A 57,671-nucleotide genomic window follows, 5' to 3' on the forward strand; every position below is an offset into this window, starting at 1 on the left:
CTCGTTGGCTCGGAGATGGGTATAAGAGACAGCCAAGGAGCCACCGCGTGAACGGTTACGAGAAGCTCAGGAACATCCTGGTCGACGAACTGAGGGTCGCCCCCGACCTGGTCAGCCCCGGGGCCTCGCTGGAGGACATCGAGTTCGACTCCCTGACCCTGGTCGAGTTGAGCCTGCTGCTGGAGCGCGACCTGGGCGTCGACATCGAGGATCACGAACTCAAGGACGTCCCGGACCTCGCGGCGATGGGACGCCTGTTGGAACAGCGCATGGCCGGTGCGGAAGCATGACACCGGCCACGGACACGGCGGTCACCGGCCTCGGCCTGGTCACCCCGGCGGGGATCGGCGTGGACCGCAACTGGGCCGTCGTCCGGGCGGCGGGCGGCACCGAGGCGGCCTTCGACGCCGAACTCGCCGACACCCCGACCCCGATGTCCTGCCGGGTGACGGGCTTCGACGCCGACCGGCTGTTGGACCCCCGCACCGCCCGGCAGATGGACCGCGCGGCGCAACTGGCCCTCGTCGCGGCCCGGGAGGCGCTCGCCGACGCCGGTCTGGACAGCTCCGGCTGGGACGGTTCCCGGGTCGGCGTGGTCCTCGGCAACGCCGGTGGTGGCCTGCCCGTCTACGAGGACCGGCACCGGGTCCTGCTGGAGGAGAAACCGCGCCGCGTCTCGCCGTTGCTGCTGCCCATGTTCCTGTCGAACATGGTGGCGGGCCGGGTGGCGCTGGACTGCGGCGCCACGGGACCGAACCTGGTGACGGCCACCGCCTGCGCCTCGGGGGCCACCGCCGTCACCGTGGCCCGCGACCTGCTCGCGCTCGGCCGCTGCGACATCGTCCTCACCGGTGGCAGCGAGGCCATGATCACCCCCCTGGTGATGTCGGGTTTCTCCTCGATGGGGGCGCTCTCCCGGCGCACCGACGACCCCCGCGGCGCCTCCCGTCCCTTCGACCGCGGGAGGGACGGGTTCGTCGCCGCCGAGGGGGCCGGGATCCTGGTCCTGGAACGCACCGCCGACGCACGGGCCCGCGGTGCCCGGGTACGGGCCCGGATCGTCGGGCACGGCACCAGCGACGACGCCCACCACGTCACCGCGCCCCATCCGACCGGCCGCGGCCTGGAACAGGCGACGCTCGCCGCCCTGACCGACGCCGGGGCGGTCCCCTCGGACGTGGACTACGTCAACGCCCACGGAACCTCCACCCCGCAGAACGACCTGGTCGAGGCCCGGACACTGCGGCGCCTGCTGCCGCACTCCCCCCGGGTCGGCTCCACCAAGGGCGTCACCGGTCACCTGCTGGGGGCCGCCGGCGCGGTGGAGGCCGCCTACACCGTGTTGGCCGTCCAGAACGGTCTGGTGCCGCCCACCGCCAACCTGGAGCACCCCGACCCCGGGATCGACCTGGACCTGCCCACCCGCCCCGTGACGGGACACATCGGGTTGGCGCTCAGCAACTCCATGGGGTTCGGCGGCCAGAACGCCGTGCTGGCCCTCGCCCCCGCGTGAGCGGGGCGCCGCCCCGACCCGGCAGGACCCCCGGGGTCGCCGAACCACCTCCGACACCGACCACGCACGAGAGGGACCGGAACCCGATGAACCACGATCCGCGGACCGCCCGCCCCCGCCGCTCCCCCGGAGCGGCGTGATGGAGAGATTGGCCGTCATCGGCGGCGGCGCCTACGGGGCGGTGTTCCTCAACATCCTCACCGAACGTCTCGCCGGAACCGGCGGCACCCCGCACATCACCGTCTTCGACTCCTCCGACTCCCCCTGGACCGGGGAGGCCTTCCGGGAGGACACCGCGCCGGGCCTGACCAACTCGCCCGCCGCGTGGATGTCCGCCTCGGCCGCCGACCCCGGCCACTACGTGCGGTGGCTCCACGAGCACCACGGCGCCACCGACGCCGACGGCGAACCCGTGGGCCCCGACACCGTGGTGCCCCGCCCCGTGTACGGGCGGTACCTGCGCGCGGTGATGGGCGAGGCGGTCACCCGCGCGGAGCGCGGGGGCGGTGCGCTGCGCCGGGTCCGGGACGGCATCCTGCGCGTCTCCGGGGAACGCGGGGCACTGCGGCTGAGCGGCACCCGCGGCGGGTACGGCCCGTTCGACCGGGTACTGGTCTGTGTCGGTCCGGGTGAGCGCCCCGACCCGTACCGGCTCTCCGGGGCCCCCGGCTACCTCCACCACCCCTACCCCCTGGGCGGGATGGCCGAACGGACGCCACCCGGCGCGCCCGTCCTGGTCATCGGAACCGGACTGACCGCGGTCGACGTCGCATTGACCCTGCTCGATCGCGACCCGGCCGGCCCGGTCACCATGGTCTCCCGCAACGGCCTGCTCCCCCCGCCCCGGGTCGCACTCGATGAGCCGTCCCCGCCCGTCCACCTCACCCGGGAGCGGCTGGACGAGGCGATCCGGGAGAGCCGGACGGACGGCGCGCTGATGTCGCGGGTCGCCGCACTGGTCGACGCCGAACTCCGGGAGCACGGGGCCGGCGCGCAGGAACTCCTTCCCGACCCCGCGGCCGGCGCGGACGCCGCCGGCCGACTGCGCAAGGCGTTGGCCGAGCCGCAGGGACGCCCCTGGCAGTCGGTTCTGGTGCACGCGGCGGCCGACCACTTCGCGCACGTCTTCCACCACCTGTCCGAGGCCGAGAAGCGGACCGTGGTCACCACCATGCACCCCCACCTGCGGAGCTTCGGCGTGCCGATTCCCCGCCGCAGCGCGGAGCGGCTGCTGGCCGCGCTGGACGGCGGGGCGCTGCGGGTGCTCCCGGGGCTCGCCTCGGTCCGCGCCGTCCCCGGCGGCTTCGAGGCGGAGACGGCCGGGGGCACCGTCACGGCGGCGGTCGCGGTCAACGCCACCAACGCCCCGGCCGAGACCTGGACGGGCGAGGCCGGCACCCTGATCGACTCGCTGGTGGCCGGCGGATACGCGCGCTCCTGCCCCCACGGCGGGCTGGAGACCGACCCGGACAACCTCCTGGTGGACGCCGGGGGACGGTCGCATCCGGACCTGGCGGCGATCGGCGCGATCACGCGCGGCTCGCACTACCTCATCGACGCGGTCGTCCTCACCAGCAGGCACTGCCTGCGCCTGCTGGACCGCTGGTACCCCGGCTGACGGTCGGAGGGCTCCTCGCGGCGAGTGCCCCGGACCCTCCCCCCCGGGGCACTCGCCGGGAGGAAGCACCACCCCCTCGAATTCACACGGGCCCCGGCGGGTGTTCGGGTCGGGGTCACGGCACCGGGCGGCCCACTCCGACGACCTCCCGGTCCCCGGGATCGGGGGGAGCCGGCGTGACCGGGGGCGCGCCGTCCCGATCCCCCTTGATGTGCTCCCCCAGCAGGTCGAGCGTCTCGATCAACCGCCCCGGCCAGGTGGGATCGCGCAGGAACGGTCCGTCCGCCTCGGAGAGCACCGCCTCGACGCGACAGTGCCCGGCTTCCGGCGCCGGGATCCTTCCGGGGAACTCCCCGGCCGGGGGCGGGAACACCTCGCCCTCCCCCACCGGGGCGTGCGGTTCGAGGACGGCGGCGATCCTCCGGGCGAGCTCCGCCATCAGCGTGACCTCGCCCTCGCGGTGGGCATCGCGCACCCGGGCGATGAGGGTGGGGAGCGTGTCGTGCTCCCGGGTCGGCTCCCCGATCACCACCGGGGCCCGACAGGCGCGACACTCGCACATCGCGTGCTCCCTCCGCAGTCAGTACGAGGGGGCGGCCACCCGCCGGGCCACCGCGTGGCGCACACCGGTGCCGGTGAGCAGGAGTGCCGCCAGGGCGACCACGGCCAGCAGCACCAGACCGATCGCGTACGAGCCGTACGCCCCGTACAGCGAGCCCATCACCAGCGGCGGCACGAACCCGCCCAGTCCTCCCGCGGCTCCGACGACACCCGTGACCGAGCCCACCCGGTCCGCCGGGGCCAACAGGGCGACCAGGGCGAACACCGCTCCGCTGCCCGCGCCGAGCGCGGCGGCCATCGCCAGGAAGGCGATCGTGCCCAGCGGCATCAGCGCCGGGGTCGACGCCTGCGCCAGGGCACCGGCGAGCACCACGCTCAGCGAACCCCCCAGCACCCGGACCGGCCCGAAGCGGTCAGAGAGCCATCCCCCGGCGGGACGCATGGCCACCGCGAGCACCACGAAACCGGCCATGCGGTGGGCCGCGTCCGCCTGCTCCAGGCCGTAGCCGGTCCGAAGGTAGGTGGGGAGGTAGACGGAGAAGGCGACGTAGCCGCCGAAGGCCACCGCGTACAGGGCCGATGCCTGCCGGGTGATGCCCAGCCGGCAGGCATCGGCCAGGCGCCGGAGCATCGGTTCACCGGGCACGGCGCGGCCGGGCGCGTCCCGCAACAGCAGCGCGGAGACCACCGCGTAGGCCGCCAGCACGGCGGCGGTGATCAGGAACGGCGTGGCCATCGCGTACGACTCGACCAATCCCACCGTCGTCAGGGCGCTGATCGCGGTGCCGCCCGTGCCGATCCCGAAGATCCCGATCGCCAGCCCTCGCCGCCCGGGCGGGAACCACGCGCTGACCAGGGGCACCCCGACCGCGAACGCGGTACCCCCGATGCCGAGGAAGAACCCGCCGATCAACAGCGCCGGGAACGAGGAATTCCCGACCAGCCCCACATACAGCACGGGCACGATGGTGGCCGCCGAGACCAGCGGGAACATCACCCGCCCCCCGAAACGGTCGGCCAGCACACCCACGGGTATCCGCCCCAGCGACCCGACCACCACCGGCACCGCCACCAGCAGCGACTGCCGGAAGGAGGACAGGTTCAGGCTCTCCCCGAACCACGGGCCGAGCGGACTGAGCAGCGCCCAGGCCCAGAAGTTGACGGCGAAACCCGCCGTGGCCAGGGCCAGCATCAGCCACGCCCGTCCGGGGACGGACCCCGCCGGTGCCTCGCTGTGGTGTCCCGACGGCTGTGTCATACCGTCCGTCCCTCCTGGTCGTGCCCGGTCGTGGCGTACGGGTGACGGTCGTCGGTCCGGAGCCGGGGGCTTCCCGAGCGGTGATCGTGAGCCGGTGCCACTATGCGCGTACCGCGTCACGGCAGGCGTGGGCCCACCGGCCCCACCGCCGGGCCCGCAGGCCCTCCGGGGCAGGGCCCGATGCCGGGTGTCACCGGCCGCGCGGGCCGGTCGGTCCCGCCCCGGGACCTTCGGCCCCGGGGCGGATCCCCCGGCCGGCGCCTAGCTTTCCGACCATGGGGAACGGTGGAAACGCGTGGGCGGGAACGCGCCGGGACCGTCCGGGGGCGGACGGCCCCGGCGCGACGGCTGTCGAGCCGGCGGATCCGGCCGGGCGACCTCGCCCCACCGGCCTCTCCGCCGCCCCCGCGTCGGGCGCCGCGGCTCCGGACGAACCGGCGGACCGGGGCGACCGGGGCATCGGGTGGGTGATGGTCCTCACGGGGATCATCGGCTGGCTCGCCTCGTTCCGGCTCGCGGTGGACGAGTGGCGGCTGCTGAAGGACCCCGACCACCGGCCCTCGTGCGACATCGACGCGGTCATCGGTTGCGTGGAGGCGATGTTCTCCCGGCAGGGCAGCGTGTTCGGCTTCCCCAACCCGATGGTGGGTCTGGGCGCCTTCGCCGTCGTGGCCGCGCTCGGTCTCGCCGTCCTCGGCGGCGCCCGCCTGAACCGATGGCTGTGGTGGGGCCTGAACGCCGGTGCCCTCGCCGGGGTGGTGTTCACCCACTGGTTCATCCACCAGTCGCTGTACGAGCTGGGTCGGCTGTGCCCGTACTGCATGGTCGTCTGGTTCGTGACCATCGCGCTGTTCTGGTACCTGACGCTGCACACCCTGCGGCACGGCATCGTCCCGGTGCCCTCCGGCGGGCGGCGTGCCCTCGCCGTGGCGCTGGAGAACCGGGCTCTCCTTCTCGCCGCCTGGTACGGCGTGATCGCGATGCTCGTTCTCACCCGTTTTTGGGAGTACTGGATCGGGCTGCTCTGACCGGGGCCGTCCCCGCCCCCCTGTGCCCCGGGACGGGTTCGGCGGGTATCCGGGAGGGGGTCGGGCGTCGAGATGACCGGGCGGGCGAGCCGCTGGCGTGGGACCGGCGGGAGAGGTGCTCCCGGAATGTCAGTCCTTCACCGCCACGAGCACGACGCTGTCCCCGACCTGCCACACCGGCGTGACGTGACGAAATCCCGCCCGCCGCAACAGTTCCGTGTGCCGGTGCACGGAAAGGTCCCGATTGCCCTCACCGTGCTCGGCGTCGAAGGAGGGACGGCTCCGCTCCCGCCGCTCGAACAACTCGGCGAGTTCCGGGTCCGCGGCCGCCGCCTTCCACCAGGCCTCCCAGTCCTCATCACCGTGTCCACCCGCCCGCTCGGTCCGGCGACGTCCCACCACTGCGGTGAGGTCCGAACAGGACCGCTCCTCCGGCGGGAAATGATCCCCGTTGATCAACGCCCCGCCGGGACGGAGGAGAGCCGCGAGGTCCCGATAGGTCCGCAGCAGGACGGGGACGGGAAGGTAGTGCAGGGCCGTCGTGGAGACGGCGAGATCCGGAGCGCGGCCCGGGGCCAGGGCATCGGTCCAGCCATCCCGACCGATCACCGCGTCCACGTACCGGGCGGCATCCCCGTGGTGGGCGCGCGCCAGCTCCAGCAGGAGCGGATCCGTGTCCACCGCGATGATCTCCGCCCTCGGCAGGCGACGGGCGAGCCGGGCGGCCATGGAGCCGGGACCGCACCCGAGATCGAGCAGGAGCGGCCGGTCACGCCCGGCACAAAGGTGCTCCACCACATCGGAGATCACCGTGAACCGCTCCTCCCGGTCCACCGCGTACCGCCGCTGCTGCCGTTCCCAGCGCTCCACCCACATCCCGGCCGTCTCCCCTCTCACACCCATCGCCCGTCCTCCCCTTCGATTCCCCGACCGTCGTGACCACCCCAATCTACAGGTGAAAACGATTATCAATAACTTTTCTCCTCGATGGCCCGCCCGCGACACCCCACCCGGCTCCGGTGCCGGGGCGGGGTCCGGGCTCGGGCCGGTCGTGGGCCCTTCTCCCGGCAGACGTGGAGGGTCCAGCCACTGAAACGCCGGCCGGAGGCCGTGCGCCGCGCCTCACCCGCGTGGTGGACACCGACCCCGGAGGCCATCGGCTCCGTCGACGCCGTGGTGCGCACGGGTGGCGAGCATCCGGAAGCGGACCGTGGCCCGGTCTCCGTGCGGATCGGTCAGGCAGGTGGAGGACAGGGGGGTGCGGTCGAACTTCGCTTCGGCCCGGAGGTGGAAGGCCGCGAGGGGCTCGACGCCCTCGATGTCGCCGATGGGGAGCGTCGGGCGGGCGTCGTCGGTGAAGACCGTGCTCGGCCGGGAGGCGTCGGTACCGGGGAGGGGCCCTCGGCCGCCCGGCCCCCTCCACACGCCGCTACCGGCCCAGCCCGAGACCGTCCAGCACCTCACCCACCCGACGTTCCTCCTCCGCCAGGAACGCCGCGAACCCCTCGCCCGGGAGGTAGGAGTCGCTCCATCCGTTGTCGCGGAGGGTTCGCTGCCACTGATCGGTCCGGCGCAGCCGCTCCAGCAACCCGATGAGTTCCTCGCGCCGCCCCTCCTCCAGGCCCGGCGGGGCCAGCAGGCCCCGCCAGTTGACGACCTCCAGGTCCAGCCCCTCCTGACGCAGCGTCGGGGCGTCGATGCCGTCCACCGGCTCCGCGCCCGTGACGGCCAGCACCCGCAGCTCACCGGCCGCGATGGCGTGCCGGAACTCGCTGATGCCGGTCATCGCGAAATCCACCCGGTGGCTGAGGACGGCCGCCAGCAGCTCCCCGCCGCCGTCGTAGCGTTCGTGGACCACCTCGACGGGCTCCAGTCCGGCCGCCTCGGCGGTCAGCATCAACGCCAGGTGGTCGGGGCCGCCGGGGTGGGAACCCACCCCCGCCGCCAGCGTGCCGCGCCGCCAGTCCGCCAGCAGCTCCGACAGCGACGTGTGGGGGGAGTCCCCGGCGACCACCACCGCCTCCGGCTCGTCGATCAGCCGCGCCAGCGGGGTGGCGTCGGCGATCGCGCCGGAACCACCGGAGCCGCCGGACACCTGCGCGGAACCCACGAGGCCGAGCCCCATCTGCAGGAGCAGCCGGTCGTTGCCCCCCTCGTGCAGCAGCCGGGTCAGGGCCACGCCCCCGGCCGCCCCGGTGAGGTGGAAGACCTCCACGTCCTCGACCAGTCCGGAGTCCCGCAGGGCCACGGCGGTGCTGCGCGCCGTGAAGTCGTAGCCGCCCCCCGCCGGGGTGGGCACCATCAGCCGCAGGGGTTCCGGGGGCGGGCTCCCCGTCGCGCACCCGGGGACCAGGAGCAGGCAGGCGATGGCCGCGCACACGCCGCGCGGCCATCGCCTGGTCATCCGTTCCCGCCTTCCCGGGGTTCCCGTCCGGCCCCGGGCTCCTCCGTCGTACCGGCCGTTCCCCCCGTCCGGGCGTCACCCGGCCGGGCCCCATCGTGGGCCCGCTCCGCCGCCCCGCGCAAGGCCCGCGCCCGTCGGCGCCGCCACACCCCGACCAGCGGGGCCAGCAGGGAGAGGGCGGCCAGGGCGAGCAGCGTGGCGGAGATCGGCTTGGTCACGAACACGGTGAAGTCGCCGGAGGAGATCAGCAACGCCTGCCGCATGGAGCGTTCCATCAGCCCGCCGAGGATCAATCCCAGGATCAGTGGCGCGGCGGGGAAGCCGTTGGTGCGCATCAGGAAGCCCAGCAGGCCGAACCCGACCAGCAGCCACAGGTCGAAGACGCCGAAGCTCTGCCCGTACACGCCCACCACGCAGAACACCACGATGAGGGGGAGCAACAGGGCCTGCGGGGTTCTCAGGACGCGGGCGAACAGGGGGATCAGCGGCAGGTTGAGGATCAGCAGCACGAGGTTGCCGATGTACATGCTGGCGATCAGGCCCCAGAAGATCTCGGGGCGTTCGTCCAGCATCAGCGGCCCCGGCTGGACGCCGAGGACCAGCAGGGCCCCGAGCAGGATCGCGGTGGTGCCGGAGCCGGGCACGCCGAGGGTCATCAGGGGCACGAAGGAGCCCACGGCGGCGCCGTTGTTGGCGGACTCCGGGGCGGCGACGCCCTTGATGTTGCCCTCGCCGAAGGTCTTGCCGTCCCTGGCGACGCGCTTCTCCATGGCGTAGGAGAGGAACGAGGCCACGGTGGCCCCGGCGCCCGGCAGGACCCCGGTGAAGAAGCCGAGGACCGAGCCCCGGGCCGTGGGGCCGCCGATGGTCCGGAGTTCGCGACGGGAGAGCCGCAGCGAGGTGACGGTGGCGTCCGGGGCGGGCGCGCCGCGGCGGGTCACCATGACGAAGACCTCCGCCAGGGCGAACACCCCGAGGGCCACGATGAGGAACTCGACCCCCTCGTACAGTTCGGAACTGCCGAAGGTGAACCGCAGCGTGGCCGTCTGGGAGTCGATGCCGACGAGGGCGATCATCACGCCCACGGTCGCCGAGATCAGGCCCTTGGTGAGATCGACCCCGGAGAGCGAGACCACCGCCGTCAGACCGAGCACCATCAGGGCGAAGTACTCCGCCGGGCCGAAGCTCACCGTGAGGGCGGAGAGCGTGGGCGCGACCAGCATGAGTCCGATGACGCCGACGGTGCCGCCGGCGAAGGAGGCCACGGCCGCCACCGACAGGGCCTTGCCCGCCTGTCCCCGGCGGGCGAGTGGATAGCCGTCGAACGAGGTCGCGACCGTTCCCGCGACACCGGGGGCGTTGAGCAGGATGGAGGACGTGGAGCCGCCGAAGATCGCGCCGTAGTAGACGCCGGCGAGCATGATGATGGCCGAGGCCGGGTCGAGGGTGAAGGCGATGGGGATCATCAGGGCGATGGCGCTCATCGGCCCCAGCCCGGGCAGCATGCCGATGACCGTGCCGATCAGCACGCCGAGGAAGACGAAGGCCAGGTTCTGGGGGGTGAGGGCGACCCCGAACCCGTAGACGATGTGGTGGAGGGTTTCCATCGAGGGCTCCGTGGCTCAGAAGGGCAGCGGCCCGGTCGGCAGGGCGATGTCCAGCCCCCGGGACATGCCGAGATGGAGAGCGAGGGAGACGCCCGCGCCGGTGAGCGCGCCGGCCCAAGGTCGTCCGAGGCCGAGGTACCAGGCCATGCCCGCGATGTAGAGGGCCGTGGAGAGCAGGAAACCGAGCGGCTCGAACAGCGCGACGTACAGGCAGATGGAGCCGAGCAGCGCGGCCACCTCCAGCCGGACGTCACGGAACCGCCCCGGGGCCGGGACACGCCCCCCGGGCGCGGGGGGCGCCTCCGGTGTGGTGGCCGCCCCGGACCCGTCCCCCTCACCCGGAGCGGACGCGGTAACGGAAGCGGGTGCGGGAGAAGGGGAAGGGCCGGCCCCGCCGTCGCGCCGGAAGAACAGCACGACGGCGAGACCGAGCAGCATCAGGCCCAGCCCCCGGGGCAGGGTGCCGGACTGCACCGGAACCTGCACCGCGGTGAACTCGGGGATGCGAAAGGCTTCCACCGTGTAGGCGATCGCCAACACCCCGACGGCGACCGCCACGGTGCGTTGCGAGAAACGGAAGGACCCCATGGCCGTTGTTTCCTCCGCCGCCTACTTCTTCAGACCGATATCGGTCAGGATTCCGGAGAGCTCCTCGTACTGGCCGTCCAGGAATTCCCCGAACTCGGCGCTGCCGGCGAAGTCGTGGACCCAGCCGAGTTTCTCGGTCTCCTGCTTCCAGGCGTCCAGCTCCGTCATCTCGGCGAAGGCGTCCTCGTAATAGGCGACCTGCTCCTCGGTCATCCCCGGGGCACCCATCACGCCGCGCCAGATCTCGAAGACGTAGTCGATGCCCTGTTCGCCGAGGGTCTCGGTGTCCGGCAGGGTTCCGACGCGTTCGTCGCCGGAGATCGCCAGGACCCGCAGATCACCGGAGGCCACCAGGGCCCGGGCTTCCGAGGCCCCGGACACTGCCGCCTGGACGTGTCCGCCGAGCAACGCGGTCATGGCCTCGCCCCCGCCGTCGAAGGGCACGTACCTCACCGTGGACGGGTCCGCTCCCCCGGCCTGCACGGCCCCGGCCAGTCCGACATGGTCCATCGAGCCGGGGCCCGAACCCCCGGCCACGCTCAGCGAGCCGGGATCGTCGCGCACCTCCTCCACGAGGTCGGCGAAGGTCGTCAACGGGGAGTCCGCCCTGACCAGGTAGGCCAGCGGCTCACCGGCCAGGCGGGCGATCGGGGTGAAGTCGGTGTGGTCGAAGTCCGACTCCCCGGCCAGCGGCACCAGCAGGATGGGCGGGCTCGTGACGAACAGCGTGTGCGGGTCCCCCTCCTTGCCCGCCACGTGGGCCCACCCGATGGCCCCGCCGCCACCCGGCTTGTTCACCACCCGCATCGGGCGGTTGATCACATCGTTCTCCTCCAGCACCCGGGCACTGGTGCGGGCCAGGGTGTCCCACCCGCCGCCGGTGTTGGCGGGGGCGATGTACTCGATGGGCTTGTCGGGCTGCCAGCCGTCGCCGGCGGCCGCCTCGCCGGTGCCGGCGCAGGCCGTCAGCAGCAGGGCGGAGGCGGAGGCCACCGCCAGGGCGGCGACGCGGATTCTCGGTCGGGTCATGGTTCCTCCGGAGCGACTCGGTGCCCGCCGGCGGGGAACGCGGCGGACGTGGCGGCCAGGAAACAGGCGCTTCACACTCCGGAAAAGAGGCCCGTCGCTTCTGCGCTTATCGAAGGAAACGAAGCTTGTGAACATTGTGTTCACCGGATCCGGGTGGCCCCGGATATCGACCCGGCGCCCGCCCGCGGTGAGAATGTCGGACACCGCCGCGACCCCGGCGGTGGCACGAGCCGAAGGGAGAGGGCCCATGCGGAACCACCGGGCCTCCCGGCCGGGACGCCGGCTCGCCCTCTCGCGGCTCTCCCTCACCGGTCAGTTCCTCGCCCTGCAGCTGGGGCTGATCGTGATCGTCCTCGGGGTGATCGCCGCCGTCTCCGTCGCCCGGGCCGACGCCGAGTTCCGGCGGACCGAGTCCCGGCGGCTGTTGAGCGTCGCCGAGACCGTGGCCTCCCAGGACGCGGTGCGCGTCGGGCTGGGCGACCCCGGCCGGCAGGGCATCCTGCAGCCGACCGCCGAGGCCGCCCGATCCGTCTCCGGTGCCTCCAGCGTGGAGATCACCGGCACCGACCGGCGCGTCCTCACCTCCGCCCACCCCCCGGCCATCGGCCGCGAGCTGCCGCTGGGGGACAGTCGGGTCTTCGAGGGTCGCTCCTGGACGGGCGTCGTCACCGACGGCGGCCGGACGTCCGTCGTCGCCCACGTTCCGGTCTTCTCCGCCGAGGGCCGCCTCCTCGGAGCCGTGGGCGTCGGCCGCGAACACCCGGGGCTCGGCGACCGCATCGCCGCCGCCACCCCCCACCTGCTGCTCTACCTGGGGTTGGCCGGCGTGCTCGGGACCATCGGCTCCTTCCTGCTGGCCCGCCGCATCAAGAAACAGACCCTCGGGCTGGAACCGGAGGAGATCACCTCCCTGGTGGAGCACCGCGAGGCGATGCTCCACGGCATCAAGGAAGGGGTCGTGGGTCTGGACCGCCACCACCGCATCACCCTCGCCAACGACACCGCCCGACAACTGCTGCGGCTGCCGGCGGACGCGGCCGGTCGAACCCTGGAGGACCTGGCGGTCGAGCCCCGCCTGTACGACGTGCTCACCGGGCGGGCCACCGGCCGGGACCAACTGGTCATCGCCGGCGAGCGGATGCTCACCCTCAACCGGATGCCGCTGATCACCCGCGATCGATCCATCGGGTCCGTCACCACCATGCGTGATCTCACCGAACTCGCCGCACTCCAGCACCAGTTGGAGACCACCCGCAGCGCCACGAACACCCTGCGCGCCCAGGCGCACGAGTTCTCCAACCAACTCCACGTCATCGCCGGGCTGATCGAACTGGGCGAGTACCCGGAGGTCTCCCGCTACGTGCGGGGCATCAGCGGCACCCGCACCCGCCGCACCTCGGAGGTGATCTCCAAGGTCGCCGACCCCTCCCTGGCGGCCCTGCTCATCGCCAAGGCCAGCCTCGCCGCCGAACAGGGGGCCGTCCTGCGGCTCACCGGGGACAGCGCGCTCGGTCCCCTTCCCGAAACCCTCGCCGCCGACCTCGTCACGGTCACCGGCAATCTCGTCGACAACGCCCTGGACGCCGTCCGCGGCGCCGGGCCCGGCGGCCGGGTCGAGGTCCGACTGGCCGACGACTCCACCGCCGTGCGCCTGGAGGTCACCGACTCCGGTCCCGGTGTGGCCCCCGAACTCGCCGAGGAGGTCTTCCGGCACGGCTTCACCACCAAGGCCGCCGACGACGTCTCGCGCGGTCTCGGCCTGGCCATCACCCGGATGATCTGCACCCGCCGCGGCGGCCACGTCACGGTCGAGGGCCCCCGCTTCCGCGCCGAAATCCCCCGCACCCGTGCCGAGCACGCCGAGGAGGTGACCACGCCGTGATCCGCGTCCTGGTCGTCGACGACGACTTCATGGTGGCCCGGCTGCACAGCAAACTCGTCGCCCGCACCCCCGGGTTCACCGTGGTCGGCGAGGCCCGCACCGGCGCGGAGGCGCTCACCGCCATCCGCGAGCTGTGCCCCGACCTGGTGCTCCTGGACATCTACCTGCCGGACATCAGCGGCCTGGAGGTGCTGCGCTCCCTGCGCGGGGCGGACTCCCGGGCCGCCTCCGAAACCGATGTCCTGGTCATCACCGCCGCCCGGGACGCGGAGACCGTCCGCGGGGTCCTGCGCGGAGGGGCCGTCCACTACATCATCAAACCCTTCGATGTCCCGGTTCTCCAGGAACACCTGCGCCGCTACGCCGAGCGCCACCGTGAGCTGGCGTCCATCGCCGTCCCCGGCCAGGGGGACGTGGACCGTGTCTTCGGCACCGCTCCGTTGCCGGCCCGGCTGCCCAAGGGCGTCGCCGAACAGACCGTCGAACTGGTCCGGGGCATCCTCGCCGCCGCCCCGGCCGGCCTCTCGGCCACCGAGTGCGCCGCCCGGACCGGTCTCTCCCGCGTCAGTGCCCGCCGTTACCTGGAGTACTTCACCACCACCGGCCGGGCCGCGGTCAGCCTCCGATACGGCGCCACCGGCCGGCCCGAGCGCCTCTACCGCTGGACGGAATGATCCTCCGGGCCGCAACCGAACCCGAGGTCCTGCCGCACCTCCCGCGCTCCGGGGAGCCCCGGGCCGGACCTTCCCCCAGCGGTGGTCACCCGCTTCACCGTGACGGAGCGGGACCTCCCGCGCGGGAGCGGATTCGAGAGCGGTGCCCGCGGCGTCGACGGTGGCGTCCCCGGGTTCCGCGGCCACGCCCGGCTCGAGCCCCCGGGCCGGGGGCCGGGCGACCGTTGGACACCGTCTCGGTCGTGGTCAGCGGCCATACCCTCCCCCTCCACTCACCTCCGGGTCGGCGAACCGTTCCCGGAGGAGGAAACCGGCCCGGTGAAACGGAGTTCGGTGGGAGAACGGCGGGTTGGGGCACCCCGACACCTGCCACTCGTCCCGCTCCACCGGCCCCCTGCCGGTCTCACCGGGGCGCCCGTCACGAAGACTCCCGTGGAAACCGGGAGCACGGTGGTCCCCTCCCCCGGCGGAGCCGGTGTCCGGGAAAACCATCCGGCCCCCGGGTCGACCCGGCCGGGGCATCCGTCGACGGCAAGGGGCGCACCGGGCGATCGCGGCACCGCGGGGGGCGCTCCGGACCGGTACCGATCGCCACCGCCCGGGGAATCACCCCGCGCTTCATCACGAGGACCCCGCCCTCACCCCTTTCCCACCGATTCCCGCCATCCCGGGCGCACCCGTCGAGAGGATCGCGCGGGTGGCCTCGATTGCGACCTCCCCTCTTCATCGGGAAGCCCGGACGGAAATCCCACTCGTGGCCCCCGACAGCACTTGACGTGATGCCCCTCGCCGCACCGACCGACTTCACCGACTCACACGAAAACCACGAAGTAGAAAAATACATACAACACAGGCATTCCGATCGGAGGAATGAGCCAACCATGCCGCAGGGGCCGATGGTTCGGCAGTCCTCCGCCTCTCAACTTCCTCCGCACCCTCCCGGCATTTCGTGCATCCAGAAATTTGCGGCGTGCACGACCCGCCCTGACGTACTGCACGAACCCCATGACCAGGAAAGGGGAGAAGAGGGACAAAAACACAGAAAGTGCGAGGTCGAAAGAGGCTCCGACTGTCGCGTCGAGCAGCATGGCGAGGAGAATGCTCCCCCCACAGAGAACTCCCCACACCCGGGCCGCCCCACAAAACAAATCCTCAGCCTCCGAAACGCTCACTTCGCCGCCCCGGGCTCGACGCAGCCCTTGGGAGAGTGGACGGGGGTTCTCTCGCGCCGCCTCTTTCAGGTGGGACATCGGGGTTCTCACGGGAATTCGAACAAAAATCCCCAGGAGGATGTCCATCACCTGCACCGGAAGCACTTCGACGAAGTAGACGAACCGGCCGAAAATCGGGGTTCCTTCGGGACCCGACACCACGGAAGGCACTGTGAACCCCACATTCGGGAAGAGCCGGACAAGTGACACCCACCCCACATGGCCACATGGCGGATACACCACCGATCCGGCCGACCCCGCGGACGGCGGCGACGCCACGAGTCCCGGTCACCGTACGCGCCACACCCGGCGACCACTCCCCCACAGGCAAAGTTACCGCGATCGACACGGCGGAAAACCCGATGATTCCCCACCGGGACTTCACCCTCCCGAGAGGTTCCCGCTGGTCCGCTCACCCCTGATTCGCAACATCCGTGGATGATTTCGGAGACATGCCCCCTTCGCAACGTTTTTCCATCCGGTCAACCCGTCGGCCGATTCCCCGGTGAAAGCGGGGAGGGCAGTCGGCATTCTCGCTTGCAATGGTCCTGGATCGCGTTCCGTGTGGTGAATCCGTGTCAGGGCCTGCCGGTAGTCCCACAGGGTCATGGGTGGTCCGCTGAGCGCGAGACCGCTTCCCGTATCGGTGAACACGTGGACGGCCAGCGCGCAGAGAGCCGCCATGTCCCCGAATGTCGATACTCCATACGAGAAGACGAACGCGGTGAGTCGGCCGGCACGCAGCCCTCGTGCGTGGTCGTCCCCTCCGTCGGACCCGGACTCGGCGGCGGCCTCCGATACTTCCGACACACCCCACCGCGCTCCTTCCATTCCGGCGTCCGGAGGCGAGAGCACTCCGCCCCCGCGGCGGCCACGGTTCTGTCCGTCCGCCACGCCTCAGGGCCGTGGCAACGGGCCTTCCGTGGCCGGCGGACCGTCCGCAGCAGCCGGTGCGAGGCGCTCGTCGAGAGGGCAGCACATTCGCCGAGGACGGGATTGCGCAGAACGTCCAACAGCTTCACCTGCACGTCCAAGACGCGACGGAGTCCGACGATAATCCGCATGGCGGTCATTGAACCGTTCCGGGCTCGGTGGAGACTTCAGATTGTGGTTGCAACCCGGGGTTGCGCGGTAGTGGTTGGTCTCGTATTCGACGGGTGGGATGTGCCCTGTTTCACCGTGGAGTCGGCGGTGGTGGTACCAGTCGATCCACTCGACGGTGGCGAGTTCTCTCCGGGAGAGGGTTCGCCGGACCGGAATAAACCGATCCGAGACGTTCCAGGGGCGGGAAGCCCACCCCCCGCCCTCTGACCCATGGGAGGACGACGATGGGACCGGTGGTCAAGTTGCCATCGGCCGCCCCCACGGCGGACCGACCACCGGGACCCACCTCGCGGCCGACGGGCGCCGCCGTCCGATGGTGTTGCCTCACCCCGGGCCGGGCTGCGGACGCGCCCGCCTTCCCCGAGGTCATGGCCCGCCTGCGCGTCCCCGTCGGTGCGGATGCCCCGCACCGGGCCGGATGCGGTCCCGGCGGACGAGGCGTATTCCTCTCGCGCCATCCGTGAGCACCCCCGCGAACGCGGAATCCGCGCGGTCATTCCCCTCCCCGATGACCGGAAAGCCCACCGGAGGCACCGCGGCGGCCGGGGCGGCGGCCTTCGACCGCGAGGCATACCAGCAGCGCAACACGGTCGAGCGGCGCATCAACCGGCTCGAGCAGTGGCGCGGCATCGCCACCGGCCACGAGAAGACCGCCACGATCCACCGGGCCGGACTCCACATCGCCGGCATCTTCCTCCGGTCCGCACGATGATCGAAACGAAACGGCCCAGCCACCGGAACCACGCCCTTGCGCGAGCCCACCCGCGTTCACTCCGGACGCCGAGCCCCGGGCCACCCCTCCGGCGGTCCAGCGCCGGACACACGAGGCCCCGGCCCTCACGTCGTCGTGCTTCAGGAAGCGGGGAACCACACCGTGAGGCGTTTGGCGATGACCGGGACATCGATGGTGTCCTGCGCGACATCCTCGACGAACGGTCCGGCGATGGAGGCGGGCGGCGGGGCGATACCGGTGCCGGCGCCGTTGAGCCGCAGGAAGACGCGCATGGCGAGCCAGGCGGTGCGCTTGTTGCCATCGATCAGCGCGTGATTTCGGGCAACGGAGTGCAACAGGGCCGCTGCCTTGTCGTGCAACCCGGGATACAGCTCGGCCCCGAACACGTTGGTCCGGGGCCGTTCGATCGCCGACACCAAAAGCCCCATGTCCCGCACACTGTGCTCGGTGTCGTTGACCGCGCGGGCGATGGCCAGGATCTCGTCGATCTGGAGGTAACGCACTCCGGTCACTTCAGGTAGTCCAGGATCTCCGCATCGCTGTCCATGAGTTCGGCCAGGACGTCATCGACCTTCAACTCGGCCCGATTCTGGGCGTCCCGGATGGCCTCGATGGCGAGCTCCTGCTTGCTGCGGCCCTCGCGACGAGCACGCTCGGTGAGCTTCGCGTCGAGGTCCTCGGGGAGTCGAAGTGTCATCGCCATACCGCGATGATACCTGGCTGGTATCTGTTCGGCGAAGTGATGCCCGTGCCGCCTCGGGCCACGTTCACCCCGCCGTGACGCCGCGCCGAATCTGCTGCGCCGGGCGGCGTCGGACAGCCGAAATGATCACGCGGCCGACCACGTGCGGGGCAGGGAGATCGATGACGATGAGGGCAGCCACATGTTGCGGATCATCCGCGGGGGCACCGGGCCGTTGGTGCCCCGAAGGTATGACGTGACGGTGCTGCCGGCGGGCCGCAACGCGGGCGGAAGCGAACAACGACGGTGTCACGAGGCAGGCGCCGGGCTTCAGGAACCGGGCCACGGGGCACAGCCGCACCCGATGGCAGGCGGCCGGGTGCGCCGGCGAGACGGAGAGTCCTTTCCGCACACATCATGCGCCGGGTGGAGGCCCGCCACCCACACGCGCGCCACGGATCACGGCGTCCTCCACGGCCGGCCACCAGGTCTGGTTTCACCGGTTTCCGTCGTTGAGCAGGCGGCCGGCCCGGCCCCTGGTGAGGGTGGTGAACACACCGGCATCACGGTCGAGCCGATGGATGTGGCGTTCCCGTGAGCGACTCTGTCGGGGATCTTGGAGTTCTCGGGACAGGGGCTGTCGGCGCTTGAAATGCTTCGGGATGGTCTTGCGTGGTTCCGTCCTTCCGAGGTGATCGGTGTCCGTTCGTCCCCGGCGCGGGGCGGTGGTTCCCGAGCTCACAGCACGGGTGGCGTGGGCCGGCAACCCTCGCGGCACCACGGGGATGTGGGTACGTGATCGCCTCGACGGGCTCCGGGAGGACAGGGACTTTGCCTCCCGGGACCCGCGTGATGGCCACCCCGGACTCTCGTCGGCCCAACTCGCCACGGTCTGTGTGCTGCAGTTCCTGCTCAACCTCTCCGACCGGCAGGCTGCCGAGGCGGTCCGGTGTCGGATCGACTTCACGTACGCCCCGGCCCCGGGGCTGGACGACTCGGGATTCCACCAAAGTGTGCCGACCGACTTCCGTGATCGTCTGTGCGAGGACGATCGCGCGGACCGACTGCTCTCCCTGTCGCCGGCCCGGATGCGGGAGGCCGGTATGGTCGCCGCACCTGGGAGGCAGCGCACCGACTCCACCCGGACCCCGGCCGCCGCCCGGGACCTCACCCGCCTGGAGCCGGTCCTGGAAGCAGTACGCGCGGTGTTGGAGGAAGCCGCCCAGCGGGCACCCGACATCCACGCCCGCCTCCGTGCCCGCCGGTTGCTGCCCCGGCAGCACCTGATTCGACGGCGGCTACCTCTCCGTCTCGCTGCTGCCCCCCGGCGCGACCACCGGGTCGAGCCCGTCGGCCCGGTGAAGGCCGGCGGAGCATGGCAGAGCAGGGAACAGTCCAGCCTCCCCCGGGACGACTTCTCCATCGACTTCGACCGACGCCAGGTCACCTGCCCCAACGGCGAGACCGGCCACCTCCGGCTCGAGCCACCGGCCATGGCGCCCCATACCGTGGCCCGGTTCCACCCACACCGGTGCAACGCGTGCCCCGACCGGCCTGCCCGCGCCCGCGGCACCGCCGCCCGCACCGTGAACTTCCTCCCCCGCCACCTGCACGAACCGCACACCCGGAACCGTGCGGACCGGCAGGGCTCCCGAAGCAAGCGGCTCCACGCCACCCGGTCCGGCGTCGAAGGCACCATCTGCGAGCTCATCAACGGACACCTGGCCCACCACAGCCGCTACCACGGCCACCGCACAACACACCTGCAGCACGTCCCGACCGGCATCGCGATCAACATCGAACGCCTCGCCTCACACGCAACTCGCCATCCTCACCGTCCTCGATCCCCCGGCCTTCCAGCAGTACCCCGACACCCGCGGCCCGACCCGGGAATGCCGGTGGCGCCAGGGAAAACAGGCCAAGCTCGAGATCCCCGGCGGAGTCGCCCGGTGCCGATCCGATGCCTCAGCCCGTACCGGCGACGAGTGCCTCGCCGAGCGGGGTGCGGCGGTAGAGCACGGACCGTCCGGACCGGGCGCGGACGAGCAGTCCCGCGTCTCGCAGGATGGCGAGGTGGTCTCCCACCGCGCCGGGTGTCATGGCGAGGCTTCGGGCGAGGTGGCTGGTACTGGCCGGGGCGTCCAGCGCCAACAGCAGCCGGGCCCGGGACCGGCCGATCAGAGCGGTCAGCGTGTCCGGTCGGGGGACGGTCTCCCGGCCGCCCCACGGGGCGGCGGTGCCGCGGGCCCGATAGACCAAGGTCCTGGGCCAGGGCCAGGGGTCTGCCAGGTGGGCGGCGATGTTCGCGACGAAGACCGAGGGGATCAGCAGGAGTCCGTCGCCGGCGAGGCGGACCGGTTCGACCCGGGGGAAGTGGCCGATCTCGATACCGCCGGCCTGCCAGGTGATGCTCGGGTGCAGGCTCTCGATGGTCGTGACCCATCCGTGTTCGCCGATCGTACCCACCCGGTGCACGACGTCGCGTTCACAGATCGCGCGCAGTTGCGGCCAGTCCGCGGCGAGCAGTTCGTGCCAGGCCCGGTCCATCGCCTCGGCGATCCTGGAGACGGCGTCCGTGGAGTCCAGCACCGCGCGTACACGGGGATCACCGGCGGACGGGCCGGTCGCGTGGGTGGCGATTTCGAGGCGGACCGCTTCCAGCGGTGTGGCCCGGATCATGGCCAGGTCGTCCGCCCAGGTCTGGTTGAGGCCGCGAGGGGGCGGGGCGACGAAGCTCGGCCCGGATCGCGGGTTGTGCAGCGCGAGGACGGCGTTCAGTTCACTCTCGCGGCGAAGCCGTTCAAAGGCCGGGAGGAGCCGGGTGGCCCGGGCTCGCGGCAGCGGTCCGTCCCGGCCGGCGAGTGAGCGCAGCAGGAGGCAGAGGTCCAGCGCGGGCGACAGTGCGAAGCGGCTGCGCAGCAGGTCCTCGACGGAGACTTCGAAGCGAAGCACCGCGCCATGCTATCGAGGGACGTCCGTTCCGATTCGTCCAGCGACGAATCATTGGTGTCTGGTGCGGGAGCACGGCGAGGTTGGGCGTCATGACCCCAACCGCCGAGCCCGCCCGGGGCGACTGCCGTGCCACCTACCGGGAGGTGCTGGCCGAGCCGCGATTCCGGCTGCTCTTCGCAACACGCGCCGTCGCGATCACGGCGGACATCCTGCGGATCACGACGTTCTCGGTGCTGGTCTTCTCGACCACCGGCTCCGCGCCGCTGAGCGCAGCGGCCTTCGGTATCGGCTTCATCCCGCAACTGTTCGGCTCGCTGTTGCTGGGGTCACTGGCCGACCGACTGCCGCCCCGCGCGCTCATTACCGGCGGCTACGCCTTGACGTGCGCCGCCGCCCTGCTGCTCGCCCTGGTGCGGATGCCGGTCGCGGCAGGCCTCGGTGTCGTGGCGCTGGTCTCTCTCGCCACACCGGTGTTCCACGGCGCGTCAAGTCGGCTGGTCGCCGAGTCGCTGGAGGGTGACGCCTATGTACTGGGCCGTTCGCTGAACAACATCGCCGCTGCCAGCGCGCAGTTGCTCGGTCTCGCGCTGGGCGGTGCGACCGTCGCGGCACTCGGCCCGCGCCGGGCGCTCGCGGCCGGCGCCGTCCTCTACCTCGGCTGCGCGCTGGCCATCCGCATCCGGCTGCCCCGGCTGCCACCGGGAGAGTCGGGCGGCACACCCGGCAGCGCCGGGAGGGACAGCGGGGCCGCCCGTGCAAGCCTGCGAGGTGCGGGTCTGCTGCTGCGCCGACGCACGGTGCGACGGCTGATGGTGGCCCAGTGGCTACCCGTGGCGTTCGTGGCGGGCTCGCAAGGCCTCCTCGTCGCCTACTCGGGAGAACGCCACTTCGCGCCCGGCTGGTACGCGGTGCTGATGGGCTGTCTTCCGGTCGGCATGTTTGTCGGTGACCTGGTGGTGGGCCGACTGCTGCGGCCGCCCACCCGGGAGCGACTGGTGGTGCCGTTGATCGCGCTGACGGGACTACCGCTGGTCGGCTTCGCCGCCCGGCCCGGGGTGGGCGTCTCGTCCTGTCTGCTGCTGCTCAGTGGCCTCGGATACGCCTACCAACTCGGCCTGCAACGCCCGTTCCTCGACGCCCTGCCGCAGGATGGCCGGGGCCAGGCCTTCAGCCTGCTCGGCGCCGGCAGCATCACGCTCCAGGGCGTCGGGGCGGTTTGCCTGGGCGCGGTGGCCGCAACCATCGGAACAGGCGGCGCCCTCGCCCTGGCAGGCGGCGTGGTGGCGCTTACCGCCGGCTGGATTCTCACCTGGCACCCGTCCACCTCCCCGGTCCCCGTCCCGAACGACTCAACGGGATCGGAGAACAGTCAAAATCGAACCTTGTCACCAGCTGTCACCATCCGATAACGGAAAGTTATAATTGGTGGACCCCTTCCGTGCTCATTGTTTCAGCGCTGCGTGGAAACTCAGCCCCCGAAGTCGTCGCTTGCGCAATGATGGAGGGGACGGACCGAAGGAGGTCAAGAGCGTGCCACTGAACTGGAGCCTGGTTGGCGCCGGCGAGACCGATCCACTACTGCGTCCGCGGGACATTTATGCGGCAGGCCCTCGGCCCTGGCCGTACTTGCGGCACGAGCAGGGCGAGGTTCTGGACCGGTGGTTCGAGCGTCGCACTGACAAGGATGTGGTGATCAAACAGAATACTGGGGGCGGCAAAACGGCGGCGGGTCTACTGATCGCTCAGAGCACACTCAACGAGGGTGTTGGGAAGGCTGTTTACTTGGCCGGAGACACTCATTACGCATCTGGCCAAGTTCAGAAGGAAGCACTAAATCTGGGCCTGGTGACCACCACGGATCCCAGAGACCCGGCATTCCAGCAAGAAAAAGCCATTCCAGTAACCAACTTCAAGAAACTCTTCAACGGCATGTCGACATTCGGTGTGGCTGGCGACAACAGCCGTCCTCATATGCCACTCGGCGTAGTCGTCGTCGACGATGCCCATGCAGCACTGAACACGATCACTCGGCAATTCCGACTCTTCATTCCTTGTGGGCACAAGACCCACGACAAGCTGGTGAACATGTTCGCCCATGAGCTGCGACGGCAGGCACCAAACCAATGGCGTGACGTCCAGGCTGGAGACTACTCGGCGCTCGTACGCGTACCGTTCTGGACCTGGGCCAACCGACATCAAGAGGTCATGGATCTCTTGCATCCGCACAGTAGCGACGATGAATTCAAGTATGTGTGGCCCCTGATTGCGGATGTTCTAAATCTCTGCACGGCTTCTATCACTAGCCGAGGGGTGGAAGTGCGGCCGCCATGCCCTCCGGTCCACGCGATCCCGGCCTTCACGAACGCCCAGCGCCGCGTGTACTTGACCGCTACATTGGCTGATGACAGTGCGTTGACTACCGCCCTGGACGTTGGTCCTGCGCTGCTGGCCTGCCCAGTGACCCCAGGTAGCGCCGCTGACATGGGCGACCGACTGATCCTCGCGCCGCTCTCACTCAACCCGTCGCTAGGTGATGAGGCTATACGCCTCTTGGCCAAGCAGTTCGCAGACGGTGACCGGAACGGTGATGGCGTCGCCGAGACGGAGCCGGTCAATGTCGTTGTAATCGTCCCGAGTTCGAAACGCGCTGCCGTGTGGGCCCCGTACGCCCACCGCATTCACTCTGCGGCAACGCTGGACGAGGGGGTCAAGGAACTACGCGAGACGCCTCATGTCGGTCTAGTCGTGCTGGTCAACAAGTACGACGGCATCGACTTGCCTAACAATGCCTGCCGTCTGTTGATCCTTGACGGGGTCCCTTTGCCCCTAGATGCAGCCGAACGCCGCGAAGCGGCCATCCTTCCGGACAGCCGGTTCCGGGTAACTCAAAGCATCCAACGGATCGAACAGGGCATGGGCCGTGGAGTGAGGGACCGGGAGGACTACTGCGCTGTCCTCCTCATGGGTGCCGAACTCAGCATGGCCATTCATGACCCACGTCGTCTCGATCTCTTCTCCCCCGCCACACGCGCACAACTCAGGGTAAGCCGTAGCATCGCCGACCAGATCGCCGGTGAGGGCCTGGGGCAGGTCCGGGAAGCCATCGACGCCTGTCTTGAGCGGCACCCGCAGTGGTTGACAGCTAGCCGCCGAGCTCTGGCAGATGTTCAGTATGACCAGACCAGCACTGTTCACGCCGAGGCTACAGCCAACCGCCAGGCATTCAACCTAGCTGCCATCGGGCAATACCAAGCAGCTGTGAGTCGCTTGCAAGCTGTAATCAACAGCCTGGAGGACAAAGCTCTCCGTGGTTACCTCATGGAGCAGAAAGCGGCATACCTTCACCACGTCGACCCGTCGGCTGCCCAGCAGGCCCTCACCACTGCCGTAGTCGAAAACCCCATGGTCCAACGTCCTGTTGACGACGTGGCTCCGCGAACCATCAAGGCGGCAGCCGTACAAGCCCGTGCGGCCACCGAATACCTGCGAGAAACCTACTCGGATGGTGTCCAGTTGGTGCTTGGCGTGCGTCACATCTTCGACCAAATCGTCTGGGGAGACAAGGACCGGACAAATGACGCTGAAGCGGCTTGGGAACTTCTGGGCCACCACCTTGGCTTCCGAAGTGACCGCCCCGACCAAATGTTCAAAATCGACCCCGACAATCGATGGGCGCTGACTAATGAGCAGCACGCAATCATCGAACTGAAGACGGGAAGCAGCAGCGACCTGATCTCAAAAGACGATGCGGATCAACTCGGTGGCAGCGTTCGTTGGCACGAGTCCATTGCGCCAGATATCAGAGCCCAGCCCGTGATGCTTCACCCGAGCAGCACACTTCACACACAGAGCCCGCCTGTGCCCGGCCTGCGCGTTGTGACACCGAACAAACTTGACGAACTGCGGGAAGCGGTGGCAGGAGTCGCCCGCGCCCTGGCCACCGGACATGGGCGGTGGGGTAATGAACAGTCCGTCGCTGCCGAGCTGCAGAGGGCCAAGCTGACTGCGGGAGCGATCTTCTCCACGTACACGGAGACGGCTCGCCCCGCTCTATGATGAGCATCAACAATTAGCCTCGACCCTACGTGAGTCCCATCAACTTGCTGATGGGACTCACGTAGGGTCGAGGCTGGCGCGATAGCGACGTACGTCCGCTATCGCGCCAGCCCTCACTGCATCGAACCGTGTGCAGTTCTTCCCCACACGGCTTGCCGACGCCGTTCACTACCGGAATTCTACCTGCCCCACCAGTCCCGCAAAGGGTTGGGGGCCACGACGCTCCCGTACAGAGCGACTAGCCCCAGCGAGTCGGCTCAGGCGAACGCCACTACCGACCAGCCGAGTTTTTGGCTGGTCCGATGCTTCTTGGTGAGAAATCCTCCGATCCGCATCCGCGCGAGGAGCGAGCCGGTCGAAGCGATGGGTCGAGTTCCTGAAGCGGAAATATGCGCCCCACCCACGACGGAACATGCTCACGTTCTCCACGATCATTTTAGTTAGCGCTTAATTTGAGTACTGTAGGATTTGCCGCGGCCTCACGAGCTCGTTCCCCGATGGACTACACCCATTTTACATTGATATGCCACTAGCAGGACTGAGCAGCCACCCGCCAGATGGGTTCTTTCTCCTGGAAATGCACCGCCTCATTTAGTAATGCATCAGCTCGCCCCGATAACTCCACCGAGTTCCGTGCGCCCTGCCCACCCGCTCAGCAGCCATAATCCACTGCGATGATCGACCTCATGGCCCGCCGCCTCACCGGCGAGAGCACCATCCCCTGGCGCAACCCGATAATCTCGTGAAACAACCGATTACAGGATGAAACATTGGGCGAAAACGACCTCTAAGCGCTGGACCACTACTGACATCAGAGGAGCCGAAGAGCATCCCTGCACCCTGAAGCCCTACAAGATCAGCGCAGGAGGCGATCCACCTCCTCTGGGGTCAGAGGACCCTGGTACTCGGCCCGCAGGCGGCTGCGTATTTCCTGCAACGCGATGACAGCCTCCTCATGCTGACGCGAGAGCTCCGAGCGCCTGGATTCGCACTCCCTGATCCGCTGCTCATGCCACTTCTTCCGGCGGGCCGGGTTCTTCTTCGGTGGATACTTCTTCCACCGAAGAAGCAGTCCCCGTGACTGCTCAATGCACCGGTCGTTCTTCTCCATCTCATCCCGACTGCTCCAGACGGCAGCAAGCAAGGGCCGGAGCACAAGAGATATCTTGCGCCTTTCCTGGGCGCGGGCGGCGGCATTCTCATCCGTATACCGAATAGCGACGGGGGACTCATGCTGCCCGGTGCGCTGCCAGCCGTATCCCTCGAAGCTCCGGAGAATCCGGTAGTTGAAGTTCCTACCCACGCAAGCCCCTTACTTGCCTTGAAGTTCTTCCCCGCCGTTCAGGCCCCCTTGAAGTACGAGAGTGCCAGCCTCACGGTACGACTCGACAGGACTACGCGTTCACCGCAGGAACGAGATTCTTGCCAGCTCGCCTTTGTTCAGTCGGGGAACCTTCGTCGAACAATGCGATCTTCACCAGCAGCCGACCATGGCCATATTGATCATCATCTCTTTTAGCTTCGATGTTTTTTGAGGCCCTGTCAACTTGCTGGCAGGACTTTCTGGCCTTCGATTGAGGTAGTTCTCGGTGGTGGGGCAGACTGTCATGCCGAGTCGGCGCCGGGATCCCCTGTACCTGGGGTTTGACCAGACTCCTTTGTGCAGGTCACAGAGGGTTTGGGGAGTAACCTTAGAGCGTGTCCTATGTGGAGTGTGGCTCGTTGAGTGGGCATGGGGAGTAGTCGTTGGGATTGGATCGTTCCGGATGGTTTGTGGGAACTCGTGGAGCCGTTGTTGCCACCCGAGGGGGTACGGCCGCAGGGCGGGGGGGACGCGGAACACCCCTGATGAGGCGGTGTTCGCCGCGATCGTGTACGTCCTCACCAGTGGGTGCGCGTGGCGGCATCTGCCGCCGTGTTTCGGGATCTCCAAGTCCACCGCGCACCGCCGCTTCCTGATCTGGTCCAGGGCCGGGGTGTGGCCCGGTTGCACCGTGCGGTGCTCGATCAACTCGCGGCCGCGGACCTGCTCGACCTGTCCCGGGTGCTGATCGACACCGCCCGGGGTGCGGGCCAAAAAAGGGGGGCGAGCGCCCGGGTCCGAGCCCCGTGGACCGGGGCAGGGCGGGTCCCGGGTTGCATGTCCTGTCCGATGCGAACGGCCTGCCCCTCGTGGTCGCCGTCTCAAGTGGCAACACCCACGACAGCCAGGGCCTGAAGCCGCTCCTGGCCGGTCTCCCATCGAGACACGACCCCGAACGCGGCCGCCACTACCACCCCGGGCGGATCCACGCGGACAAGGCCTACGACATCCCCGACCTGCGACGATGGATGCGCGGCAAACGCCTGGCCGTCCGTATCGCACGCAAGGGCGTGGAGAGTTCCCAACGACTCGGACGACAACGCTGGAAGATCGAGAGGACCATCGCCCGGCTGGTCGGCTACCGCCGGCTGTCCCCGCACTACGAACGGCATTCCCGCAACTAGTGTTCCCCGCGCGAGCGGGGGTGGTCCGCGGTGCGGCGGGCGGGATGTGAGGCGGTGTCGGTGTTCCCCGCGCGCGCGGAGAGCACCTGTTCGCCCTCTCCCAGCCCCCGCTGATGGGCCGGTGTTCCCCGCGCGCGCGGAGAGCACCTGGAGAGCGGGGAGCAGGAGTCCGGCGAGCCCCGGTGTTCCCCGCGCGCGCGGAGAGCACCCGTGGGTCAACTCGGCGGACCACGCCTCCCACCGGTGTTCCCCGCGCGCGCGGAGAGCACCCCTTCCCCACCTGCGACGTTAGAGGCGCTTTGCAATTTCTTTGCTATTGCAGGAGCCCTCTCCCCCACGGGGGAAGTCGTGGCCGGGTTCTTGGATCACGAAAGCAGTGTAGGGGCGCTTCGAGACGCGGACAGTGCCGCGTGAGCGAGACGCCCTGCTTCTTGCTCACGCTTCCTCAACAGCCTCCCTCCTCTCACCCCGGGTCGAGAGGAGGGGCCCACCACCCGGCCCCCGGGCCGCCACTGTGCCCGCCGTGTTCCCCGGGGACCGGGGAACACGGCGGGGGGTTGCGTCAATGCCTTTCCTCGGACACCGGAGCCCTGCGGGCCGACCCGTTGAGCGCCCGCTCCTCCGGCGGTTCGACCCGTCGAACCACGGGCGGGAAGTCGGGCGGGTTTACTTCAAGTTTCTGCAAAGTCGGCTCGCGGGAGCACGCCCTCCACCCGCCGCGACCTGCACGATCAGGCAGCTGACGCCCCATCAGAACGAGCGTCAAATGAGCGTCACGAGCGTCATTTCAGCGTCAAGATATCGCCCGTAACGCCCACAACGCACATAACGCGCACACGCGAAACCGCAGGTCAGGAGGCCTTTGCGGCCGGTTCGAGGATCGCGACGCACTCCAGGTGATGGGTCATCGGCATGATGCCCTTCTCCCGGCCCGGCCGGCGGAGCGGGGAATCGCGCACGAGGATCCACCAGGCCTCGCCCATGTGGTCGAGCAGTGGCTCGACCTCGCGTCCCAAGATGGCCCTCCAGCATCCGGATGACGGCCACCTGCACGTCGTTGCCGCGGCCGACCACCAGCGGCGGCACGAACCCGCCCCATCAGCCCCGGCAAGGGCGGCCCGGTCCACGCCGACCGGAATGAGGTGAACGGGCTGATCTCCACCGCACACGTCCACACCGTCAAGGAGTACGGGCCCGCCCGGGTGGCCGGCTTCTCCTCGATCCTGGCGCTATTCATGGCCTCGGCGACGTGGCGGTGGGCGGTCGCGATCCCCACTTCGAGTCCCGCCACGAGCCGTGCGTGGAGGGTACCTCCCGGCCGAAGGTGGGCGGAACCTGCCCGCGCCGCAGTTGGGCCGGGACCCACAACGCCCGCCGGTCTAGGGAAGGACGCCGCCACCGGGTCCCGGCCGCCCACCACTGCGCTGCGGGGAGTTCCGACAGGGTGCAGGGTCGAAGTGGACGAATCCACTCCCGACGGGTGGACAAGCACGTGAGGCCCCGTGCGGACAGGTCGCGCTCGGTCGACAACCCATCCACAAGGAACTTCACGCGACCCCGCCCTCATGCGCCCGGGCCCGTCCGGCTTGGAAAAATTTCAGGCCGTCCCGCCCCTCGAAGGACTCCGGAGATCCCGGGTGGGCCAGGAGGTTCTGCTTTTATGCCTGCGTCGGCCGAAAATCACCCAACCGAGTCATCACATTCGAGCCGGTGCTCACATCGATCGATAGAACAATCGACTTTCAGCCGGACACGGGACCCCGTCACAGCGTGACGGACACGGGGTGAGCGAGGGGGAGCGCAGCAGTTGCGTCCGGGGGCATGGTTCACGGACCGGAAGCTCGGCTGATCCGGACGCCGGTACATCACGTGGGGATTTCGCGAGGCCGTCACACCGTTGGGGCCGCCGGTGGCTGGTGGCCGGCGGCGGGGGTGGTGCGTGGTACACGGTGCCGGAACCTTGTCGGGTTCCGCGGGGACGCCTGCCCGGGGGCCGGTGATTTACCGTGCGGGCCCGGGCGGGTGGCGGTCGGCCCGACGGATGGAGGGGCCGAGGACCGCGTCGGCGCGGGGGGAGTGGGTGATCCGATCGCGCAGCGTCAGCAGGTTGCTGCTGGCGGAGGCGCCCAGGTCCTGTTCGATCGACTGGAGGAACCGGTACAGCTGCCGCCGCGCGTGATCAGGTCTGCCGAGCCGAAGCAGGGCTTCGATGACCACCGTGGTGGCCAGTTCGCTGTACGGATCGAGCCGGAGAAGCTGGTAGGCGTACTCAAGTGCCTCGTCGAGTTCGCCCAGCGCCTCGTGGATCTGGATGAGGCGGATCAGGGCCTGGGAGTGCAGCCCCTCGTACCGCCTGCGATGCGGGACGAGCCAGGGCCGGTGCGGTTCCTCCTCCTCCAGGAAGGGGCGTATGGCGTATGCGGTGACGCGACTGTAGTAGAAGCAGGCGCGCCGCGCGTCGCCGCGGGTGTCACTGTCACGGGCCCACCGGAAGAACCGACCGACCTCCTGCGCATCCGTCCACCAGTTCTCGGTGGGCTCGAAGCGGTAGAAGCCGGTGCCGCTGCGGACGATGAACGACGACTTCTGGCCCGGCCGCAGCTCCGGTTCCAATAATCGTCGCAGGCAGTGCATCGCCACGTGGAATCCGCTCGCCGCCTTCTCCGGCGCGGCGTCCGGCCAGCCGATGTCGATGAGCTGGTCCATCGAGCCGGGAGTGCCCGGGTTGAGGAGGAACCATTTCAGCAACAACAGGGCTCTCTCCCGGCGCTGCTGGCGCTGGCCCAGGATCTGTGCTTCGCGGTAGACCCGGAAGGGGCCGAAAAAGTAGGCCCGATAGGCCGCTACGGGTTCCCTCTCACCAGGGCGCGCTCTCTGGTGTTCGGCTGCCGCAGCAGCCACTGATGTCACACCAATCACATATCCCCCAATTTATGTGGCTTCTGCATGGGCATCAGCTGCATTACCGGCGTTAACGGTGAAGGATGTTTACTGTCGCTGTCAAGCGTCATTCAAGCGATAGGGTGTAACGCGCAGGTACGGGATGCCTGTCGCGCAAGTGTGTCCGGAACGTTCGACATGGAGGTACCGATGGACCGACGGGATCCTCCTCGTGCTGAGAGCCCCTCTCCCGTTCTGACGCGCCGCCAGCGCCAGCGGCAGGCCACCCACGAGGAGATCGTGAAAGTCGGTCGCTCCCTGTCGCGCGAGGGCCGGGAGGTCACCCTGCGCGCCGTGGCTGCCGAGATGGGGCTCACCGCCCCTGCGCTGTACCGCTATGTCGGCAGTGTCGCCGCGCTCAACGAGCTGCTGGCCAACGACATCTTCACCGAGGTGGTCGGGGAGATGGCTGCGGCGGCGCAGCGGTATGGGGACGATGACCCGGCGGCCCAGATCGTGGCGGCGGCCACCGCCTTCCGGGCCTGGGCACTGGACCATCCGGCCGAGTTCCAGCTGGTGTTCGTCACCACCTCGCTCTCCGGTGATCATGTGACCGGCTCGCACAAGGGGCGGCCACGGCATCCGCCGGCACCGATCACGACCGGCACCACCACCGACGGAGTGCAGATGTTCGCCGACTTCTTCGGCGGGATTTTCGCCAAGTTGGCTCAGCAGTCCTCGTTTCCGGTACCGGATGTGGACGAACTGGATGAGACCTTCGTCGCCGTCCACTCCGGCTCGGGCAAGGGGGGCACCGCCGACCTGATGGCGATGCTCGGCAAAGACGAGCTTGGGTTGATGTGGCAGTTCGAGCTAGCCTGGGCGCAGCTCCACGGCATCGTCGCCCTTGAGGTCTACGGGCACATCCGCACGCCGCTGATCCGCTCGGGCGCAGTCTTCCGGGCGGTGATGAAGGACATCGGGGCCCGCGTCGGGATGACGGGCGATTGGCAGCGGCTTACCGAGGTCAGCCGACAGGTGATCGCCGACCGGTCCTGACCGTGGTGTCCCCGGCCGCCCGGTCCCCTACCGCCCTACCGCGCTTGGCGTACCCGCTCTCTCAGCGCGAGGAGTTCCGGACCCAGGGGCACCCCCAGATCCTCCCGCAGTGCCCGGGTCACACTCTCCAACTGCGCGAGTGCTGCGGTGATGCTGCCCTGTCGCAGATGGATCTCCACCGCCGCGGCGGCAGCCTCCTCCGCGTACGGATCACGGTCCAGCACTCGCAGGGCGTAGGTGAGTGCCTCCCAGTGCCGGCCGCCTCGCCGGTTCAAGCGGAGTAACTGGCGCAGCGCCTCGTCATGGTCACGACCATGGGCCACCCGGAACGGTTCGAAGGCGTCGAGGTAGACCTCCTCCGGCAGAAAACCCCGCTCGTAGTGGGCGAGCAGCCGCTCGTAGGCGCCGATCGCCTCCGGGATCCGGTCCGCCGCCTGCGCCGCTCTGGCGGTCTTGGTAAGCCGGGCGACCTCGTCCACATCGGTCCACCAGTTGCCCGCCGGATCGAACCAGCAGCGGCCGCAGGCGTCGGATCGCACGTAGGCGGAGGGTTGGCGGCTGCACAACTCCGGTTGCAGAACTCGGCGTAAGGAGTGCTGGGTGACGTGCAGCCGGTTGGCAGTTCCCCCCTTGCGTCCGGGCCACAGGACCTGCGCCAGTTCGCCCTCTCGGAACTTGTCCCCCGGATTGAGCAGAAACCACTTGAGCAGTGTTCGTGCGCTCGCCCGGCCCCAGGTCGGGCTGCCGAGACGAGTGCCGTCGCGCAGTACCTGGAAGGGACCGAAGAGATGCGCCTCGTATCGATGCCGGCCCCCTGAGGTGCTGTTCACCCCCGGATCCCCTCCGTGTGCCGCTGCGACGCCTGTGTTCGGTGCCGGTTCGCCGTCCACTCGATCCATCATCCCCCCCCCGGGCTCGGGAACCCTTGACACACCGGTGACTGTTGGACGTTCCCTCCGGTACCGCGCCGAAACACCCCCTCGCCGCAGTGCCGCCTCCCCTGCCGATACCGCCGGCGGCCCGGCCGTGGCTCAGCCGGCCCCGTCCGTTCACGCCATGGTGCACCTTGCACGACTCGTAAGTCGACTGTAAGCCCCCGCCGTCAGAGTCCCCAGGCACGAGAGGGGGACACATGACCCGACACGTACGGCAACGGATCTCCGACATGTCCGCCGAGAAGCGGGCCCTCCTGGAGCAGAAGCTCCGCACCCGCCTCGGCTCCGGCGAAACCTCACCGGACCACTACGACGCGCTGATCCTGGGCGGTGGGGTGGCCGGATTGACGCTGGCGCTCCAACTGCGCAGGGCTCGGCCGGGTATTCGCGTGCTGGTGGTCGAACGGCAGGACCACCCGGTGCCCGAAACGACACACAAGGTCGGCGAGTCCACTGTGGAGATCGCCGCTCACTACCTGCGCGACGTCCTCGGCCTGCGGGAGCACCTGGAGACCCGGCAGATACGGAAGTTCGGTCTGCGGATGTTCTTCAGCAGTGGTGCCAACACCGACATCACCGACCGGGTGGAGTTGGGCAGCTCGGTCTTTCCACCGCTGGCCACCTATCAGTTGGACCGCGGACGGCTTGAGAACGAACTCGGCGGGATGTGTCGGGTGGAGGGCGTCCCCCTCCTCACCGGCTGCCGGGTGCAGGAGGTCCGGCTCGCATCCGGGCAGAAGTACCACGAGGTGGATCTTCTCGCCGGCGGCGAACGGCGCACGGTACACGGCCGCTGGGTGGTCGACGCCACCGGCCGCGGGCAGCTCCTGCAGCGGCAGCTCGGGCTGCGCAGGGAGGTGGGACACACCGCCAACGCCGCCTGGTTCCGGCTCGCCCACCCGATCGACATCGGCTCCTGGAGCGACGATCCCGCCTGGCACGCCAGGCTGGCCGAGGGGCAGCGGGAGCTGTCCACCAATCACCTGATGGGACCCGGGTACTGGGTATGGCTCATCCGGCTCGCCTCGGGATCGATCAGCATCGGCATCGTCACCGACGCCGACGCCCATCGTTTCGAGTCCTTCAACACCCGTGAGCGCGCCCTGGAGTGGCTGCGCCGCCACGAACCGCAGTGCGCCGAGGCGGTCGAGGAGCACGCGCAGAGGATCCAGGACTTCCGCGTGATGAAGGACTACGCCTACAGCTGCGACCGGGTCTACGACGGCGCTGCCCGCTGGTGCCTGACCGGTGAATCGGGGATCTTCCTCGATCCGCTCTACTCGCCGGGACTGGACCTGATCGCCATCAGCAACGGGCTGGTGACGGATTTGGTGACCCGGTCCCTGGACGGCGAGGACGTGACCGCGGCGGCCGGTATCCACGACGCCCTGTACCGGCGGATCACGGACATGTGGCTCGCCATCTATCAACAACAGTACGAGCTGATGGGCAACGCGCGGGTGATGAGCTCCAAGGTGATCTGGGACACCGCCTTCTACTGGGGGGTCTTCGGTCTGCTCTTCTTCCAGGACCGCTTTCGCAGCGTGCTCAGCACCCCTTCGGTCGCAGCGGACCTGGAACGGCTCACCGACATCAGCAACCGGGTGCAGGCGTTCTTCCGCGAGTGGGCCGCGATCGAGAACGATCCGCTGGACCCGTGTTTCATCGATCTCTACGCCCCGCTCAACTTCATGGTGGAGCTGCACGCGGGCATGGCCGATGAGCTGGACGACGCACAAACCGCCGAGCGGTTCTCGACCAACACCCGGCTTTTCACCCAACTCGCAGGCCAGTTGATCACTTCCGTCATCGAGGCACACGGTGAGCGGTACCACGACGACCGTGTGGTCGCCCAGGTGCAGCGCTGGCAGTGCGATCCCCTGATCACCGAACTCATCGCCGGATACCGCCGGGAGCGGGCCAAGCGTCCCACCGGCGACGGATGGCTGGCGCCCCGCGCGGGCGACAGCGGGGAGTCGGGGAAGGGCGCGGCGGTTACGACACGGCACGGCACGGACCAGTCGGCATCCAACGTTAGTGAGGTCAGCTATGCGTGACGGCTCCCGGCACGTCGATGTCGCGATCCTCGGCGGCGGCATCGCCGGGCTGACGCTGGCCCTTCAACTCAAGCGTGCCGAACCCGGGCTGCGGGTCACCGTGCTGGAGCGCCGACTTCACCCGGTGCCGGAGGCCACCCACAAGGTCGGTGAATCCAGTGTGGAGATCCAGGCCCACTACCTGCGGGATGTTCTCGGTCTCGAAGAGCACCTGGAGACACAGCAGCTGCACAAATTCGGGCTGCGCATGTTCTTCACCCACGGCACCAACGAGGACATCACCCGCCGGGTGGAATACGGCCAGATTGACCCCGCGCCGCTGCCCTCGTACCAACTCGACCGCGGACGGCTGGAGAACGCCCTGGGCGAGCTGATCACCGTTGCAGGCGTCGAGTTCGTCCAGGGCGGCAAGGTCCTCGACCTCGACCTCAGTTCCGGCGGCGAGGACCACACGGTCAACTTCGTCGCCGACGGACGGGAGCGGACCATCCGCGCTCGCTGGGTCGTGGACGCCACCGGGCGGGCCGGGTTGCTGAAGCGGCGCCTCGGTCTGAACAGGCCGGTGCCGCACCACGGAAACTCCTCCTGGTTCCGCATCGACCATCCGCTCGATGTCCAGCAGTGGTCCGAGGACTGCGAGTGGCGCGCCAGGGTGACCGGCGGCCACCGGCGGCTGTCCACCAATCACCTGATGGGGCCCGGGTACTGGGTATGGCTGATCCCACTCGCCTCCGGTTCGACCAGCGTCGGGATCGTCGCGGACGACGCGGCTCACCCCTTCGACGGGTTCAACACCCTGGAGCGGGCGCTGAAGTGGCTGGCCGAGCACGAGCCGCAGTGCGCGGCCGAGGTGCTGGAGCACCGGGAGAGGATCCAGGACTTCCGGGTGATGAAGGACTACGCCTACGGCTGCCGGCAGGTCTACTCGGAGGATCGCTGGTGCCTGACGGGTGAGGCGGGCGTCTCCATCGACCCCCTGTACTCCTCCGGCGGCGACCTGATGGCGATCAGCAATGGTCTGATCACCGACCTCGTCGTCCGGGATCACCTCGGCGAGGACGTCCGCGAGCCAACCATCGCGCACAACCAGGTGTATCTGGTGCTCGCCGAAATCTGGCTGGTCGCCTACCAGGGCCAGTACCCGATCATGGCCAACCCGCAGGTGATGGTCGCGAAGGTCATCTGGGACACCATCATCTACTGGGCGGTGCCCGGGCTGCTGTTCTTCCACGACACCTTCCGCCGACTCGGCGAGAGCCCCGCTTCCTTCGCCAACCTCCAGCGGACCTGGGTGCTGCACGCCAGGGTCCAGCAGTTCCTGCGGGAGTGGCACGCCACCGGCAACGAGCCCGCCGCCGACATCTTCGCCGACCCCTACACCCTGCTCGACTTCATCGTCGACCTGCACAACGGTATGGCGGCCGGGCTCGGCCACGAGGAACTCCAGGAGCAGCTCAACCGCAACGTCGAGCTGCTGGAGCAGATCGCCGGACAACTGGTCAGTACCGTCATCGATCGTCTGGAGGGGCGGGACGGCGGGCCGGACGAGGCCGCCCGGGAGCAGATCGACCGATGGGGAACCGACCCGGTGCTGCGGGACGCCGTCGAACGGTACCGGGAGCGCCACCCGCTCAACCCCATCGACAGCTCGTGGATCACCCTCGGCGTGCAGAGCGCGGCGGTGACCTCATGAAGGACACCACCATGGACACACACACCTCTGCCCCCGAACCCCTGCCCGCCGTGGCGGATGTCGCCGTCATCGGCGGTGGTGCGGCCGGACTGACCCTCGCCCTGCAACTGCGCAAGGCCCGTCCGCACACCACGATCGTGGTGGTGGAACGGGAGGAGCACCCCGTCCCCGAGACGACACACAAGGTCGGTGAGTCCACCGTCGAGATCGCCGGGTACTACCTGCGCGAGGTATTGGGTCTGGACGAACACCTGCGAGCGGAGCAGCTCGACAAGTTCGGCCTACGGGTCTTCTTCTCCCACGCCGGCAACGAGGACATCACCCGCCGGGTGGAGCTCGGCCACTCGGTCCGTCCACCGGGCGCGGTCGGCACGTACCAGATCGACCGTGGCCGGCTGGAGAACGCTTTGGGGCGTGAACTCGCCGCGCAGGGGGTGCTGTTCCACTCCGGCACCAGGACGGAGGAGGTGGAGCTGGACCCGACAACCGACCACCACCGGCTGCGTTTGCGCACCGCCGACGGCACCTTGCACCACCTGCGCGCCCGCTGGGTCGTGGACGCCACCGGCCGCAGCTCGATGGTCAAGCGACGGCTCGGACTCGCCAAGAGGGTCGGACACCGGGCCAACGCCGTGTGGTTCCGCGTCGGCCACCCGATCGATGTGGACCAGTGGTCCGACGATCCCGCCTGGCACGCCCGCATCGAGGAGGGGGAGCGGGAACTGTCCACCAATCACCTGATGGGGCCCGGGTACTGGGTATGGCTGATCCGGCTCGCCTCGGGATCGATCAGCATCGGCATCGTCACCGACGCGCAGACGCACTCCTTCGACGAGATGAACCGCTTCGACCGCGCGATGGAGTGGCTGGCCCGCCACGAACCGCAGTGCGCCCGGGAGATCGGCGCACATCGCGACAAGTTGCAGGACTTCCGGGTGATGAAGGATTACGCCTACAGCTGTGAGCGAGTCTTCTCATCCGACCGTTGGTGCCTGGCCGGTGAAGCCGGAGTCTTCCTGGACCCGCTGTACTCCCCGGGTCTGGACCTGATCGCCGTCGGCAACGGGCTGATCACCGACCTGATCAGCCGCGCCCTCGATGGTGAGCAGGTGGAGGAGCTGGCGGCCATCCACAACCAGGTGTTCCTGCTGATCGCGGAGGGCTGGCTCAGCATCTACGAGCACCAGTACCAGCTGATGGGCAATTCCCGCGTGATGATCACCAAGGTGATATGGGACACCGCCGTCTACTGGGCCGTCCCCGGGCTGCTGTTCTTCCATGACAAGCTGCGTGAACTGGGTGAACTGCCCACCGTGATCGCTGATCTGGCGCGCTTCAGCAGCATCGGTACCATCACCCAACGTTTCCTGCGCGAATGGGCCGCGGCCGAGCGTGAACCGCGCCATCAGGCGCCGTTCGTACGGTTCTACGACTTCGAGTTCATGCGCCGTCTGCACATCGGCATGACCGCCGATCTCGACGGGGTCGCCTTCCAGGAACAGTTCGCCACCAACGTGCGGTTCATCGAGCAACTCTCCGGCCAGCTGGTCTCCACCGTCCTGGCCGAATTCGACGCAGAGCCGTGGGACGAGACCAAGCGCGCGCAGGCCGAGAAGTGGCGGTCGGACCGGCATCTGAGCGAACTGGTCGAGGTGTACCGGCAGGAGGCCGACACGGTCCCGGTCAGCGATCGCTGGATCCGGCTGTGGTCCGCCGACGAGTCGATATCCACAGGGGAGGCGCGATGAAGGACCCGGTCCATGAGAAAACGATCCTTCGGGAACGGATCGCCCGGCTGCCGGTGGACCAGCGGACCCGGCTGGTCGAACGGCTGCGCCACACCCGGCCCTCGTCCCCTTCCCCGCACGGCGCACCGGCGTTCGTTCGGCAGCCCGCTGCCCACGTCGGCACCACCGGCACCCCGACCGTTCGCCTGTTCTGCTTCCCTTACGCCGGGGGCGGCGGTTCCGTCTTCCGCACCTGGGGCCGGTCACTGCCTGCCGGAACCGAGGTCTGGACGGCGAGCCTGCCCGGTCGGGAGAGCCGCCTGGCCGAACCTCCGCTGCGGCGGATGGAGCCGCTGATCGAGCAACTCCATGAGGCCATCACGCCCCATCTGGACCTGCCGTACGTCTTCTTCGGTCACAGCATGGGCGCTCTGATCGCTTTCGAGCTGACCCGGCGGCTGCGCCGCGCCGGGGACCCACCGCCCGACCGGCTGGTGCTCGCCGCCTTCCGCGCCCCGCACCTGCCCAACCCCAACATCAGGATCCACCACCTGCCCGACGAGGTGCTGAAGACAGTACTGCTGAAGGAGGGCACCTCTCGGCAGGTACTGGAGAGCGAGGAGCTGATGCGCGCCCTGCTGCCCACGCTGCGGGCCGATCTCGAACTCTGTGACACCTACCGGTTCCGCGACGACCTGCCCCTGCCCATGCCGCTCACCGTCCTCGGCGGGGACCGGGACGTGAGGGTCGGCCGTGAGGACCTGCGGGGCTGGCGCGCCCAAGCGGCCGGGCCGTTCCGGCTGGCCATGCTCCCGGGACCGCACTTCTTCATTCACAGCTCACCGGACCTGCTGCGGGCCGAGGTCGCCCGGGAGCTCGCCGCCACCGCCGGGACCAGGGAAGGGGACGAGGACGATGACCGACCGCTCGCGGGTTGAGGAACCCCGGGAACCCATCGCCATCATCGGGATCGGCTGCCACTTCCCGGGCGGCGCCACCAACCCGACCGCCTTCTGGCAACTGCTGTGTTCCGGTACCGACGCCACCCGGGAGATCCCCGACGACCGCTGGGACACCGGGAAGTTCTACGACCCCGATGGCGGAAAGCTCGGCAAGATGAGCACCACCAGGGGAGGGTTCCTGGACCGGGTGGACGAGTTCGACGCGCACTTCTTCGGGATCTCCCCGCGCGAGGCGGTCTGGCTCGATCCCCAGCAGCGACTGCTGCTGCGGACCACCTGGGAGGCGCTGGAAGACGCGGGCCAGGCCGCTGAGCGGCTCGCGGGCAGTGACACCGGGGTTTTCATCGGCGGTTTCACCCTGGACTACAAGCTGCTCCAGAACTACGGGGTGCAGAGCCGGTACGAGCTCCAGTCCCACTCGGCCACCGGCATGATGATGACGATGCTGGCCAACCGGCTGTCGTACTCCTTCGACTTCCGCGGCCCCAGCCTCGCTGTGGACACCGCCTGCTCCGGCTCCCTGGTCGCGGTCCACCTCGCCGCTCAGAGCATCTGGAACGGCGAGTGTTCCCTGGCTCTGGCGGGCGGGGCGAACGTGATGATCGCCCCCAACATGACCATCGCCGAGTCCAAGGGCGGTTTTCTCGCCCCGGACGGCCGATGCAAGGCGTTCGACGCCTCCGCCAATGGCTACGCCCGGGGCGAGGGCGCCGGGGTGGTCCTGCTCAAGCCGCTGGCCCGGGCACTCGCAGACGGCGACCCGGTGTACGCGCTGATCCGTGGCACGGCGGTGACCCAGGACGGCCACAGCAACGGCATTACCGTGCCCAACCGTGACGCCCAGGAGACGGCGATGCGCACGGCATACCGGCGGGCCGGCATCGCGCCCGGCGACGTACAGTACGTCGAGGCGCACGGCACCGGTACCCCAGTCGGTGACCCCGTGGAGGCGAACGCCATCGGGAGGGTGCTCTCCGAGGGCCGCCCCGCGGGCCGCGACCTGATCATCGGCTCGGTCAAAACCAACATCGGGCACCTGGAGGCGGCAGCGGGAGTGGCCGGACTCATCAAGACGGCCCTGGCGCTGCGCCACGGACGGATACCCGGCCAACTGCACTTCCGGGAGCCCAACCCGGGCATCCCCTTCGGCGAACTACGGCTGCGGGTCCAGACCGATCCGGGGGAATGGCCGCAGAGCACAGGACCGCGCTACGCGGGCGTCAACTCCTTCGGTTTCGGTGGCACCAACGCCCACGTGGTGCTGGAGAATCCGCCCGCCCCCGCACCGCGCCCGGGCATACCACCGGCCGCCGGTGAGCCCCGAAGACGGCTCGTCCCGCTCTCCGCCCGCGCCCCCGAGGCCCTGGCCGCGATGGCCGCCGCCACCGGGGAACTGCTGGCCGGTGACGGCGGCCCGGAGCTGGCTGATGTCGGTTATACCCGCGCTCTGCGCCGGAGCCACCTCGAGCACCGCCTTGCCGTCGTGGCGGCGACCGGTGCCGAGGCAGCCGGGAAACTTGCCGGATTCGCCGAGGGGCGGACCGCCAAGGACGTGCCCAGCGGGCGCGTCCCGACGGACGGGCGGCTCAAGGTCGCCTTCGTCTGCTCCGGCATGGGACCGCAGTGGTGGGCGATGGCCCGCCAACTGCTGGAGACCGAACCGCTCTTCCTTGCCACCGTGCAACGCTGCGACCGTGAACTCGCCCGGTACACCGGCTGGTCACTGTTGGCCGAACTCCTCGCGTCCGAGGAGGAGTCCCGTATGGCGGCGACCGAGGTGGCCCAGCCCGCCAACTTCGCGGTCCAGGTCGGCCTCGCCGAACTGTGGCGCTCATGGGGTGTCGAACCGGACGGCGTCATCGGCCACAGCACCGGTGAGGTCGCGGCACAGTACCTGGCCGGAGTGCTCGGCTTTGAGGATGCCGTGAAGGTCGTCCACCACCGCAGCAGCCTCCAACAGCGGGCCACCGGGCAGGGCCGGATGCTCGCCGTCGGTATGACCCCGGAAACCCTCGACAAGGCGGTGAACGACGCCGGTCCGCTGGTCTCGATCGCTGCCATCAACAGCCCGACCGCCGTCACCCTGGCCGGCGACACCGCGGTTCTGGAGAACATGGCGGCCCAGCTGGAGACCTTCGGGGTGTTCCACCGTTTCCTGCGGGTCGAGGTTCCCTACCACAGCCACTACATGGACCCGCTGCGCAAGGATCTGGAGGAAGCCCTGGCGGGACTCGCCCCCTCCACGGCCACACTGCCGCTCTACTCCACCGTCACCGGTTCCCTGACCGACGGTCGGGCCGCCGATGCCCGCTACTGGTGGCAGAACGTCCGCGCCACCGTGCTCTTCGCACCCGCCTTCCGGCAGATGATCGCCGACGGCTTCACCCATTTCGTGGAGATCGGCCCGCACCCCGTGCTGGCCGGCGCGATGACCGAACTCCTCGCGGAACAGCAGGCGGAAGGGGTGGTGGTCCCCTCGCTGCGCCGCGACGAGCCCGACGACGCCGTGCTGTTGCGCTCTCTGGGGACCCTCTACAGCCACGGCCAGGACGTCCGCTGGGAGGCGCTGCACGGCGAGGGCGCGCGACAGGTACCCCTACCCCCCTATCCGTGGCAGCTCAAGCGGTACTGGAACGAGTCGACCGAGGCGCGCGAGGACCGCCACTACGCCCAGACCCACCCGCTGCTCGGACAGCGGCTGAACGCCGCCCACCCCACCTGGGAACGGGAGATCACCACCCGCCTGCTGCCCTACCTGGCCGACCATCGCGTGCAGGGCACCACCCTGCTGCCCGGTGCCGCCTTCGTCGAACAGGCCATCGCTGCCGCGCGGGAGGTCTACGGCGAGGGCGGGTACACCGTCGAGAACCTGGAGCTGCGCAAGGCATTGGTCCTGGGCGCTGCCACCGATCCGCGGCTGCGCACCATCCTGGACCGGCAGTCCGGACGGGTGGAGTTCACCAGCTTCACCGCCTCGCCCGGTGGGGAGCGCACGTGGACGCTCAACGCCACCGCGCGGCTCAGCCGCCGTGCCTCCGCCCGCACGCGACGAGACCTGGACCACGAGCGCGATCGGTGCCTGCGCGAAGTCTCGCGTGAGGAGTTCTACGAGCGCACCCGCAGGATGGGCTTCGCGTACGGCCCCGCCTTCCAGGCTGTCCAGGGAGTCTCCACCGGCCCCGGGCTCGCCGTGGGGCGGGTAACCGTCCCACGAACCGTCCGCGGGGACCTGGAAGCTTACCACTTCCACCCCTCCCTGCTGGATGCCGCGTTCCAGATCCTGCTGACCGCCGCCACCGAACCGGAGGCTGACGGTGGCCGACCGGCACGCACCTACCTGCCGGTCGGCCTCGATTCCATCACCGTGCTCGACTCGCCCACCGGGGACCTGTGTGTGGTGGCCGAGACGCGCTCCGTCGACGCCCGGGCGATCATCAGCGACATCACCGTCTGTGACACACGGGGCGAGGTGCTGGCCGAGGTCCGCGGTTTCCACGCGCAATCACTCGACACCGTCGCAGGCGTCTCCCCGGAGCACATCGATCGTGGTCTCTACCGGCTCAGCTGGCCGCGGACACCGTGCGAGGCGATTTCGCCTGATCGGCCCGCACGTGAGCAGCCGGTACAGGAGGAGCACGAGGGACGGGAAGTCGACGTTCCGACCGGCCTCTGGCTGGTCTTCACCGGCCCATCCGGCATCGGCGGGGAGGTGGTACGTCGGCTCCGGGAAAGCGGCCGGACGGTGGTCACCGTCGGCTGCGGCCAAGTGTCGGAGCCCGTGGAGACCGGCCCCGGTTCCCACCTCATCGACCCGTTGGAACCCACCCACTACGAGCAGTTGCTGCGGACCCTCGCCGGCCGCAGTGTGATCGACCGCGTGGTCCATCTCTGGAGTTCGGACACCGACTTCGGCGAGGACGGCACCGCTGCCGCGTTGGAGGCCGCCCAGGACCGGGGCACCCTGTCGGTGCTCCACCTCACCCAGGCGCTGATCGCACTGGGCACCCACCCCGCGCCCCGGCTCTGGCTGGTCACCCGCACTGCGCAGTCCGTCGATGGCGCCCCACGCCCTCTCGCTCTGGCGCAGTCCCCGCTGTGGGGACTGGCCAGGGTGATCGGCCACCAGGAGGCCGGCTCCGTATGGGGCGGCATCGTCGACCTGGACACCGGGCCGGACGCCGAGGAGGCCGCCCACCTCCTCGAAGAGATCACCGGCCCCGGCGACGAGGACCAGATCGCCTACCGCGACGGCGTACGGCACGCCGCCCGGCTGGTACCGGCCACGGACCTGGCACCGCCGTTTCCCGTCCGGATGCGCGCCGACGGCGCCTACCTGGTGACCGGTGGATTCGGCGCGCTCGGTCTGCTGGTCGCGGAGTTCCTGGCCGAACGCGGTGCCCGGCGACTGGTGCTGATGGGGCGCACCCCCGTCCCCCCGCGCGCCGACTGGCACCGTGTGTCCTCCGACCACCCCCGATACGCGCTGGTCAGACGGCTGCTGGCGCTGGAGAGCCGGGGTGTGGAGATTGAGTGTGCTGCCGTGGACGCGGCTGACGAGGAACAGCTGCGGGCCTGGTACGAGGAGCACCGCAGGCGCCGCCTGGCGCCGGTCCGTGGCGTGGTGCACACCGCAGGAGTGGTGGCCGACGCTCTGGTGCCGCGGATGGACCGGGAGGCCTTCCGGCGCGTGCTGCGCCCCAAGCTGACCGGCGGTTGGCTGCTGCACCGGCTCTTCGCCGACACGGTGCTGGATTTCTTCGTCCTCTTCGGCTCCACCGGATCGGTGATCGCTTCACCAGGCCAGAGCAACTACGCCTCTGCCAACGCCTTCCTCGACGCGCTCGCGGAACACCGCCGAAGTCTCGGTCTTCCCGCTCTCACCATCGGCTGGGGCCCGTGGTCAGTCGGTATGGTCGAACAACTCGGGCTGGAGGAGGTGTACCGACGCCGCGGCATCGAGCTGATCACGCCCGAAACCGGGACACGGATCCTCGGCAGGCTCCTCGACCAGCGGCCGGCACAGGTGGTCGCCATCACCGCCGACTGGACAGCCGTCCGCGCCGCGGCCGGGCGGATGCCCCCGATGTTCGCCGGGCTCGGCGCAGCGGACAGCGAGGCCGCGGGCGAGGACGATCGGGCCGGTGCCGAGGCCACCCTGACCGCCCTGCGGCGGGCTCCGGAGGCAGAACGACACTCGCTGCTCGCGGCTCATGTCCACGCCATCGCGGCCCTCGTGCTCAACCTGGACCCCGGCGATTTCGGTGACCAGGACGACCTCGGCGCCCTCGGCCTCGACTCGATGATGGCCATCGAGACCAAGCAGCGCATCGACGCCACCCTGCGGGTGGAACTGCCGGTCCTGGACCTGCTCCAGGGCATCACGGTCAGCGATCTCGCCGACCGGCTGTTGCCTCTGCTCGTACCGGAGGAATCGATCGGCGCGGGCGAACCGGGAGGCCCACCCGGGCCGACCGCACCCGCCGAGCCGGACCCGGCGCAGCCCCCTCAGCGGGAACTGGAGGCCCTGCTCGCCCGGATCTCTCCCGACGAACTGGAGAAGCTGCTCAACGAGCTCGAAGACGAACCGACCGAAGCGAGGAACCATGACCCTGTCGCTTAAGCGGCTGCGCCGCGCCGTGATGGGCGTCCCGGACAAGGAGGCAACCGCCTTCAGCCGCGGGGACTCCCCGACCTGGAAGCATCTGGAGACCGCTGTCCGTGCGGCCGTCGGCGGCTACCACGCGGTCCTCGACAGCAGCAGCATGCCCGACCTGGTACGGCGCCTGGACCGTACCCCACTGGAACTGCGCGGGTACGCCTACGAGGGCGCCGCCATGGGCCTGACCGGCTTGGACTGCTTCCTGCCCGGCCGATCCCGGCTCACCGCCTACCTGGAGGGCCCGGGCAGCCCGCACCTCTACATGGCGCACATCGGGGCGGGCGAGGCACTGGCCCGGCTGCGGCGCAGGCCCGAGCCGTTCATGGCCCGGTTGAACGATCCGGCACTGCGATGGCTGGTGATGGACGGCTACGGCTTCCACGAGGGGTTCTTCAAGCCCCGACGGTTCATCGAGCGACAGCAGGTCCCCACGCATCTGTCGCCCTTCGCCCGGCAGGTCTTCGACCAGGGCATCGGCCGCAGCGTCTGGTTCACCGCCGGCGCCGATCCGACGGGGATCGCCCGTGTCATCGGAACCTTCCCCGCCCACCGGCACTCCGACCTCTGGCTCGGTGTCGGCGTCGCCTGCGGCTACGTCGGCGGTGTGGACCGCACCACCGTCGAGGAATTACGCGCCGCAGCCGGTCGTCACGCCCCCCGGATGGCGGTGGGAACCGCCTTCGTGGCCAAGGGACGCCAACGAGCGGAGAACCCCACCGCCGACACCGAACTGGCCTGCGAGGTGCTGTGCGGCCTCACCCTCGCCGAAGCAGCCCACCGGGTGGACGAGGCATTCGAGGATCTACCCGATTCCCCCGCCGCACCCGCCTACGGCACTCTTCAACGACGCCTTGGCGCCGGCCTGGTCCCGACCGTCCCGACGGGAGACCCGGCATGAGCGTGGTCGGCACCCTGATACGGCCCATGTTCCAGGTGGCGCCCACCGACCTCCCCGTACTCACCGACGCGGGGCCCAAGGGGGAACGTCTCTCCCACGTGGTCTACACGGTCACCGAGTGCTGCACGCTGGCGCTGCTGCACCGCCGGGAGTCGGCGCTGGTCACCCGGCTCGACGCCTATCCCGAGGAACGGCGTGGCTTCGCCTACGAGGGCGCCGGGGTCGGGTTGGCCGCACTCGACCACCTACTGCCCCGGAAGCACCGCACCCGCCGCTTCGTCGAGGGCCCGGCCGCTCCCTACCTGTACGCCGTCTACCTCGGCGCGGGCATGGGTCTGGCCCGGCTGCGCGGCAATCCCGAGCCCTTCCGGCGGCGACTGAAAGACGACGTGTTCAGCTGGGTGGTACTCGACGGTTACGGCTTCCACGAGGGCTTCTTCGCCCACCGCCAGCATGTGCAGGAACGCGCCGTACCCCGCTTCCTCAGCGGCTACGGGCAGAGCGCCTTCGACCACGGGCTGGGCCGCAGCATCTGGTTTGCCACCGGCGCGCGGGTCGACCGGGTGGTCGACACCATCGCGGCCTTCCCCGAGACCCGTCGCGGTGACCTCTGGGCCGGGGTAGGCCTCGCCTGCGGCTACACCGGCGGGGTGGACGAACCCACCGTCACCCAACTGCGGGCCCGCGTACCGGAGTACCGCGACCGGCTCGCCGAGGGCGTCGTCGTCGCGGCCAAGGCCCGCCACCAGGTGGGCAACCCGGCCGAGCACAACGAGATCGCCTGTCGGGTGATCTGCGGCACCGACAGCAAGGAGGCCGCCCGCATCGCCGACACCGCGCTGGCCGCTCTTCCGACAGACGGCGTGCGACCCGCCTACGAGATCTGGCGCCAGCGTATCCGCGCCCACTTCGTATAACCCCTTTCGAACCGAGGGAGATCATGGCCCACTCGGATCTTGCCATTCACTTCTTTCTGCAACTCGCCGTCATCCTCACGGCCTGCCGTGTGGTCGGCCTGCTCGCCCGTCGGGTGGGACAGCCCCAGGTGGTCGGCGAGATGATCGCCGGGGTTCTGCTCGGCCCATCGCTTTTCGGCGTCCTCATGCCGGACTGGCAGGAGCGTCTGTTCCCGGACGGAGTGGAGATGTCGATCCTCTTCGTTGCCAGCCAGGTCGGTCTGGTGCTGTACATGTTCCTGATCGGCCTGGAGTTCGACACGAGGCTGATCCGGCACCGGATCTCCAGCGCGCTGTCGGTCTCCTTCGCGGGCATCTGCGCGCCCATGGTCCTCGGCTGCCTGGCCGCGCTCGTCCTGATCCGACAGGGCGACACCTTCTTCCCGGACGGTATCGCGTCCTGGCAGGCCATGTTCTTCATGGGGTCGGCCGTCTGCATCACCGCCTTCCCGATGCTCGCCCGGATCATCTACGAGCGCCGGATGACCGGTACTCCCGTGGGTACGATCGCCCTGGCCGCCGCGGCCACGGATGACGCGGTCTCCTGGTGCCTGCTCGCCGTGGTGCTCGCCTCGATCAAGCAGGACATCTCGATCGCAGTGCTGGCCATCGCCGGCGGGATCGTCTACGGGTTGGTCGTCCTCACCTTCGGGCGGCGGCAGCTCGCCCGGTTGGGAAGCCGCGCGGAGCGGGAGGGCAATGTCGGCCCCGCCATGCTGGCCGTGGTGCTGACCCTGCTGATGCTCGCCGCCTGGATCACCGACCTGATCGGCATCTACGCCATCTTCGGCGCCTTCGTCCTCGGCGTGGCGATGCCCCGCGGGCTGTTCGCCCAACGGGTGCGCACCGCCCTGGAGCCGCTGACCACCAACTTGCTGCTACCGCTCTTCTTCGTCTTCTCCGGACTCAACACCCAGATAGGGCTGGTCAACACCACCGCGCTGTGGGGCGTGACCGCCCTCGTCCTTCTGATCTCGATCCTCGGCAAGGGCGGCGCCTGCTGGCTCGCCGCACGGCTCAACGGCGAACCGCAACGGGAGGCGCTGGCCCTGGGAAGCCTGATGAACGCCCGTGGCCTGATGGAGCTCATCCTGCTCAACATCGGGCTCCAGGCCGGACTGATCACCCCGACTCTCTTCACCATCATGGTGATCATGGCCATCGTCACCACCCTGATGGCCAGTCCGCTCTTCCAGCTCTTCTACGGCCGCCACCAGCGGAACCCCGGGGAGTCGTCGGTCCCCGTCGCTCCCGCCGGGCCGTCGCCGGAGAAGTCCGCCGCAGCGGTGAGGGGATAGGCCATGAGACTGCCGCTCGGCACCCTGCTCAAGCCCGTCTTCCCGCTCTCCGCCGAGTCGTTCCCCAAGATGGCCGCGGAACGCTTTGGCGTCCAGCAGGACATGGATGCCACCTGGCATACCTTCGAACCGGTCGCCAGGACCCTGGTGGACTCCTTCCATCTCACTCTCGACAACCCGGGCCATGACCGTCTGGTACCGCTGCTGGACGCGGTGGAACCCGAACTGCGTGGTATCGCCTACGAGGGAGCGGGGATGGGGCTGACCCTGCTCGACGCTCTCTTCCCGAACAAGAAGCGGCTGCCCGCCTTCCTCCACGGACCCGGTGCGCCTTACCGGTGCCTGGTCCACATCGGCGCCGGACTGGTCCTTCCACGGCTGCCTTTCGGCACCACACGCTTCCTGGCCCGTCAGGACCCGTTCCTGCGTTGGCTGGTGCTGGACGGTTACGGCTTCCACGAGGGCTTCTTCTCCTGGCGCAAAGTGATCGAGGAACGCCGTCCGCCGCGGCGGTTGCACGGCTACGCGGCCCGGGCATTCGACCAGGGAGCCGGGCGCAGCCTGTGGTTCTCCACCGGTGCCAATGTGGAGCGCATCATCGCCACTCTGGGCACGTTCCCGTCGCATCGGCAGCCGGACCTGTGGAGCGGTATCGGTGTGGCCTGTGCCTACGCCGCCGGGGTGATGGACCGGAACGCCATCGCCGTTCTCGCCGAGGCGGCGCGGGAGTACCGCGGCGATCTCGCCGTCGGCACCGCCGTGGCTTCCGTCTTCCGTGAGCAGTCGGGGATGCCCGCCCCGCACACCGACCTCGCCTGTGAGGTGGTATGGGGCACGGGCGCGGCCGAGGTAGCCGCCGTCGCCCACGACGCCGGGCTCGGTCCGTTCCCGGCGGGCGCGGCCCCCGCCTACGAGCTGTGGCGGCGGGAGATCCGCCGTCAATGGTGCGCCCGGTCCCCGGCCTCGTCCGGTGACCGGGGCGCCGTGACGAAGGAGGCCGGAGCGTGACCGCCGCCGGACGCGCCCGCCGCGCTCTCTTCGGTATCCCCTCCGCCGAAGCGGTCTTCTCCCGGCCGGGCTTCGCCCCCGAGGCATGGCAGCGCTTCGCGCCGGTTGCCCGTTCGCTGATGGAGGGCTACCACGCCGCGCTGGAGGACCCGCGGACCTCGGCCCTGGTCCAACGGCTCGACGCCGTGGAACCGGAGCTGACCGGCTTCGCCTACGAAGGCGCGGGCATGGGCTTGGCCGCCCTGGATGCGGTGACCCCGTGGAAGCGACGGCTGACCGCCTTCGTGGACGGACCCGGGGCGGCCCATGTCTACCCGGTCTACGTAGGCGTGGGCCTGGCCTACGCCCGGCTGCGGCGCACCCCCGAGTCCCAGCTCGCGGGCCTGGATCCCCTGCTGGGCTGGGTGACGGCCGACGGTTACGGCTTCCACGAGGCGTTCTTCAGACGCCGCCGCTACGTCGAGCGCCATGCCCTGCCCACCCGGCTCACCCCGCAGGGCGGCCGCTGCTTCGACCAGGGCGTCGGCCGCGCGCTGTGGTTCTCCAGCGGTGGCGTCGTGGACCGGGTGGTGCGACTGATCACCGCTTTCCCCGCTCACCGGCACGCCGACCTGTGGAGCGGCGTCGGACTGGCATCCGCGTACGGCGGCGGCGGCGATGAGCAGGCGCTCCGTTCCTTGCTCACACATGCCGCCGCCCACCGTCCGCAGTTGGCCCGGGGCGCCGCGACTGCGGCCTGGGGGCGGGAGAGGGCCGGTAACCGGGCCGCCCACACCGACCTCGCCTGCATGACCTACTGCGGGCGCGATGGCAGCGAGGCTGCGGCGATCGTCGAGGAGGCCGCCGGCGGCCTCCCGGCCATCAGCGTGCTGCCCGCGTACGAGATCTGGCGGCGGCGCATCGAGGACATGCTCACCGGCTGACCGCTGCGGCGCCGCCGCGGGCCGGGCGGTCCCGCACCCATCAGGCAGAAAGGAAGACCCGCTGTGTATGACGTCATCGTGATCGGTGCCCGGGTATCCGGCGCACCCACCGCCATGCTGCTCGCCCGGCAGGGGTACAAGGTGCTCCTGCTGGACCGTGTGGCATTCCCCAGTGACACCGTCTCCACTCATATGATCACTGTCGAGGGCAGCGCCCAGTTGCGGCGCTGGGGCCTGCTCGGCCAGGTCGAGGCAGCGGGCACCCCGCCGGTCACCCGCATCGACCTGGACCTCGACTTCGAGCGCTACGGCCACTTCACCCTGACCGGCTTCCCCTACCCGGTGGACAACGGCTTCGCCGCCCTCTACGCGCCCAAGCGCACGGTTCTCGACAAGATCCTGGTCGACGCCGCGGCTGCGGCCGGCGCCGTGGTCCGCGAGGGGTTCGCCGTCCGCGAACTGCTCATCGAAAGCGGCCGGGTGGTGGGTGTGCGGGGCAAGGGGGCGAGCGGTATCCCGATCACCGAGCGGGCCCGGATGGTGGTCGGCGCAGACGGCATTCGGTCGATCGTGGCCCAATCCGTCGGAGCGGACGAGTACCACGTGGTGCCGCCCAAGGCGTTCGGTTACTACACCTACTGGGACGAGGTGGAGCTGACGGGCCTGGAGTTCTACACCCGCCCCGGCGGCACCGTGATCGCCTTCCCGACAAACGACCGCCAGGCGGCGGTCTTCGTGGAGCGGCCCGAGCGGGACTTCGCCGAGTTCCGCAGTGACCTGCGCGCCCACTACCTGAAGACGGTGGAGGAGATCGCCCCGGGCCTCGGCTCCCGCATTCGGGGCGGCCGTCCGGCCCACCGGATCATGGGGGCGGGGAACCGACCAAACTTCTTCCGCAGACCCTACGGCCCCGGCTGGGCGCTGGTCGGCGACGCGGGCGTCCACAAGGACCCGATCACCGCCCAGGGCATCACCGACGCCTTCCGCGATGCGGAGTTGCTCGCCCGCGCCCTGGACGACGGATTCTCCGGGCGGATGCCGATGGAGACGGCGCTCCGCCGCTACGAGTACCGGCGGAACGTGGCGTTGAAGCCGCTGTACGACTTCATCGTGGACCACGCCGCCATGGAGCCGTTCGACGAGGGCTTCCAGGACGTGCTGGCGGCGATGCGCGGCAACCAGGACGCCGTCAACCAGTTTTTCGGCGTCATCCAGAACACCGTCCCCTGGGACGAGTTCTTCAACCCGCGGAATCTCTCCTCGATCATGGGCCTCACCGAACAGGGAACCCCCGCCCGGCTGACGGCGACCGTCTCCGGTACGCCACGGATCGAACCGGCCGCCACCGGGCTCCAGCTGTCCGAGGCCGGCTGACACCACCCCCCTCCCCCTCTCGGACAGGAGATTGCGATGACCTATGTGATCACACGGCTGTGCGTCGGGCAGAAGGACGCCGCCTGCTGGGAGGCGTGCCCGGTCGACGCCATCCACCCCGGCCCCGATACGACAGGCTTCGGCGATCAGCCGCAGCTCTACATCGATCCCGCCGAGTGCATCGACTGCAGCGCCTGCGAACCGGTCTGCCCGGTGGAGGCTATCTACCCCGAGGAGGAGATACCGGACGAGCTGCGCGACGCGATCGCCGTCAACCGGGATTTCTTCGCCGCCCCCCGCACCTGATTCCACCGCCGAGCCCCCACGCGAGTGAACTATCGCAGGGCGTAAGCCGTCGGTAAGTCGCCCTCACTAGGGTCACGCACAGCCCGCGACCCTTCACGCCGACCCCACCGGAAGGACAACCACCGTGCTCACCACACACCTTGACGCGGTCACCATTCTCGCGGAGGACGTAGATCGCGCCACGGCCTTCTACGCGGATCTCCTGGGCTTCACCGTCGTACCGCAGTTCACCACTCCCGAGGGCGACTTCGTCTGGCTGCGTTCTCACAAGCGCAGCACCAGCATCATCATCCAGGACCTGGCGACCCGGGCCGACAAGCCGACCCAGGCGGACATCCCGGTGGCCAGCGGCGGACTGATGCTGGGCTTCACCGTGGAGGACGCCGACGCGGCCTACAAGACCGCCCAGGAGGGCGGCTACGAGATCCGGACACCGGTCGTCGACATGGGCTCCGGCCGCACCTTCGGGGTGAGGGACCCGGAGGGCAACTACCTCCAACTGTTCGACGTCTACCCGCCGGTCCACGACCTCCAGCGCCGGCTCGGCCTGGACTGAGCGGACTGCGGCAGAAGGGAGCCGATCCATGTCCATGACCGTAGGGGAACTCTTCTCCGCCCTGTCGACCCGGTTCAACACCGAGGCCGCCGCGGGCATCACCCGGACCCTGCAGTGGAAGATCACCGATGAGGACCCCGGCGTCTGGGCCTTCGAGATTGTGGACGGCCAGGGCCGGTTGATCCCCGGCGGGGTTCCGGAGCCCGACACCACCTTCATCACCACCAGCGAGACCTGGGTGGCGATCGCCGAGGGCCGGCAGGACGCGATGCGTGCCTTCATGACCGGAAAACTCAAGGTCAAGGGCGACATGATGCTCGCGATGAAGGTCCCCAAGCTCTTCGAGACCGGCGTCTGACGCTCCGTCGCCCGGTCACTCCCGGTATTCGAACCACGCTGTCTGACGTCACGGCCCCAGTGAGGAGTTGACGAACGTGCAGCACACCGCAGAGCCCGAGACCGACCCCGAGAAGGTCCGCCTGGAGCAAGTCGCGGCCCTGACCGACCCCGCCACCATCCGCTACCTGGAAGAGATCGGCGTCCGCGAGGGCTGGACCTGTGCCGAGGTCGGTGCCGGTACCGGTTCGATCGCCCGCTGGCTGTCCAACCGGGTCGGCAATTTCGGCAAGGTCCACGCCATCGACATCGAACCCGCCTACATGGAGGGGATAACCGCCCCCAACCTGGAGGTGCGGCGGCAGGACATCACCACCACCCCGCTGGAGGAGGGTGCCTACGACCTTGTCCACTGCAAAATCCTGCTGATGCACTTGCCGGAGCGCGAGCGCGTGCTGGGCGAGTTCGCCAAGGCCCTCAAGCCGGGCGGCTACCTCCTCGTGGAAGAGGCGGACATTCGCAGCATCCAGCGGGTCGACCCGCCCTCGCCGCTGCTGACCCGGGCGGCCATGGCGCTGGAGACCTTCTTCTACTTCGGCGGCGCCGACCCCGGGTACGGCATGAAGCTGCTGCCCGCGTTCCGGCGCACCGGGCTGAAGCTGCTGGGTACCGACTGCCAACTGACGGCCGTCCAGGCAGGAACACCCGAGATGCGGACCATATCGCTGAGCATGGCCAAGCTCGCCCCGGTCATCACCAAGGTCGGGTTGATGGGCGAGAAGGAGATCGAGGCCGTCTTCGACCAGCTCCAGCAGCCCTCGGACACCGTCCTCTACACCCCGGTCACCGTCTCGGTCTGGGGCCAGCGCATCGGCGAGTGACTTCGGCCCCCGCCCTCGCCGTAAGGCACCGACCCTGCGGCCCGAAACAGACCCGGAACAGAAAGGAGAACGGTAATGCTCTACGCAGTCATAGCATTTGACAGCACGGATCCCGGCACATTCGAACGCCGAATGAGTGTCCGACCTGCTCATATGAGTAACGGCGAGAAAATGATGACCGACGGTTCCTTCCTCTTCGGAGGGGGTATTCTCGACGGCGCCGGGAAGATGGTCGGCGGAGTGCTGATCGTGGACTTCGAGACCCGCGAAGAGATCGATGAGTGGCTGAAGAACGAGCCCTACATCATCAACAAGGTCTGGGACCGCGTCGATGTCCACCCCTTCCTCGTGCCTCCTCAGTTTTTGAGCCTCTTCCCGAAGTTCCAGGAACACCCGGTCGCCGACTGATGGCACCGCTTCTCTCAGGGAGCTCCCGCACCATGGAGACCAATTCTCGCAGCATCAGAACACTCACCCTACTGATCACCAGTCTGGGTTCGTTCGTGGTTCTACTCGACGGATCGATCATCTTCGTCGCCCTCTCCGAGATCCAGCGGGATCTCGGCGCGCAGATGTCCCATCTTCAGTGGACCGTTGACGGTTACACGCTGCCGTTCGCTGCGCTGATGCTGATGACGGGAACCCTGGGAGACCGGCTGGGACGCAAACGCGTCTTCCTCAGCGGCTTGGTCGTCTTCGTCGTCGGCTCCGCGCTCTGCGGGTTCGCCGACAGCTTCACCACTCTGATCATCGGCCGGGTCACACAGGGCATCGGGGCCGCCGCGATCGAGACGGCGAGCCTCGCCCTGCTGGTCTCCACCTTCAGCACCGCCCACTCCCGCGCAAAGGCGATTGGCATCTGGACCGCCGTCTCCGGCGTCGCGCTGGCACTGGGTCCGCTGGTCGGCGGAGTGCTGATCGAGTTGTTCAGCTGGCACGCCATCTTCCTGCTCAATCTACCGATCGGCGCGGTGGCCCTGGTCCTCGGCTTCCGTTGGCTGATCGAGTCCCGCAACCCGAACGCCCGGCACCTGGACATCCCCGGTCAGATCCTCATCACCGGCGCCCTGTTCTGCCTGATCATGGGCCTGATCCAGGGCGAACGCGAGGGCTGGGGCTCGCTGCTGATCGTCGGTCTGCTCGTGGGCTCGGTGATGCTCTTCGCCGCCTTCCTCTCGGTGGAGGTGCGCAGCCGGGAACCGTTGCTGCCGCTCGACCTGTTCCGTAACCGCACCTTCGCCACCTCCGGCGCGATCGCCGCACTGCTCGGCTTCGTCATCGTGGGCGCGATGTTCTTCATGGCCCAGTACTTCCAGAATGTGCAGGGTCACTCCGCACTCGACGCCGGTCTGCGGCTGCTGCCGCTGACCCTCGGCATCTTCTTCTTCTCCCCGCCCGCCAGCACCCTGGCCGGACGGATCGGTCCTCGTGTCCCGATCATCGTCGGCGCCGTTCTGGTGACCGTGGGCTTCCTGCTGCTGACCACCGTCGAACCCGCGAGCGGCTTCGCCGACGTCTGGTGGAAGCTGGGCCTGGTGGGCGGGGGTATCGGCTGTATGTTCGCCCCACTGACCCTGGCCGTGATGGCCTCCACGCCGCCGGAGCGGGCGGGCCTGGGCTCCTCGGTGATCAACACGACCCGGATCGCGGGCTTCACCGCGGGTGCCGCGGTGCTGGGCACGGTGGTGATCAGCCGGTTCAAGAACTCGGTGGTCGACGCCCTCGTCGACCTGGGCGTTCCGGCTACCGACGGACGGGAGATCGCGGACGGGTTCGGCGGGGCCGGCGTCGGCCTCGGCGAGGACCCGGACGCGCCGGCCGCGCTCCCGATCAGCCCGGTGGAATTCCTCCCGACCGTCAACGAAGCGTTCGTCGATGCCACCCACACCGCGTACCTGATCTGTGCGGGCTGCACCCTGCTCATCGCCGTGCTCGCCACGGCACTGCTGCCCCGGGGCCAGGTCGCCGAGTCCACCCCGGAGCCCGTGCCTGCCGCGGGATAACCGGGCAAACGGCCGGCTGCGGTGACCCACCCGCTTCATCCCGACGGATCTGCCGCCAAGGAGGCGTCATGACCACTCACCCCAACGGAACCCTCGACTCGGCGCTGGTCGAGACCGACTGGCTCGAAGCGAACCTGGGCCGGCCGGGCCTGGTCATCGTGGACTGCACGGTGAATGTCCGTCCGCTGCCGGAGGGCGGTGTCGACCTGGGCCCCGGCCGGGACGGTTACCTCGAAGGACACATCCCCGGAGCGGTATTCGCCGACCTGCTCACAGAACTCGCGGACCTCGACCGGCCCCGGCCCTTCGCCATCCCGGAGTCCGGGACGTTGGCCGGACGCCTGGAAGAGCTGGGCATCAGCAGCGAGGACACCGTGATCCTCTACGACCGGGCGCACACCGCCTTCGCGACCCGGCTGTGGTGGATGCTCCACTCCCTCGGCCACGACAGGGCCGCCGTACTCAACGGCGGGTGGCGCAAATGGACGGCGGAGCGGCGACCGGTAGCCACCGAAGTACCGCATCCGGAGCGCGGCACCTTCGTACCGCGGCCCCGTCCGGAACTGTTCGTCGGCCTGGAGGAGGTGCGGCTGGCGACCGAGGATCCCACCGTCTGCCTGGTCAATGCCCTCTCACCCGAGCAACACGCCGGGGAGGTACCGGTGGCACACGGACGTTCCGGCCACATACCGTCCAGCGTCAACGTCCCGGCGGGAGCGCTGATCGATCCGGTGACCGGGGGCTTCCTCCGCAAGGGGCAGCTGGCCGCGAGACTCGACGAGGCCGGTGTGACCAAGGCGGGGAAGGTCATCGCGTACTGCGCGGCCGGAGTGGACGCGACCATCGACGCCTTTGCCCTGAAGATGCTCGGAATCACCGACGTCGCGCTCTACGACAACGGCCTCCTCGAGTGGAGCGGCGACCCGTCGCTGCGCCTCGACACCACGGCCTAGAAAGGATCACGCATGGCCTACGACGCGGAACTCGCGGACCGGATTCGGGAAGCACTCTCGGATCAGCCGCAGGTGCGTGAGGTGAAGATGTTCGGCAGTCTCGCCTTTATGGTGAACGGAAAAATGGCGGTTACTGCCAACGCCGAGGGCCAGATGATGCTGCGGTGCGATCCCGGACGGACCGACGAATTTCTCGCGCGTGAGGGAGCGGACTGGCCGGAAATGCAGGGAAAGAAGATGGCCAAGGGCTGGATCATCGTGGACGCCCACGGCATCGAGTCGGAGCAGGCGTTCGGTACATGGATGTCCGACGCACTGGAATACAACAGGAAGGTCAGCGGAAGTGACGACTGAGGAGGAGACGCACGGAACTCCGTCCTTCACTGGTTTTCCACCGGAGATGTTCAGTTTCCTGGAAGGACTGGAGTGCGACAACTCCAAAGCCTACTGGGAGGCCCATCGGACGGTCTGGGAAACCCACGTTAAGGAACCGGTCCGCCGGCTGATGGCGGATCTGGAGGACGAGTTCGGCCCTCTGCGGACCTTCCGCCCCCACCGCGACGTCCGATTCTCCAAGGACAAGTCCCCGTACAAGACGTGGGTGGGCGTGACCACCAGCGATCGGGCGGTCGGCGGAGTCGGTTCCTTCCTGCGGATCAGCGCCGATGACATGCGGCTGGCCGGCGGGGCGATGGCCCTGGCCCCGGACCAGATCACCCGCTTCCGTAGAGCGATCAACGACCCGGCGGCGGCGAAGGAGTTCGAGTCGCTCCGCCAGCGGCTCGACGCAAAGGATCTGCCGGTGGGGCCAGGGATGCCGCCGGTCCTCAAACGGGTGCCCGCCGGGTACGCGGCCGACCACCCGCGCGCCGAACTCCTGCGCTGGAAGGGTGCGGTGGTGGTCAAGGAGTACCCGGTGGAGAAGTGGATGCACCAACGCGAGGCCATCGAGCGAGTGCGGGAGATCTGGACCGCGACCGCGCCACTGACGGCCTGGATCGACAAGCACATCGGGGAGAGCGAAGCACCTCCCCGACGCCGCGGCGCCTGACTCCCGCCCGCCCCACGAAATCAGTCCGACGACCCGGGAGGTCGCAGATGTGCGGAATAACCGGCTGGGTCTCGTTCGATCGGGACCTGACCCGGGAACGCGAGACCCTGGACGCGATGACCGGGACCATGGCCTGCCGTGGTCCGGACTCCTCCGGTACCTGGGTTGGCCGCAACGCCGCCCTCGGACACCGCCGGCTCGCGGTGATCGACCTGCCCGGGGGCAGGCAGCCGATGTCAGTACAGACCCCCGACGGCGAGGTGGCTCTGGTATACAGCGGTGAAACGTACAATTTCACCGAGCTGCGCGAGGAACTGGTCCGGCAGGGGGAACGATTCACAACCTCCAGCGACACCGAGGTGGTGTTACGCGGCTACCTGCGGTGGGGCGAGACGCTGGTCGACCGGCTCAACGGGATGTACGCTTTCGCCCTCTGGGACGCCCGAAGCCGCAAGTTGGTGATGATCCGGGACCGAATGGGGATCAAGCCGCTCTACTACCACCCCGTTCCCGGCGGCCTGCTCTTCGGCTCCGAGCCCAAGGCGATATTGGCCAACCCGCTCGCCCAGCGGGTGGTCAACGTGGATGGCATCCGGGAATCGCTCTCCTACGCCTTCACCCCGGGCCACTGTCTGTGGGCGGGAATGCGGCAGGTCGAGCCCGGCACTCTGGTCACCCTCGATTCCGGCGGGCTGCGCGAACGCACCTACTGGCGGCTGGAGACCCGACCGCACACCGATGATGTCGCCACCACCGTCGCCACGGTCCG

47 protein-coding genes and 2 pseudogenes (1 of these 49 running past the window's edge) are annotated in these 57,671 nt (G+C 69.3%); 33 read left to right on the top strand and 16 right to left on the bottom strand.

What is annotated here, in order from left to right; all coding sequences use genetic code 11:
- Positions 1-47: 47 nt before the first annotated feature.
- The 3 genes from FOE67_RS00005 (at position 48) to FOE67_RS00015 (ending at position 3,131) form a co-directional block, all read left to right on the top strand.
- Complete coding sequence (locus FOE67_RS00005; RefSeq protein WP_182659648.1) at positions 48-290, top strand: phosphopantetheine-binding protein; 243 nt, start codon at positions 48-50, stop codon at positions 288-290.
- Entirely contained in the window at positions 287-1,513 is a 1,227-nt protein-coding gene (locus FOE67_RS00010) for a beta-ketoacyl-[acyl-carrier-protein] synthase family protein (protein WP_182659649.1), read from the top strand. The genes FOE67_RS00005 and FOE67_RS00010 overlap by 4 nt, the downstream gene beginning before the upstream one ends.
- Positions 1,514-1,652: 139 nt before the next feature.
- The gene (locus FOE67_RS00015; RefSeq protein ID WP_182659650.1) at positions 1,653-3,131 is read left to right on the top strand and encodes an FAD/NAD(P)-binding protein; all 1,479 of its coding nucleotides are present in this window, start codon (positions 1,653-1,655) and stop codon (positions 3,129-3,131) included.
- A gap of 115 nt (positions 3,132-3,246) precedes the next feature.
- On the opposite strand, the gene FOE67_RS00020 is transcribed toward FOE67_RS00015, so the two are convergent.
- A complete protein-coding gene (locus FOE67_RS00020) occupies positions 3,247-3,693 on the bottom strand; it encodes a hemerythrin domain-containing protein (RefSeq protein ID WP_182659651.1) in 447 nt (148 codons plus the stop codon).
- A gap of 18 nt (positions 3,694-3,711) precedes the next feature.
- Complete coding sequence (locus FOE67_RS00025) at positions 3,712-4,950, bottom strand: MFS transporter (RefSeq protein WP_182659652.1); 1,239 nt, start codon at positions 4,948-4,950, stop codon at positions 3,712-3,714.
- Between the two features lie 470 nt (positions 4,951-5,420).
- Between FOE67_RS00025 and FOE67_RS00030 the strand changes: the two genes are divergently transcribed.
- Entirely contained in the window at positions 5,421-5,978 is a 558-nt protein-coding gene (locus FOE67_RS00030) for a vitamin K epoxide reductase family protein (protein ID WP_182659653.1), read from the top strand.
- A gap of 129 nt (positions 5,979-6,107) precedes the next feature.
- On the opposite strand, the gene FOE67_RS00035 is transcribed toward FOE67_RS00030, so the two are convergent.
- The 6 genes from FOE67_RS00035 to FOE67_RS00060 form a co-directional block, all read right to left on the bottom strand.
- Complete coding sequence (locus FOE67_RS00035) at positions 6,108-6,881, bottom strand: class I SAM-dependent methyltransferase (protein WP_182659654.1); 774 nt, start codon at positions 6,879-6,881, stop codon at positions 6,108-6,110.
- A gap of 219 nt (positions 6,882-7,100) precedes the next feature.
- The gene (locus FOE67_RS00040) at positions 7,101-7,442 is read right to left on the bottom strand and encodes a hypothetical protein (RefSeq protein WP_182659655.1); all 342 of its coding nucleotides are present in this window, start codon (positions 7,440-7,442) and stop codon (positions 7,101-7,103) included.
- The gene (locus FOE67_RS00045) at positions 7,408-8,382 is read right to left on the bottom strand and encodes a Bug family tripartite tricarboxylate transporter substrate binding protein (RefSeq protein WP_182659656.1); all 975 of its coding nucleotides are present in this window, start codon (positions 8,380-8,382) and stop codon (positions 7,408-7,410) included. Before FOE67_RS00045 ends, FOE67_RS00040 begins: the two co-directional genes overlap by 35 nt.
- Entirely contained in the window at positions 8,379-9,989 is a 1,611-nt protein-coding gene (locus FOE67_RS00050; protein WP_182659657.1) for a tripartite tricarboxylate transporter permease, read from the bottom strand. Before FOE67_RS00050 ends, FOE67_RS00045 begins: the two co-directional genes overlap by 4 nt.
- 15 nt (positions 9,990-10,004) lie before the next feature.
- On the bottom strand, positions 10,005-10,577 hold the full coding sequence (locus tag FOE67_RS00055; RefSeq protein ID WP_182659658.1) for a tripartite tricarboxylate transporter TctB family protein: 573 nt from the start codon (positions 10,575-10,577) through the stop codon (positions 10,005-10,007).
- A 21-nt stretch (positions 10,578-10,598) separates the two neighbouring features.
- Positions 10,599-11,606 (bottom strand): Bug family tripartite tricarboxylate transporter substrate binding protein, encoded by a 1,008-nt coding sequence (locus FOE67_RS00060; RefSeq protein WP_228473387.1) that lies wholly within the window; start codon positions 11,604-11,606, stop codon positions 10,599-10,601.
- A gap of 247 nt (positions 11,607-11,853) precedes the next feature.
- On the opposite strand from FOE67_RS00060, the gene FOE67_RS00065 reads away from it, so the two are divergent.
- Both FOE67_RS00065 and FOE67_RS00070 read left to right on the top strand, forming a co-directional pair.
- A complete protein-coding gene (locus tag FOE67_RS00065) occupies positions 11,854-13,488 on the top strand; it encodes a sensor histidine kinase (protein ID WP_182659659.1) in 1,635 nt (544 codons plus the stop codon).
- On the top strand, positions 13,485-14,162 hold the full coding sequence (locus FOE67_RS00070; RefSeq protein WP_182659660.1) for a response regulator: 678 nt from the start codon (positions 13,485-13,487) through the stop codon (positions 14,160-14,162). Before FOE67_RS00065 ends, FOE67_RS00070 begins: the two co-directional genes overlap by 4 nt.
- Positions 14,163-14,974: 812 nt before the next feature.
- On the opposite strand, the gene FOE67_RS00075 is transcribed toward FOE67_RS00070, so the two are convergent.
- Positions 14,975-15,535, bottom strand: coding sequence for a hypothetical protein (locus tag FOE67_RS00075; protein WP_182659661.1), 561 nt, complete (start codon positions 15,533-15,535; stop codon positions 14,975-14,977).
- Between the two features lie 1,450 nt (positions 15,536-16,985).
- Here FOE67_RS00075 and FOE67_RS30710 point away from each other — a divergent pair.
- Entirely contained in the window at positions 16,986-17,189 is a 204-nt protein-coding gene (locus tag FOE67_RS30710) for a transposase (protein WP_182659662.1), read from the top strand.
- Positions 17,190-17,329: 140 nt separating this feature from the next.
- On the opposite strand, the gene FOE67_RS00085 is transcribed toward FOE67_RS30710, so the two are convergent.
- Positions 17,330-17,722, bottom strand: coding sequence for a type II toxin-antitoxin system death-on-curing family toxin (locus tag FOE67_RS00085; protein ID WP_182659663.1), 393 nt, complete (start codon positions 17,720-17,722; stop codon positions 17,330-17,332).
- Positions 17,719-17,913, bottom strand: a complete 195-nt coding sequence (locus FOE67_RS00090) for a ribbon-helix-helix protein, CopG family (protein ID WP_180329038.1) — start codon at positions 17,911-17,913, stop codon at positions 17,719-17,721. Before FOE67_RS00090 ends, FOE67_RS00085 begins: the two co-directional genes overlap by 4 nt.
- Positions 17,914-18,677: 764 nt before the next feature.
- Here FOE67_RS00090 and FOE67_RS00095 point away from each other — a divergent pair.
- A pseudogene (locus FOE67_RS00095) lies at positions 18,678-19,691 on the top strand (transposase); the annotation flags it as partial.
- Positions 19,692-19,857: 166 nt separating this feature from the next.
- On the opposite strand, the gene FOE67_RS00100 reads toward FOE67_RS00095, so the two are convergent.
- Positions 19,858-20,844, bottom strand: coding sequence for an ArsR/SmtB family transcription factor (locus tag FOE67_RS00100; RefSeq protein ID WP_182659664.1), 987 nt, complete (start codon positions 20,842-20,844; stop codon positions 19,858-19,860).
- 89 nt (positions 20,845-20,933) lie between these two features.
- Between FOE67_RS00100 and FOE67_RS00105 the strand changes: the two genes are divergently transcribed.
- Together FOE67_RS00105 and FOE67_RS00110 are read left to right on the top strand one after the other, a co-directional pair.
- The gene (locus tag FOE67_RS00105) at positions 20,934-22,253 is read left to right on the top strand and encodes an MFS transporter (RefSeq protein ID WP_182659665.1); all 1,320 of its coding nucleotides are present in this window, start codon (positions 20,934-20,936) and stop codon (positions 22,251-22,253) included.
- A 121-nt stretch (positions 22,254-22,374) separates the two neighbouring features.
- Positions 22,375-24,900, top strand: coding sequence for a helicase C-terminal domain-containing protein (locus tag FOE67_RS00110; protein ID WP_182659666.1), 2,526 nt, complete (start codon positions 22,375-22,377; stop codon positions 24,898-24,900).
- Positions 24,901-25,756: 856 nt separating this feature from the next.
- On the opposite strand, the gene FOE67_RS00115 is transcribed toward FOE67_RS00110, so the two are convergent.
- Positions 25,757-26,203, bottom strand: a complete 447-nt coding sequence (locus tag FOE67_RS00115; RefSeq protein WP_182659667.1) for a hypothetical protein — start codon at positions 26,201-26,203, stop codon at positions 25,757-25,759.
- 429 nt (positions 26,204-26,632) lie between these two features.
- Here FOE67_RS00115 and FOE67_RS30715 point away from each other — a divergent pair.
- Positions 26,633-27,384: pseudogene (locus tag FOE67_RS30715) on the top strand (IS5 family transposase); the annotation flags it as partial.
- An 854-nt stretch (positions 27,385-28,238) separates the two neighbouring features.
- Here the strand turns inward: FOE67_RS30715 and FOE67_RS00130 are convergent.
- Together FOE67_RS00130 and FOE67_RS00135 are read right to left on the bottom strand one after the other, a co-directional pair.
- Positions 28,239-28,403, bottom strand: coding sequence for a hypothetical protein (locus tag FOE67_RS00130; protein ID WP_182659669.1), 165 nt, complete (start codon positions 28,401-28,403; stop codon positions 28,239-28,241).
- A gap of 985 nt (positions 28,404-29,388) precedes the next feature.
- A complete protein-coding gene (locus FOE67_RS00135) occupies positions 29,389-30,288 on the bottom strand; it encodes an AfsR/SARP family transcriptional regulator (RefSeq protein WP_323383911.1) in 900 nt (299 codons plus the stop codon).
- A gap of 279 nt (positions 30,289-30,567) precedes the next feature.
- Between FOE67_RS00135 and FOE67_RS00140 the strand changes: the two genes are divergently transcribed.
- Positions 30,568-31,326: a TetR/AcrR family transcriptional regulator gene (locus FOE67_RS00140; protein ID WP_182659670.1), complete on the top strand. Its 759-nt coding sequence runs from the start codon at positions 30,568-30,570 to the stop codon at positions 31,324-31,326.
- Positions 31,327-31,361: 35 nt separating this feature from the next.
- Here FOE67_RS00140 and FOE67_RS00145 read toward each other — a convergent pair whose 3' ends face one another.
- Positions 31,362-32,156, bottom strand: coding sequence for an AfsR/SARP family transcriptional regulator (locus FOE67_RS00145; RefSeq protein WP_182659671.1), 795 nt, complete (start codon positions 32,154-32,156; stop codon positions 31,362-31,364).
- A 302-nt stretch (positions 32,157-32,458) separates the two neighbouring features.
- Between FOE67_RS00145 and FOE67_RS00150 the strand changes: the two genes are divergently transcribed.
- The 21 genes from FOE67_RS00150 to asnB form a co-directional block, all read left to right on the top strand.
- Positions 32,459-34,318 (top strand): NAD(P)/FAD-dependent oxidoreductase, encoded by a 1,860-nt coding sequence (locus tag FOE67_RS00150; RefSeq protein ID WP_182659672.1) that lies wholly within the window; start codon positions 32,459-32,461, stop codon positions 34,316-34,318.
- Positions 34,311-36,011, top strand: a complete 1,701-nt coding sequence (locus FOE67_RS00155) for an NAD(P)/FAD-dependent oxidoreductase (RefSeq protein ID WP_182659673.1) — start codon at positions 34,311-34,313, stop codon at positions 36,009-36,011. The genes FOE67_RS00150 and FOE67_RS00155 overlap by 8 nt, the downstream gene beginning before the upstream one ends.
- 11 nt (positions 36,012-36,022) lie before the next feature.
- Positions 36,023-37,759 (top strand): NAD(P)/FAD-dependent oxidoreductase, encoded by a 1,737-nt coding sequence (locus FOE67_RS00160; RefSeq protein ID WP_182659674.1) that lies wholly within the window; start codon positions 36,023-36,025, stop codon positions 37,757-37,759.
- Positions 37,756-38,676 (top strand): thioesterase II family protein, encoded by a 921-nt coding sequence (locus FOE67_RS00165; RefSeq protein WP_182659675.1) that lies wholly within the window; start codon positions 37,756-37,758, stop codon positions 38,674-38,676. Before FOE67_RS00160 ends, FOE67_RS00165 begins: the two co-directional genes overlap by 4 nt.
- Positions 38,654-44,320 (top strand): type I polyketide synthase, encoded by a 5,667-nt coding sequence (locus FOE67_RS00170; protein WP_182659676.1) that lies wholly within the window; start codon positions 38,654-38,656, stop codon positions 44,318-44,320. The genes FOE67_RS00165 and FOE67_RS00170 overlap by 23 nt, the downstream gene beginning before the upstream one ends.
- A complete protein-coding gene (locus tag FOE67_RS00175; protein WP_182659677.1) occupies positions 44,304-45,257 on the top strand; it encodes a DUF1702 family protein in 954 nt (317 codons plus the stop codon). The genes FOE67_RS00170 and FOE67_RS00175 overlap by 17 nt, the downstream gene beginning before the upstream one ends.
- On the top strand, positions 45,254-46,174 hold the full coding sequence (locus FOE67_RS00180) for a DUF1702 family protein (protein WP_182659678.1): 921 nt from the start codon (positions 45,254-45,256) through the stop codon (positions 46,172-46,174). The genes FOE67_RS00175 and FOE67_RS00180 overlap by 4 nt, the downstream gene beginning before the upstream one ends.
- Before the next feature lie 23 nt (positions 46,175-46,197).
- The gene (locus FOE67_RS00185; protein WP_182659679.1) at positions 46,198-47,511 is read left to right on the top strand and encodes a cation:proton antiporter; all 1,314 of its coding nucleotides are present in this window, start codon (positions 46,198-46,200) and stop codon (positions 47,509-47,511) included.
- A 3-nt stretch (positions 47,512-47,514) separates the two neighbouring features.
- On the top strand, positions 47,515-48,519 hold the full coding sequence (locus FOE67_RS00190; RefSeq protein ID WP_182659680.1) for a DUF1702 family protein: 1,005 nt from the start codon (positions 47,515-47,517) through the stop codon (positions 48,517-48,519).
- Complete coding sequence (locus FOE67_RS00195; protein ID WP_182659681.1) at positions 48,516-49,442, top strand: DUF1702 family protein; 927 nt, start codon at positions 48,516-48,518, stop codon at positions 49,440-49,442. The genes FOE67_RS00190 and FOE67_RS00195 overlap by 4 nt, the downstream gene beginning before the upstream one ends.
- 63 nt (positions 49,443-49,505) lie before the next feature.
- Positions 49,506-50,816 carry an NAD(P)/FAD-dependent oxidoreductase gene (locus tag FOE67_RS00200; protein WP_182659682.1) on the top strand — a complete coding sequence of 437 codons (1,311 nt, stop codon included), beginning with the start codon at positions 49,506-49,508 and terminating at the stop codon, positions 50,814-50,816.
- 36 nt (positions 50,817-50,852) lie between these two features.
- Positions 50,853-51,122, top strand: coding sequence for a 4Fe-4S dicluster domain-containing protein (locus FOE67_RS00205; protein WP_182659683.1), 270 nt, complete (start codon positions 50,853-50,855; stop codon positions 51,120-51,122).
- A gap of 124 nt (positions 51,123-51,246) precedes the next feature.
- The gene (locus FOE67_RS00210) at positions 51,247-51,678 is read left to right on the top strand and encodes a VOC family protein (RefSeq protein ID WP_182659684.1); all 432 of its coding nucleotides are present in this window, start codon (positions 51,247-51,249) and stop codon (positions 51,676-51,678) included.
- Between the two features lie 28 nt (positions 51,679-51,706).
- Positions 51,707-52,036 (top strand): SCP2 sterol-binding domain-containing protein, encoded by a 330-nt coding sequence (locus FOE67_RS00215; protein WP_182659685.1) that lies wholly within the window; start codon positions 51,707-51,709, stop codon positions 52,034-52,036.
- Between the two features lie 76 nt (positions 52,037-52,112).
- The gene (locus FOE67_RS00220; protein ID WP_323383916.1) at positions 52,113-52,895 is read left to right on the top strand and encodes a class I SAM-dependent methyltransferase; all 783 of its coding nucleotides are present in this window, start codon (positions 52,113-52,115) and stop codon (positions 52,893-52,895) included.
- Positions 52,896-52,970: 75 nt separating this feature from the next.
- The gene (locus FOE67_RS00225) at positions 52,971-53,303 is read left to right on the top strand and encodes a YciI family protein (protein WP_182659687.1); all 333 of its coding nucleotides are present in this window, start codon (positions 52,971-52,973) and stop codon (positions 53,301-53,303) included.
- A 32-nt stretch (positions 53,304-53,335) separates the two neighbouring features.
- Positions 53,336-54,898: an MFS transporter gene (locus FOE67_RS00230; protein ID WP_182659688.1), complete on the top strand. Its 1,563-nt coding sequence runs from the start codon at positions 53,336-53,338 to the stop codon at positions 54,896-54,898.
- A gap of 68 nt (positions 54,899-54,966) precedes the next feature.
- A complete protein-coding gene (locus FOE67_RS00235; protein ID WP_182659689.1) occupies positions 54,967-55,851 on the top strand; it encodes a sulfurtransferase in 885 nt (294 codons plus the stop codon).
- A gap of 12 nt (positions 55,852-55,863) precedes the next feature.
- A complete protein-coding gene (locus FOE67_RS00240) occupies positions 55,864-56,205 on the top strand; it encodes a TfoX/Sxy family protein (protein ID WP_182659690.1) in 342 nt (113 codons plus the stop codon).
- 46 nt (positions 56,206-56,251) lie between these two features.
- Positions 56,252-56,902 (top strand): DUF2461 domain-containing protein, encoded by a 651-nt coding sequence (locus tag FOE67_RS00245; RefSeq protein ID WP_182659691.1) that lies wholly within the window; start codon positions 56,252-56,254, stop codon positions 56,900-56,902.
- A 47-nt stretch (positions 56,903-56,949) separates the two neighbouring features.
- Positions 56,950-57,671 carry the beginning of an asparagine synthase (glutamine-hydrolyzing) gene (asnB, locus tag FOE67_RS00250; protein WP_182659692.1) on the top strand. The gene runs 1,126 nt beyond the window's last position, so 722 of the gene's 1,848 nt are visible here — the first part of the coding sequence; it begins with the start codon at positions 56,950-56,952; the stop codon falls past the right edge of the window.

Source organism: Streptomyces calidiresistens, from assembly GCF_014141525.1.
Lineage (GTDB): Bacteria > Actinomycetota > Actinomycetes > Streptomycetales > Streptomycetaceae > Streptomyces > Streptomyces calidiresistens.

Bases quoted from the DNA above. Each gene is read 5' to 3' on its own strand.
- FOE67_RS00010 (WP_182659649.1), top strand. From the start codon at position 287: ATGACACCGGCCACGGACACGGCGGTCACCGGCCTCGGCCTGGTCACC.
- FOE67_RS00015 (WP_182659650.1), top strand. From the start codon at position 1,653: ATGGAGAGATTGGCCGTCATCGGCGGCGGCGCCTACGGGGCGGTGTTC.
- FOE67_RS00020 (WP_182659651.1), bottom strand. From the start codon at position 3,693: ATGTGCGAGTGTCGCGCCTGTCGGGCCCCGGTGGTGATCGGGGAGCCG.
- FOE67_RS00025 (WP_182659652.1), bottom strand. From the start codon at position 4,950: ATGACACAGCCGTCGGGACACCACAGCGAGGCACCGGCGGGGTCCGTC.
- FOE67_RS00030 (WP_182659653.1), top strand. From the start codon at position 5,421: ATGGTCCTCACGGGGATCATCGGCTGGCTCGCCTCGTTCCGGCTCGCG.
- FOE67_RS00035 (WP_182659654.1), bottom strand. From the start codon at position 6,881: ATGGGTGTGAGAGGGGAGACGGCCGGGATGTGGGTGGAGCGCTGGGAA.
- FOE67_RS00045 (WP_182659656.1), bottom strand. From the start codon at position 8,382: ATGACCAGGCGATGGCCGCGCGGCGTGTGCGCGGCCATCGCCTGCCTG.
- FOE67_RS00050 (WP_182659657.1), bottom strand. From the start codon at position 9,989: ATGGAAACCCTCCACCACATCGTCTACGGGTTCGGGGTCGCCCTCACC.
- FOE67_RS00055 (WP_182659658.1), bottom strand. From the start codon at position 10,577: ATGGGGTCCTTCCGTTTCTCGCAACGCACCGTGGCGGTCGCCGTCGGG.
- FOE67_RS00060 (WP_228473387.1), bottom strand. From the start codon at position 11,606: ATGACCCGACCGAGAATCCGCGTCGCCGCCCTGGCGGTGGCCTCCGCC.
- FOE67_RS00065 (WP_182659659.1), top strand. From the start codon at position 11,854: ATGCGGAACCACCGGGCCTCCCGGCCGGGACGCCGGCTCGCCCTCTCG.
- FOE67_RS30710 (WP_182659662.1), top strand. From the start codon at position 16,986: ATGACCGGAAAGCCCACCGGAGGCACCGCGGCGGCCGGGGCGGCGGCC.
- FOE67_RS00090 (WP_180329038.1), bottom strand. From the start codon at position 17,913: ATGGCGATGACACTTCGACTCCCCGAGGACCTCGACGCGAAGCTCACC.
- FOE67_RS00105 (WP_182659665.1), top strand. From the start codon at position 20,934: ATGACCCCAACCGCCGAGCCCGCCCGGGGCGACTGCCGTGCCACCTAC.
- FOE67_RS00150 (WP_182659672.1), top strand. From the start codon at position 32,459: ATGACCCGACACGTACGGCAACGGATCTCCGACATGTCCGCCGAGAAG.
- FOE67_RS00155 (WP_182659673.1), top strand. From the start codon at position 34,311: ATGCGTGACGGCTCCCGGCACGTCGATGTCGCGATCCTCGGCGGCGGC.
- FOE67_RS00160 (WP_182659674.1), top strand. From the start codon at position 36,023: ATGGACACACACACCTCTGCCCCCGAACCCCTGCCCGCCGTGGCGGAT.
- FOE67_RS00165 (WP_182659675.1), top strand. From the start codon at position 37,756: ATGAAGGACCCGGTCCATGAGAAAACGATCCTTCGGGAACGGATCGCC.
- FOE67_RS00170 (WP_182659676.1), top strand. From the start codon at position 38,654: ATGACCGACCGCTCGCGGGTTGAGGAACCCCGGGAACCCATCGCCATC.
- FOE67_RS00175 (WP_182659677.1), top strand. From the start codon at position 44,304: ATGACCCTGTCGCTTAAGCGGCTGCGCCGCGCCGTGATGGGCGTCCCG.
- FOE67_RS00180 (WP_182659678.1), top strand. From the start codon at position 45,254: ATGAGCGTGGTCGGCACCCTGATACGGCCCATGTTCCAGGTGGCGCCC.
- FOE67_RS00185 (WP_182659679.1), top strand. From the start codon at position 46,198: ATGGCCCACTCGGATCTTGCCATTCACTTCTTTCTGCAACTCGCCGTC.
- FOE67_RS00190 (WP_182659680.1), top strand. From the start codon at position 47,515: ATGAGACTGCCGCTCGGCACCCTGCTCAAGCCCGTCTTCCCGCTCTCC.
- FOE67_RS00205 (WP_182659683.1), top strand. From the start codon at position 50,853: ATGACCTATGTGATCACACGGCTGTGCGTCGGGCAGAAGGACGCCGCC.
- FOE67_RS00215 (WP_182659685.1), top strand. From the start codon at position 51,707: ATGTCCATGACCGTAGGGGAACTCTTCTCCGCCCTGTCGACCCGGTTC.
- FOE67_RS00225 (WP_182659687.1), top strand. From the start codon at position 52,971: ATGCTCTACGCAGTCATAGCATTTGACAGCACGGATCCCGGCACATTC.
- FOE67_RS00230 (WP_182659688.1), top strand. From the start codon at position 53,336: ATGGAGACCAATTCTCGCAGCATCAGAACACTCACCCTACTGATCACC.
- FOE67_RS00235 (WP_182659689.1), top strand. From the start codon at position 54,967: ATGACCACTCACCCCAACGGAACCCTCGACTCGGCGCTGGTCGAGACC.
- FOE67_RS00240 (WP_182659690.1), top strand. From the start codon at position 55,864: ATGGCCTACGACGCGGAACTCGCGGACCGGATTCGGGAAGCACTCTCG.
- FOE67_RS00245 (WP_182659691.1), top strand. From the start codon at position 56,252: ATGTTCAGTTTCCTGGAAGGACTGGAGTGCGACAACTCCAAAGCCTAC.